Raw genomic sequence first — 57,671 nt, forward strand, 5'->3', positions numbered from 1 at the left:
ATTTAGCATCCAGATGTATCAATGCAAAAACAGCGTAATTTATCATGTCTTGATAATTGGCATCAATCCCTTCAGAAACAAGTGTTTTTCCACTGTTATTTTCAATTTGTTTTACACGAAGTATTTTCTGAAGTATTAAGTCTGTCAATGAACTTACACGCATTTCACGCCACGCTTCTCCATAATCATGATTTTTATCCAGCATGAGTTGCTTGGTTTTTACAACTTGTTCATCATAAAGTTGCGTTGCTTCTTCTATAGAAAAATCTGGTTGTTCCACAACTCCTTTTTCTAATTGAATCAGCGCCATTATAGAATAATTTACAATTCCTATAAATTCACTTGTTTCATCTTCGGCAATTTTTTGCTCAATATTTTCTTGCAAACCACGAATACGTTGTGCTTTAATAAAAATTTGATCCGTTAAGGATGGTAGTCTAAGAATACGCCATGCGCTGCCATAATCATGCATTTTACTGATAAACAGCCCCCTGCATTTTTCAATCTGATCGTTGTATTGATTTGAAGTATCCGCCATGAGTGATTTGTAAGATTTTGCGTAAATTTCGCTTAAATATATCAATTTAAAAAAAATTGCACACTCTTAATTGTAAAGGTAGCCTCATTGATCTTTCCGTTCCAAAAGTAATGGGCATAATTAACGTTACACCCGATTCTTTTTATGACGGCGGAATAACATTCACTGAAAAAGAAATTTTAACTCAAGCCGAGAAAATGCTCGCTGAAGGAGCCACTTTTCTAGATATTGGCGGCTATAGCACACGCCCTAGCGCTACTGATATTTCAGAAAAAGAAGAATCAAAAAGAGTGGTTAAAGCAATAGAAGCAATCCTAAAAAAAATTCCAGAAGCTTTAATTTCCGTGGATACTTTTAGGAGTGAAGTTGCGAAAAAGGCCGTATATGCTGGAGCAGCGATAGTAAATGACGTTTCTGGCGGTGTCTTGGATCCAAAAATGTATAAAACCGTTGGAAAATTAAAAGTTCCTTATGTTTTGATGCATATGCGCGGCACTCCAAAAACGATGACGAGATTAACGGAATACAAAAATGTAACAGTTGAAGTTATAAAAGATTTATCTGAAAAAATTGCACGCGCTAGAGCGGAAGGAATAACTGATATTATTGCCGATCCAGGTTTTGGCTTTGCGAAAACAAGCGAACAAAGTTTTGAACTTTTGAATAAGCTTGAACTCTTTCAAAATCTAGAAATCCCAAATTTAGTAGGAATTTCACGAAAATCAATGATATACAAAACTTTGGAAATTTCAGCTAAAAATGCCTTGAATGGAACCACCTCATTAAACACAATTGCACTTTCAAAAGGAACTGCTATACTTCGGGTTCACGATGTAAAGGAAGCTAACGAATGTGTAAAACTCTGGATGAAATTAAAGGCTAGTAGTGAGTAATGAAATTATAAAACAATAATTACAGTGGTTTCAATAGAATCAATTTTTAAAGTACTTTTACAAAAAAACGAACACCTTTGGATTTTCTCGACATTCGAATTATAGATATTGTAGATATAGTGCTTGTTGCGTTTCTGCTGTACTACCTCTATAACTTGGTAAAAGGTACCGTAGCCATCAATATACTGGTGGGAATTATTATTGTATATGCTATTTATATAGTTACCCAATTATTAGAAATGGAGCTTTTAAGCAAGATTCTTGGCGGCTTTCTTGGTGTGGGCATGTTTGCATTAATCGTAGTTTTCCAGCAAGAAATACGGAAATTTTTATTGTTGTTAGGCTCCACAAATTTTAATGCGCGACGTCGGTTTTTTAAACGTTTTAATTTATTAGAAAAGGAGTCTGGAATTAAAACCAACCTAGAAGGGATACTTGCCGCATGTAAGAAAATGGCCGCTTCTAGCACGGGTGCTCTGATTGTTTTGCAACGAAACAATAGCCTCGATTTTGTTAAAAACACTGGAGATGAGATGAATCTAGAAGTAAATCAACCTATTATAGAAAGTATTTTTTTTAAAAATAGCCCCTTGCATGATGGGGCAATGGTTATTGAAGAAAACCGAATTACCGCAACGCGTGTTATACTACCGGTTTCAAACGATCGAAAAATTCCATTACGCTTTGGGCTTAGACATCGTGCAGCTGTTGGTATTTCTGAAAAAACAGATGCAGTTTGCATAGTTGTTTCCGAAGAAAATGGGCAGATTTCCTATTTAAAAGATGGCGATTTTGTGCTTTTTGATACGACTGATGATCTTATGAAGATCTTGAAAAAAGATTTAAGTTTAAACTAGATTGTTTCCTCAGCCATAAACTGAACTTCGTATAGATTTCTATAAAAGCCTTTTTCAAGTTTTAGTAATTCTTTGTGTGTGCCTTCTTCAACAATTTTCCCCGCATCCATCACTATAATCTTATCCGCTTTTTTTATTGTTGCCAATCTATGTGCAATTACTATTGAAGTACGTCCTTTCGTGATTTTATCTGTAGCTGTTTGAATCATCTCTTCAGAATATGTATCTACAGAAGAAGTCGCTTCATCAAGCACTAAAACACTGGGGTTACTTACATAGGCGCGAAGGAAAGAAATTAATTGCCGCTGTCCTGATGAAAGCATACTACCACGCTCCTTTACATTATAATGATAACCTTCGGGAAGCGACGCTATAAATTTATGAACCCCAATTTCCTTAGCTGCAGCTATTACCTCAGCTTCAGATATGTTTGGGTTATTAAGTGTAATATTATTTAAAATAGAATCTGCAAAAAGAAAAACATCCTGCAAAACCACGGCAATCTGGTTTCTTAGTGTGGCAAGCTTATAGTCTTTTACGGAAATTCCATCAATCAAAATTTCACCGCTTTTAATTTCATAAAAACGATTCAAAAGATTGATAATTGTACTTTTTCCAGCTCCTGTAGCGCCAACAATAGCAATGGTTTCACCTGGGTTTGCTTTAAAGGAAATTCCTTTTATTACTTCCTCATCATCATTATACCCAAAATGCACCGTTTTAAATTCAATTTCACCTTTAGTGCTCACATAATCTATGGTTCCAGTATCTGCAATATGCGATTTGGTATCGAGAATTCCAAAAACACGATTCGCAGCAACCATTCCCATTTGCAGGGTATTAAATTTATCTGCAATCTGCCGAAGCGGTCTAAAAAGCATTTCGGCATATTGAATAAACGCAGTAATAATACCAAGTGTAACCACGCCACCACCAATCACGTTTAAGCCTCCATACCAAACCACCAACCCTGTTGCTACAGCTCCCGTCATTTCAGCAATGGGAAAGAAAATAGAGTTATACCAAACTGTTTTTATCCATGCCTTTCTATGGTTTTTATTAATTTCTTGAAAACGATCGTATTCGGTTTTTTCTCGGGTAAATATTTGAACTATTTTCATCCCGGTAATACGCTCTTGCACAAAAGTGTTCAGGTTAGCAACTTGGTTGCGAACATCTTCAAATGCTACTTTCATCGCCTTTTGAAATACTCTGGTTGCATACAAAATAAAAGGCAAAACAATAAAAACAATCAACGACAATCGCCAACTTTGATAAAGCATAAACCCAGCAATTACAAGCATTTTTAGCAGATCGCTAATTATCATAAAAAGTCCTTCACTAAAAATACTCGAGATGGTTTCCACATCATTCACAGCGCGGGTTGTCAATCTTCCCACGGCACTTTTATCGAAATATTTCATTCTAAAACTCATCATCAAACGGAAGAGTTTCTGGCGCATATCGCGGATGACGCTTTGACCTAGATAGTTTGTATAAAATATAAATGCGAATTGAAAAATAACTTCCAACAGCAGCACCACAATCATTAAAATGATGTACTTCATAAAACCTTCGCCATCTTTTGGCACCATGGAATTATCTATCGCTAATTCTAAAAGGTACGGACGCAGAACGGCGAGCCCAGACATTATAATTGCGGCGAAAGCAACAAAATAAAATATGGCGCGGTACGGCCGCGTAAAAGCTAAAAGTCTTTTAAAGAGAGAAAAGTCGAATGCGTTGCCTGTAGTTTCTGACACTTTTTAATTAGATGAATTGAAAATTATTCTTTTATAATCTGTGATACAAAAGTTGTTTTTGGATAAATAACTTTGGTTAAATACAAGCCATGGGCTGGTGCTGAAGCCCCTGCTTCCCCCCTATTCTTGCTGTTTAATATTGCTTGAAAATCTTCTAAAGAAGTTTTTTTATAACCTACATCCAAAAGGGTCCCAACAATAGCACGAACCATATTACGCAAAAAACGATCTGCAGCGATTGTAAAAATAAGTGTATTTTTTTGGGTTTCCCAATTAGCTTTTACGATTGTACAATTGTACGTCTTTACATCCGTTTTGGAGCGCGAAAAACATTGAAAATCGTTATGGTGTAATAGCTTTTCCGCAGCCTGATTCATTAAAGCCACATTTGGTGTTTTGTTTATTTGAAAAGCAAAATCCTGTGAAAAAGGATCTTTCTCTAACGAAACTATATATTCATATTCCCTTTCTACAGCATCAAAACGAGCATGGGAATCTGCATTAACTTTAAAAATGTTTTTTATTGAAACATCCTTCGGAAGAAAGGAATTTAGTCTAAAAATAAAAGCTGGGATGTTTTCAATTAATTCAAAATCAAAATGAGCGAATAGCTGTTTTGCATGCACCCCTGTATCGGTTCTTCCAGCACCTGTGATTTTAATCTCTGTGCGAAGCAGTGTAGACAGCGTCTCTTCTAAAACCTGTTGTACACTAATTTCAGTGGGTTGGCGTTGCCATCCAAAATAATTTTTCCCTTTATAGGTTATTTCTATAAAATATCGCACTTCGTCTTTTTTCAGAGTTACAAAATTACAATTTACAAGTCAGCATTTCTGTTATAACTTTAAAAAACTTAATACCTTCGCCAAACAACAAAACTTCACAAGTTGAAAAAAATACTTTTGCTTAGCGACACCCACAGTTATATTGATGGAAAGATTTTGAAGTATGTAAAGCAAGCGGATGAAGTATGGCATGCTGGCGATATTGGAGATCTTTCGGTAACAGATGCCATACAAAAGCTAAGACCATTACGTGCCGTTTATGGGAATATCGACAACGCTGAAGCACGTTTAGAGTTTCCACTACACAATCGTTTTATGTGTGAAAAAGTTGCCGTTTGGATTACGCATATTGGAGGTTATCCCGGAAAATACAATCCTGCTATTCGACAGGAAATATATTCAAATCCACCAAAAATATTTATTTGTGGGCATTCACACATTCTAAAAGTAATGCCCGATAAAACTACGGGGCTTTTACACATGAATCCTGGTGCGGCAGGAAAACACGGTTTTCATAAAGTACGAACCATGCTTCGCTTTGAAATTGATGGTGAAAAAATTCAGAATTTGGAAGTTATTGAGTTTAATGAGTAATGCGTAGTGAAAATTGCTACTACGCTAGAATTTTAGCGTTAATTAAAATCAAAAAACCCTCAAAGATGGCATTCTTTGAGGGTTTTGCACTAATATACCAAGATTGGTTTATCGCAAACGATCTACAGATTTTACAAGGTCCTCATCCCTTTTTATGGCCTTGTTGGCCAGCACTAAAAATACGATAGAAATGATGGGAAAAAACACCCCAATACCCTTCTCTGAAACTAATGTTTCTCCGGATAAAGTAAGTGATCTATATACGAAAACTCCCAGTAATACAAAGTTTGATACTATATTTAAACGGTTGAGCACAAACTGCAACTGTCTTTTCTTAAAGCTTAAAATAGAAATTATTGATAAAACAACAGACACGAAAATAAGTCCAAAAAATAATGGTTCACTTCGTTCAAATATTGGAGCACCATTTTCCCCTAAAACTACAGGAAACCACATATACAGCGCCCCCATAACAAGGATGGAACAGATTATATATATTGTTTGAATACGTTGTATCACGCTAAAAAATTAATTTCGGGAACAAAAATACTGTTTCTTTTTAAAAAAAATAACAGTAGAATTTAATTTATTATCGTATAATTGCAGTATCTATTCGTAACCAACTCAACAAAGGTTACTTAGTCTTCAAAAAAATTTTCAACGTACTTACCTTCTCAACAGGAATAAATAGTATCAACATAAACTTATATTTTTTTTAAATGTTTGAAATTTCAGAATTAAAAAACAAAAAGCTACCTGAACTTCAGGATATAGCTAAAGAACTTAATGTGCCTAAATACCGCACTCAAAAAAAATTAGACTTGGTGTATCAAATCCTTGATTATCAAGCAGCAAATCCTAAGGCTGTTAAGGCGGTTATAAAAGAAGAAACTTCTTTAGAAACCAAGAAAACAGAAAAAGCCACTCCTTCTCCTCAAGCTTCCCAAGAGAACAAACCGAAGCCTCGTCCTGCAAGGAACGAAAACAAAAAACCACAACCTCCAAGACCCCATCATAGTAAAAAAAATGATGATGATAAAAAGGTTAACGACACCAAGCCTACTGAGGAGAAACGTTCTAATAACGACAAAAGGGAGAACGACAAAAAACCACAACATCAAAAAGCCAACGCTGGCGATAACGACAACCGTCAGAAAAATCAGCGAAATGATAAAAATAATTCAGACACTAGGCCGAAACACCAAAATCACAAACAAAAAGATGGCAATGTGCAGGATAACAGAAACAATGGAAACAAAGATTCTAGAAACCGTTACCGCGAGCCCGATTATGAATTTGATGGTATTATAGAGAGTGAAGGCGTGCTAGATATTATGCAAGACGGCTACGGCTTTTTGCGCTCTAGTGATTACAACTATTTATCGTCTCCCGATGATATTTATGTTTCGCAATCGCAAATTCGTCTTTTCGGTTTAAAAACTGGAGATACCGTTTTGGGGGAAGTGCGTCCGCCAAAAGAAGGCGAAAAATATTTTCCATTAATTAAGGTAAACAAAATAAACGGTCTAAACCCAAATGTGGTTCGTGATCGTGTTTCTTTTGAACACCTAACACCGCTTTTTCCACAGGAAAAATTTAACCTAGCCGATAAGCAAAGTACCATTTCTACACGAATTATCGATCTTTTTGCCCCAATTGGAAAAGGTCAGCGTGGAATGATTGTTTCGCAACCTAAAACAGGTAAAACAATGTTGCTAAAGGATATTGCAAATGCAATAGCGGCAAACCATCCTGAGGTATACCAAATCATTCTTTTAATTGATGAACGTCCAGAAGAAGTTACCGATATGCAGCGTAATGTACGTGGTGAAGTTGTTGCTTCAACCTTTGATAAGGAAGCTACGGAACACGTTCGTGTAGCAAACCTCGTAATTGACAAGGCAAAACGGTTGGTAGAATGCGGCCATGATGTGGTGATTCTTTTAGACTCTATTACGCGTTTGGCACGTGCCTATAACACGGTACAACCAGCAAGTGGTAAAATTTTGAGTGGTGGTGTAGATGCAAATGCGCTACACAAACCAAAACGTTTCTTTGGTGCTGCCCGAAATATTGAAAATGGAGGTTCCCTAAGTATTATTGCTACTGCTTTAACAGAAACAGGCTCTAAAATGGACGAAGTTATTTTTGAAGAATTCAAAGGAACTGGGAACATGGAGCTTCAATTGGATAGAAAAATTTCTAACAGAAGAATTTTCCCAGCAATTGATCTTACTTCATCTAGCACACGTCGCGATGATTTATTATTGGATGAAAATACAATTCAACGCATGTGGGTACTGCGCAAATATCTTGCAGATATGAATCCTGTAGAAGCGATGGAGTTCATTAACGACCGTATCAAGAAAACGAGAAATAATGAAGAATTTTTAATATCCATGAACGGATAAAAACACTTAAATACTATACATAAAAATCCCTCAAACATCTGTTTGAGGGATTTTTTTATAGGTTAAATATATTTTTCAAGCTCTACCTAACTACCCTTTATTACCAAACCTACGTGGGGTATAAATACCGCTAAGAGACTTTTCTATTATCCAGCAATTTATATTTTGAATGCCTGATAAAAAAAGCCCCAATCATTTAGATTGGGGCTTCCTGTATTAAAAGTTAATTACCTTTATAGTAATTATTGCTTAATAACTTTTTGAGTGTAGCTACCTAGGTTAGTATCAAGAGTAAGGAAATAAACTCCAGGAGCAATTCCAGAAACGTTCATAGTTCCATTTGAATATGTAACGCCTGTTGTTTTTCCAAGAACGCTTACTAAAGAAGAATTTTGAACTTCAATATTTGTAGGAAGTTTAATATTCAATACATCAGTTGCTGGGCTTGGGTAAACAGAAACTACTTCAGCAAGGTTTTCACCAACTGAAAGAAGATCATCACCAACAACATTCATTAAGTATTGGTTATCTGGAAAACCAATCGCAGAAGTTGTAGTTGGTTCTGTAATAGCACAATCTACAGCAGATAAGTAACTATCATCATCTTCACCAGCATTGTTTACACCAGGGAAAAAAGTTTCACCAGTGTTCGTTCCACTACTTGGTGCATTTACTTCAAATACAACAATAGATCCAGCAGGAATAGTAGCTGTCATTGGAACAGTAACCAAAGAAAGGTCATCAGCAGAGCTACTTGTATGTGTTGTTGAAGCAATTAAGTTTAAATTTGCAACAGCAAGATCATCCGTATCTGCAGTATAAATGTTTAAGTTTATTAATTTTCCGTCATCTGCACTTCCTTGACCATATTGTACTTCAGAAACTGCAAAATCTCCGTTTACTCCAAAATCAGTTAAATAGTAAGCTCTAAAAAAAGAGTTTTCGCTGTATGTTAAGCCAACGTTGTCCCAACAAGCAACACCACCGTCAACAACGTTAACAGGATCTGCAGATTGAGTAAGAATTGTTTGAGACTGAGCTGCGAATGTTAACATAACTGCTACAAGCGCTAATGTAATTTTTTTCATTTTTTTTATTTAAATTTATTAATAATTTGCCTCAAAACTATACATTACAATTTACAACCAAAAGCCAAAAAACCGCATTTTTAAAGGCTTTAAAAACAATTAGACTTAAAATATTCATTACAAATCAATTACCAAAACCGTATTTTCAAACTTTAACTTTTTCTTATACTTTTTAGCCCCGTTAGCCACCTAAAATTTGTAGGAAAGACTATTGTTTTTACAAAAAAAAACACATTTATGAAGCTACTTTTATCGCTATCGACACTGTTATTCACATTTACTATACAAGCCCAAACCCAGCTGCTTTATGAAAAACATAATGGAAAACAAACTGAAACCTATACGGAGATTATTGAATTCTACACAACCCTTTCAAAAAAATACGCCGCTATAAATTCATATGAAATAGGAAATACCGACAGTGGGTTTCCTCTTCATTTAATTGTTTTCGACCCTCAAAATAAAAGTAAATTAACTTCAAACTATCCTATAAACACAAACGATAGAAATCTACTTTTAATTAACAATGGCATCCATCCTGGAGAGCCAGACGGAATTGACGCTACCATGTTGCTTTTTCGAGATTTGGCTGAAAACAAAATCCCTATTCCCCAAAAAACTATTATAGCCACAATTCCAGTGTATAATATAGGTGGCGCATTAAACAGAAACAGCACAAGTCGCACCAATCAAAATGGCCCCGAAGCCTATGGTTTTCGTGGAAATGCGAGAAATTACGACTTGAATCGTGATTTTATTAAAGCTGACACCAAAAACGCAAAGGCTTTTACAGAGGTTTTTCACCTTCTCAATCCAGATTTATTCATAGACAATCATGTTAGCAACGGAGCCGACTACCAATATATACTTACCCATCTTTTTACACAACACAATAAATTAGGTGGCGATTTAGGCAATTATCTTCATACTTCACTAATGCCTCAATTGGAGGATTCTTTACGTCAAAAAGAATGGGATATTACACCCTATGTAAATGTTTTTAACCAAGTTCCAGAAGCTGGCTTTTCTCAGTTTATGGACTCACCACGCTATTCAACAGGCTACACCTCTTTATTTAATGCTTTGGGATTGATGGTAGAAACACATATGCTAAAACCCTACAAACAAAGAGTTGAAGGCACCTATGAACTAATGAAGACCTTTATTTCAATCGCTGAAAAAGATGCCGAAAAAATAAAATTACTTCGGAAAAATTCTTTTGAAAAATATAAAGCAGGTAGCTATTACCCTAGTTCGTGGCAAATTGACTCTACAAAACCAACAACGCTCCATTTTAAGGGTTTTGAAGGAAAAATGATTCCAAGTAGTCTTACTGGTGCTTCACGTTTAAAGTATTTTCGCGACAAACCTTTTACAAAAAACATCACGTATTTCAATAATTTTAAAGCTATAGATTCTATAAAAATCCCAGTTGCGTATATTGTTCCGAAAGGATATTGGAATATTATAGAGCTTCTTAAATTGAATAAAATCGAGTTTTCTGAATTTAAAAAAGACACAATTATTTCTGCTGAAGTATATCGAATTAGCAATTACGAAACCGTTAAAACCCCCTTTGAAGGGCATTACCTTCATTACAAAACTGAAGTAACAAAAAACACAGAACATGTTGCTGTAAAAAAAGGGGATTTCCTTGTAAAAACAAAACAAAAAGGCGTTCGTTATGTACTGGAAACACTGGAGCCCACAGCAACTGATTCTTTTTTTAATTGGAATTTCTTTGATGCAATTCTTCAGCAAAAAGAAGGTTTTTCACCGTATGTATGGGAGGATATGGCTGAAAAATTTCTAAATGAGAATCCAGTTATCAAAAATGAATTTGAAAACAAAAAGCGCACTGAACCAGCTTTCGAAAGAAACTGGTATATACAATTAGATTGGATTCATAAAAAATCTCCTAATTATGAAAAATCACATCTTCGTTATCCTATCGTTCGAGTGGGTGGTTAAATATTCTTTAGGAAATAACAACTTTATATTTTCGTATGAGTCGAGCAGTGCTTTCTGTGATTTTTCAAAATTCTTCCACTTTGCTTTTTTAATCCCTTCATCGGGTTGGGGAACAAGTGGGCCGTCATAATCACTAAACATTTCGTACCAATATGTTATTTTCAATCGAAACTTATTATTTCGTGTAAAAACATGGTAGGTTTTCATCATAAAATCACGAATTTCTAAATTTTGCACCCCAGTCTCCTCCATTACTTCGCGTATTGCTGCAGCTTCATGGGTTTCCCCTTTTTCGATTTTTCCTTTTGGAAGATCCCATTTTTTATTGCGACGAATAAAAAGAATTTCTTTTTTGCTATTATAAACCATTCCACCAGCGGCTTCAACAACTTTAATTTTCTTCCGGAGAAAAAGCTCTAGTTTTTCCGCATTTTTATGATAGAGGTTCACATAGAGCAGTTCGCCGTTGTTTATCTTTTTCACCAACTTTTTAAAACGTGCCTGTTTTAAAGGAATGGTAGTATAGTGTTCCCCAATATTTTTCTTTGTAGATAGAATAATAGGGATTTCTTTTACAAAAACTTTATACATTTGTACAATGATATTAAACAAAGAAACGGCACAAAAAACCGCTGCGTTACTATTGCAAATTAATGCAATAAAATTACAACCACAAAACCCTTTTACATGGGCATCTGGGTGGAAATCTCCAATTTATTGCGATAACCGCATCACACTTTCGTATCCAGTAATACGAAATTACATTCGTGAAAACCTTGCTAAACAGATTGAAGAAATCTACGGAAAGCCCGAAATGATTGCTGGGGTAGCTACAGGAGCAATTGGTATTGGCGCATTAGTGGCAGACTATTTGAACGTTCCTTTTTGCTATGTACGTCCAGAAGCAAAAGGGCATGGACGTCAAAATAAAATTGAAGGTTATTTAGAACCAAATACAAATGTGGTAGTTGTGGAAGACCTTATTAGCACTGGAAAAAGTAGTTTAATGGCCGTGGAGGCATTAAATGAAGCCAATGCGACCGTGAAAGGAATGTTAGCTATTTTTAGCTATGGTTTTAATATTGCGGATGAAAATTTTAAAAATGCAGGCGTTATTTTGAATACCCTCAGCAATTATGAAACATTACTTGAGGAAGCTGAAAGATCAAAATACATAAACGCTGACGAAGCAAAATTACTTTCAGAATGGCGTGAAAACCCTGCTGTTTGGGGAAGATAATAGCTGATAAAAAATTGCAATTAAGAATAAAAAAATAATTTCGATGAAATTAAATAGTAAAAAAGTAACCGTTCAAAAATCTGCTGAAGCACTCTGTGATTTTTTAACCGATGTAAAGAATTTCGAAACATTAATGCCTGAAAACATTAGTAAGTTTGAGGTTATCAGAGAAAATGCCTTCATTTTTGCTTTAAAAGGAATGCCCGAAATTGCGCTAGAAGTAAAAGATATTGAAAAACCAAACAAAGTTGTTCTGGGTGCTATTAGCGATAAAATTCCTTTCACGTTAACCGGAAATATTGAAGAAATTTCGGAAAACACCTCAACGGTAGAATTACTTTTTGAAGGCGAATTCAATACGATGATGGCAATGATGGTAAAAGGACCTATTTCTAAATTTATTGAAACACTTGCATCAAATTTAGAGCAGCTTTAAACAATTTCAGTTTTAGTATATTAATTTCACTTCTTTGAGTTGAAATTTTTGCAGGGAATTATTTTCTATTTCCACCAAAAGTTCACCACTATCTGAAATACCTTTTATAATTCCATTAAAACCGAGGCCGTTATTTTTCTCAAAAAAAGAAACCACATCTCTTCTAAATAAATCTTTTTCATAATGAGTTTTCAGTTCTAAAAAATCTTTAGCTGAAAGATTTTCTAAGTTTTTGAAAATCGTTTTTAAAAGTAGTTGTAATACTTCTGCTAACTGAAACGTTTTCCCTGTTTCCAATTTAAAAGAGCTTGCTTGCGGTAAAGCAGGAAAATCAGTTTCATTTACATTTATACCAATTCCTATTACGGAGTACTTTACATTACTGCCTTCCAATATATTTTCAATTAAAATGCCGCCTATTTTCTTTTTGGCTGACAATATGTCGTTTGGCCATTTTATTGCAATATTTGGAATTTGAAGCGCTTTTATTGCTTCCGAAATGCCCAACGAAACCGCCATAGATATCATAAATTGTTTTTCCACATCAAGAGCTTCAAAGCGCTTTAACACACTAAAAGTAAGGCTTTGACCTTCTCTAGAAAGCCATCCATTACCCATTTGTCCACGTCCAGAAAGTTGGCTCTCAGCCACCACAACCGTTTTGTCTTCTTGATACGTTTCTTTTGCCAACCGCTTTAAGTAAGTGTTGGTAGAATCGATGGCATTAAGTTTGATTAAGTTCAAAAGGATAATTAAGATTAGTATTACGCGTTTAAGGCGCTTCAAGAAACAAAAAAGTAATAACTTTGCGAAAAGTAAAGAAATATAATTAATGCAGAAAAAACAAGCAGGAACAGATCAACTTATTACTCAAATAATACGAGGGATTGAAGACGTAAAAGGAAAAGATGTTGAAATTCTTGACCTCAGAGAAATAGAAAATACAGTTTGTGACTATTTTATAATATGCAATGGTACTTCAAACACACAAGTAAATGCCATTGTAAACTCTATTCAAAAATCAGTAAGCAAAGCTTTAAAGGAAAAACCTTGGCACGTTGAAGGAAGCGACAACTCAGAGTGGATACTAATGGATTATGTGCACGTAGTTGTTCATGTATTCCAAAAGCATATTCGTGAGTTTTATGATATTGAAGGGCTTTGGGGAGATGCAAAATCAGTTAAAATAGAAACAACTAATTAAAAAGAAATTTGCCTTATGGCTGAAGAAAATAAAAATAAAAAGAACGATTCCAAAAAGCCGAAGGCTACTTATTATTGGATCTATATTGCTATAGCCCTACTTTTTTTAGGACTGAATATTTTTGGTGGAGGAAGCTGGTCTCAGCCTGCGAAAACAAATCAAGCAAAATTTGAAGAATTTTTAAAAGATGGTGATGTTGAAAAAGTAGACGTTATTAATAAAAAAATTGCAAAAGTTTACCTTACTGATGTTGCAAAAGAAAAAGAGATTCATGCAAAAAAGGGCAATACACCTTCTTTTTTAGCGCCAGGACCAAACGACCCAGACTATCAGTTTGAATTTGGTGACTTACAATTATTTCAAAATGATTTTCAAGAAATAAGAGCTGAAAACAATCTAACAACAACCTTAAACTTTGATACCGACAGTAATGTTTGGGGAGATATTTTAATGGGCATATTACCCTTTGTAATCATCATCGGAATTTGGATATTCATCATGCGAAGAATGTCATCAGGTGCTGGTGGCGGTGCAGGCGGGCAATTGTTTAACATTGGAAAATCGAAAGCAAAGCTTTTTGACGAAAAGACAGATGTAAAAACATCATTTAAGGATGTAGCTGGCCTAGAAGGCGCCAAAGAAGAAGTACAAGAAATTGTAGATTTTCTTAAAAACCCAGACAAGTATACTTCATTAGGAGGAAAAATTCCAAAAGGAGCACTATTAGTAGGCCCTCCTGGAACTGGAAAAACATTATTAGCAAAAGCAGTTGCCGGCGAAGCTAAAGTTCCTTTCTTCTCTCTTTCAGGTTCAGACTTTGTTGAAATGTTTGTAGGGGTAGGAGCATCACGTGTACGTGATCTTTTTAAACAAGCGAAAGACAAATCTCCAGCAATTATTTTTATTGATGAAATAGACGCTATTGGTCGTGCGCGTGGAAAAAATAATTTTTCAGGAAGTAATGACGAACGTGAAAACACCCTAAACCAATTGTTAACAGAAATGGACGGTTTTGGCACAAATACAAACGTAATTGTACTTGCTGCAACCAACCGTGCAGACGTGCTTGATAAAGCATTAATGCGTGCTGGTCGATTTGACAGACAAATTTATGTGGATCTTCCAGACGTGCGTGAACGCAAAGAGATATTTGAAGTGCATTTGCGTCCAATAAAAAAGGATGATAATCTAGACACTGATTTTCTGTCAAAACAAACACCAGGATTCTCTGGCGCCGACATTGCTAATGTATGTAATGAAGCCGCACTTATCGCTGCTCGTAATGGTAAAAAATCTGTAGGAAAACAAGACTTTCTTGATGCGGTAGATAGAATTGTAGGGGGGCTTGAAAAGAAAAATAAAATAATGACAATGGACGAAAAACGCGCCATTGCATACCATGAAGCCGGTCACGCAACTGTAAGCTGGATGCTCGAGCATGCCGCGCCTTTAGTGAAAGTTACTATTGTGCCACGTGGGCAATCTTTAGGTGCCGCTTGGTACCTACCCGAAGAAAGGCTAATTATTCGCCCAGAACAAATGCTCGATGAAATGTGTGCTGCTCTTGGAGGACGTGCTGCTGAGAAAGTTATTTTTAATCGTATATCTACTGGCGCATTGAGTGACTTGGAGAAAGTAACCAAACAAGCGAGAGCTATGGTTACTATTTATGGCTTGAATGATAAGATTGGAAACCTTACGTATTATGACAGCAGCGGACAATCTGAATATAATTTCTCTAAACCTTATAGTGAAAAAACTGCTGAACTTATTGATAAGGAGATTTCATTACTCATAGAAAGTCAATATGATCGAGCTATAAAACTATTGGAAGAGAACAAAGACAAGCTAACAGAATTGGCAAATGTACTTCTTGAAAAAGAAGTTATTTTCAAAGACAATCTTCAAAAAATATTTGGAGATCGTCCTTTTCAAGCACCAGAAGAAGCCACAAGAGTTACAACAAATTAGGTCTTTTTAGTTTTAAGCTATAAAACTTCAGTATAGATTTTATATATTTGATGATTGACGTATTTATAAACTCCTCAACGACGTATTAATGAGTCTATTTAAAAGACTTTTAAATCCAAACTATAAATCAGACGAGAAGGCCAAGCGTGCCGACAACGTTGACCATAGCAGCTATTACCCTGAGCAAAAACTTCCTATTGACGAAAAATTTACCTTTAACTTTAAAAAAAATGGAGGTAAATTTATCTATTGTGAAAACTGGGAAGAAGTAAAGGAGTATTTTGATAATATAATGTTGGAAAACGATTGGTATGAGCAGGATGTTTATTGTATAAATGAACAACTTTGCAAAAAATTTGATGGCTTCAACCTTAATTTCGTCAAAAATATCGAAGCCACTTTTTTTCTCTCTACCTGTGAATCGTTAGTGTCAAACAACGGGTCCATTTTACTTTCTTCCAATCAAATTAAAGAAAAAAAACTAAATGAACTCCCCTCTAACTTTGTGGTTTTTGCCACTACAAGTCAGCTTGTAGACACCATAAGTGAAGGTTTAAGAAACATAAAAAACCAAAGTACAGGTTACATTCCTAGTAACATTACTACCATTCAAGACTTTGAAACTGAAAAAGAAAAAGATTTTATGAGTTATGGAAGTAGCACAAAAAACCTATATTTGTTGTTACTGGAAGACTTATAATATGAAGGAAATTCTTGTACGAACCCTCTCGGGCGTATTATACATTTCGATCATCATCTTTGCAATGTTCACATCTCGTGAATGGTTTATGGGGCTTTTTTTTGTACTAGCGGTCATCACACTAAGTGAATACCTAAAGCTTGTACATTTAACAAGTTACTTAGCATACTTCCTACTAGCAGCAGCTTTTTATTTTTTAAGTTATCGTGTTTTTGATATTAATGCGGTGTATCTCTTCTTAATTTTAAGCGGGTTTGTAAACCTCTTTCTACTTAAAGACGTCTTGTGGACAAGTAAAATCCCCATGTTTGAAAAAAAGAAATACATTACCGTAATTTTATATATTATTAGCGGTTTTGTGTTTCTTACACTTATACCTATTATGGATGTGGATGGCCCATTTATGCCAGAACTCATAGTAGCAGTTTTTATACTCATTTGGTGTAACGATACTTTTGCTTATCTTGTAGGAAAAAACTTTGGAAAACATAAACTCTTAGAGCGTATTTCTCCCAAAAAGACCATTGAAGGTTTTGTGGGCGGAATGATGGGTGCTCTTTTAGCAGGGATTGTTATCTTTAAGTTATTGGAAAATTACAGCCCCATGGATGCTGAAAAATATCCACTATGGGTTTGGATTACAATGGCTATTATAGTTGCCGTTTTTGGAACTATAGGCGATTTAATTCAATCAAAGTTTAAAAGACAGGCCGGTGTTAAGGACAGCGGTATTATTATGCCTGGCCACGGAGGGCTCTATGACCGGCTAGACAGCATTATTTACGCAAGCCCATTTGTTTATGCATTTTTATTGATAGTTGACAATGTTTCATAAAGAAGGTTTTAAAATTATTTTTACAGCACTGGTAATCGTTATCGGAGCTAGTCTTTTAGCAAATGTTTTTGTTGAAAACACTACCATTCGGGGCGGTATTATTATTTCATTAATAGTTCTCTTGCTACTTATATTACAGTTTTTTAGAAATCCTAAAAGAAATTTTTTGGCACAACCAGAGAATGTTCTTTCTCCTGTTGATGGAAAAGTTGTAGTTATTGAGGAAGTTTTTGAAAAAGAATATTTCAAGGATAAAAGATTACAGGTTTCTGTCTTTATGTCTCCCATAAATGTCCACGTAACTCGATACCCCGTTGGAGGAAAAGTAGTTTATAGTAAATACCACCCTGGAAAATACTTAGTTGCTTGGCATCCAAAATCATCTGAAGAAAATGAACGCACCACAGTTGTTGTGAGAAATGAAGCTTTTGGGGAAGTTTTATACCGCCAAATAGCCGGAGCTTTAGCAAAACGTATTGTTAATTACGCTAAACTAAACACTGAAGTTTCACAAGCCAGCGATAGTGGTTTTATAAAATTTGGTTCCCGCGTGGATGTTTTTCTCCCGCTTGGCACCAAAGTAAACGTTCAACTGAACCAAAAGGTAAAAGGAGGTATTTCTATAATTGCAGAAAAATAATGACTTCGGAAGAATTAGACATCGCTTTTAGAACTGCTGTAGCTAGTATAAACGAGCATACTGAGCCTTTCCCAGCAGATTTTTTATTACGCCTTTACTCCTATTACAAAAAAGCTACAGGCGATCAAGACTTACCCAGCAGCAACAATCCATTGATAACTGCATTTAAAACCAACGCCCTTTTTCAAGCAAAAAATTTAACTCCAGACGAAGCCAAAACGCTTTATGTTGAAGCAGTAAACCATTATTTCTTATATAGAAAATAAAATACTTTTAAAATAACTTAAAAAAACGCCCTTACAGCTCAATAGCTATAAGGGCGTTTTATATTTACTTTAAACCCGACAAACTTGCTTTTAACGTTTCAATCTTTGCAAGCGCATCTGCTTCTTTTTGTCTTTCAAGTGCTACAACTTGCTCAGGAGCACCACTTACAAACCGCTCATTTTTAAGCTTACCTTGTACACTCCTTAGGAAACCTTCGGTGTATTTTAATTCTTCGGAAAGCTTTTCTATTTCTTCTTCAATGTTAATCGCCCCTGTAATTGGGACAAAATATTCATTGCTTTTTACACGAAAAGTAAGGGCCCCATCCAGCTTTTCTGAGATGTAATTTAATGTTGAAATATTCCCTAATTTTGAAATCACAGTATCAAAATCTTTCGAAGCATTTTCCTTATTTAAAACCGAAAGTTCGATTGTATCTTTAAAAGAAATATTTTTCTCTTTACGAATCGTTCTAATTCCAGAAATTACTTCAGAAGCAAATTCAAAGTTTTTAATTACCGCTTCGTTATATTCCTCAGCCTTAGGCCATTCAGAAACAATCAATGCCTCAGCAGCCTCACGTTTTGCTATATGTTGCCAAATTTCTTCTGAAATAAAAGGCACAAAAGGGTGCAGTATTTTTAGGTTATCCTCTAAGAGGGATATAACCTCCAAATAAGTTTTCTCAGAGATTTTTTCACCGAATGGTGGTTTTACCATTTCTAGCAACCATGAGCAGAAATCGTCCCAAACCAGTTTATAGGTTGCCATTAAAGCATCACTAATTCTATATTTACCATAATGGTCTTCAATCTCGGCAAGGGTTTTTTGAAATTTACTTCGGAACCATTGAATTGCAATAACATCGCTTTGCGACTGTTCCATTGCGACAGAAACCTCCCACCCCTCTATTAAACGGTAGGCGTTCCAAATTTTATTTACGAATGCACTTCCTTGCTTACAAAGGTCTTCATCGAACATTAGATCGTTCCCTGCTGGCGAACTTAAAAGCATCCCCACACGCACACCATCAGCTCCGTAAACGTTCATTAAATCTATTGGGTCTGGAGAATTACCAAGAGACTTACTCATCTTTCTACGTTGCTTATCCCGAACAATCCCCGTTAAATAAACATTTGTAAAAGGTTTCTCATTTCTATATTCATACCCGGCAATAATCATTCGTGCTACCCAGAAAAATAAGATCTCTGGCGCAGTAACCAAATCGTTGGTTGGATAATAATAATTTACTTCTTTATTATCAGGCTCCAAGATTCCATTAAAAACACTTATAGGCCATAACCAAGAAGAAAACCAAGTATCTAAGGCATCTGGATCTTGTTTTAGGCTGTTGGTCGTTAGCTGCTGGTTGTTGGTTTTCTTCTTTGCAAGTTCAACTGCTTCTTCAATAGTTTCGGCAACCACAAAATCTTCCTTCCCATCTCCATAAAAATAAGCCGGAATTTGTTGTCCCCACCAGAGCTGGCGTGAAATATTCCAGTCGCGTACATTTTCCATCCAGTGACGGTACGTGTTCACAAACTTTTCAGGAACTAAATTTACATCTTTTTCAAGAACAGCATCCAAAGCTGGTTGTGCTAATTCCTTCATTTTTAAAAACCATTGGTCGCTCAATTTTGGCTCTATTACTGCTCCTGTGCGCTCACTGGTTCCTACCTTATGTATATGCGTTTCTATTTTTGAAACTACGCCCATCGCTTCCAGTTCTTTTACAATTTCCTTGCGAACCACAAAACGATCTTTCCCTTCATAATGAAGCCCAAAGCTATTTAAAGTACCGTCATCGTTAAGAATATCAATAATTTCAAGCTTGTGCTTATCCCCTAGCATCTTGTCATTTTCATCATGTGCAGGGGTAACTTTTAAACATCCTGTACCAAATTCAACATCTACGTATTCGTCTTCAATGATTGGAATACTTCGATTACATACCGGAACAATTGCTTTTTTACCACGAAGATGAGCAAAACGCGCATCAGTTGGGTTTATACAGATTGCGGTATCTCCCAAAATAGTTTCAGGACGGGTGGTAGCAATGGTTAATGTATCATCACTTCCTTCAATTTTATAGTTTAAGTAATAAAGATTTCCTTGTTTTTCTTCATAAATAACTTCTTCGTCAGAAAGGGTTGTTTTCGCTTGTGGATCCCAATTTACCATTCTATAGCCTCGATAGATGTTTCCTTTATTATACAAATCCACGAAAACTTTTATTACAGAAGCAGACATTTCTGGATCCATTGTGAATTTGGTTCGTTCCCAATCACACGAAGCACCTAGTTTTTTTAGTTGTTCAAGAATTATCCCACCATGTTTGTGAGTCCATTCCCACGCGTGTTCTAAAAACGCTTCACGAGAAAGTTTGGCTTTGTCAATTCCATCGGCTTTTAATTTTGCAACAACTTTTGCTTCCGTAGCAATTGAAGCATGATCTGTACCGGGTACCCAACACGCATTAAACCCTTGTAAACGGGCGCGACGAATTAGAACATCTTGTAGGGTATTATTAAGCATATGCCCCATATGAAGCACCCCAGTAACATTTGGCGGCGGAATGACTATGGTGTATGGCGTTCTGTCATCAACTTCAGAATGGAAATAATTGTTTTCCATCCAGTAGCTATACCACTTGTTTTCAATTTCTTTTGCATTATATTTTGCTTCTATTGCCATACTTTGGTCTAATATTTGAGTAATCAATGCAAAAGTAAATATATCTACAGGATAATAAAAGGAATAAGTTATTTTGCAGAATGTTTAAAGTTCTATACTTTTACAATAATTAAAAAACAAAATCATGAAAAAATTAGCTCTTATGGCTCTTGTTGCCTTTATCGGTTTTGCCGCACAAGCACAACAAGCAAAAATTACTTTCAAGGAAGACACTGTAGACTACGGTTCAATTGAAAAAGGTAGTGATGGTGTTCGTGTGTTTGAATTCACAAACACTGGAGATGCTCCCCTTATTATAACTGATGTAAAATCTAGCTGTGGCTGTACTGTCCCGAAAAAACCAGAAGGACCTATTGCTCCCGGTGCTAGTAGCTCTATTCAGGTTAAATATGACACAAACCGTGTTGGACCAATTAGAAAAACTGTTACTGTTTATTCAAATGCCAGCGAAACAATGGTGGCTTTAAAAATAAAAGGGGAAGTACTCAAAGAAACAGGTAGTGTTTTAGAAAAAAGCTAAATAGCTCGCATACAAATTAGAAAATCTGGTTGAAGCCTCTAGCTTTAACCAGATTTTTTTTTAAAAGACACTTCTAAGATAGAACCTCGTTTTACTAATAACCCCGTTTCGTTTAATTTCTATTGAGATTCGTTTGCCTTCTTCCCTAGAAAACACTTCAACTAACTCATATAGTTTATATTGGTAACTAGGTTTTCCATTAATTGAAATTACCTCATCTCCTTTTAGTATTCCTACTAATGCCGCAGGAGAACCTTCGCGTACATCAACCACCACAAACTTAGGAACCAATGAAAATTGAAACTCAGTAGTCACAGAAATACTGTTTTGTGAAAAGCTTTGATTTGCATTTAAGCGATCCGAATTTACAACCGCTTGTTTTTCTTGCTTCACCAGCTCTACACCTTCATGTTCAAGAGTTAATCCGCTCATGTTATAATTAAATGGATTATTAAATTTATGATTCTTTTTGAAGCGAACAATTTTGTTTCCGTAATCAAAAATTACTGTAAACCTACTTAAAAAACCACCTCCCAGGCTTCCATCTCTATCTTCGTAATAACGTGCTTTTGTTATTGCAGCTTCATCGGGAAAGGAAGTACTTACTTCATTTAATTGAAAACCACCAATAAGGAGTTTTGGGATTCTTGTGCGTTTTCCAAAGATATTTCCGCTAAGTCCAAGACCTAAAAAATCTTTAAAATAGTTTTTTGGCGACTCCTTAATAAACCCTTTTTTATCAAAAAGCCAAAGCACATCGCTGGAGCCAGAGTCCACCAAAAGTTTTACCTCTTCCTGTTTTTCACCAGAAGCAGTTTTCAATGAAATATAGGGTTTCATCCCCACAAAATTCAATGCTAAATCTTCACATTTCTTACATGTTTTTAATGCATATTTTTTAGGGTTATAAATTGTAATAACTTCCGAAGTATAGTTAATTTTAACTATAAAATTCTTAAAAAATTCATTCCCCAAAATACCGTGAATCGGAATCCCCATTCTAGGTGAAAAATTAAGCGTACTATCAAAAATTACATAGAGCGCATGACGAGTATCTATAGCTGTGCCTACTTTAATATGATTGCTTAAACTTTTTAAAGCTGCTACAGCCCCACCAGCTCCTAACCCCTGTAGCGTAACAGGAGAAGTGTTTTTAAGCTGCACACTATCTGCGGCCTCCAAACTAAAAAGTATGGTAGACTTTACCCCTGTATCCAATATAAAAGAAAGCGGTGTACCGTTAATCTCAACTTCAATAATAGGTAAGTTATTTACCAAGCGAAATGGGATGCGATCCTTTTTTTTTGCATCAGGCATAAAAAATCCTGTTTGCGCAGCTACTGCAGCATAAAAACAAATAAAAAGCAAGATTAACAATGATTTACGCAAATTTTTAAGAATTACATTGAATAAACCTGAAGGTATAAAAAAAAGCTGAATGTTGCTTAGACCAGTATCAATTTATAAAATATATTTCGCAACTTTGCAACAAACAAATTCACTATGCCTTCAGTTTCAAACAAAGGGAAAAACATGCCGGAATCACCTATCCGCAAACTGGTTCCCTACGCAGAAAAAGCTTATAAAGCTAATAAAACAGTTTACCACCTTAATATTGGTCAACCAGACATCAAATCGCCAGACATAGCAATGGAAGCTGTGGCAAACCACCATCTGGAGATTCTTGCGTATACACGCTCTGAAGGTTCAGAAGAATATCGAAAAAAAATTGCCTCCTATTATCAAAACAACAATATCCCGGTTCAATCTGATGAAATAGTTGTTACCACCGGAGGTAGTGAAGCGCTGTTATTTGCCATGGGAAGCATTGCCGATACTGACGATGAAATTATTATCCCAGAACCATTTTACGCAAACTACAACGGCTTTGCAACAGCTTCTGGAGTAAAAATTGTTCCTGTTAATTCAAAAATTGAAGACAACTTTGCATTGCCTCCAATTTCAGAATTTGAAAAACTTATTACCCCAAGAACAAAAGCCATACTTATCTGTAATCCAGGGAATCCAACCGGATATCTCTATTCAAAAGAAGAAATAAAAACTTTGGCAGCAATTGTAAAAAAACACGACTTGTTTTTAGTTGCTGATGAAGTATACCGTGAATTCACCTATGACGGCTATAAGCATTACTCGATACTCGAAGAAGAAAGCATGGCTGAAAACGGAATAATTATAGATTCCGTATCGAAAAGATATAGTATGTGCGGTGCTCGCATTGGCTGTTTGGTTTCAAAAAACAAACAAGTTATTGCAACTGCTTTGAAATTTGCACAAGCTAGATTGAGCCCCCCCACATTTGCACAAATTGCAAGTGAAGCAGCGCTTCAAACGCCACAATTATATTTTGATGAAGTTATTACGGAATACCAAGACAGAAGAAATACCTTAGTAGCTGCACTAAAAGCTATTCCAGGCGTTCAAGTAGGCGAGCCAAAAGGTGCGTTTTATTGCATCGTTCAACTACCTATAAAGAATAGTGACGCATTTGCTCAGTGGCTTTTAGAGGAATTTGATGATAATGGCGAAACCATAATGGTTGCTCCTGCAGCAGGCTTCTATTCCACTCCAGGCATAGGTTTAAACCAAGTTCGAATCGCATATGTGCTTAAAAAAGAAAGTCTTATTAGGGCCGTTGAAATCTTAAAACTTGCGCTTCAAAAATATAAGGATTGATACAAATTGAAGAAAATAAATCGCTAAAAACCTACAATACTTTCGGAATAGATTGCCACGCGCGCTATTTTGTTTCAATTGAAACTATTGATGAATTAAAAAAAGTGCTTTCTGAAAAGCCTTCAGCGGCACTTTTTATTCTTGGCGGTGGAAGCAACATGCTACTCACCAAAGATTTAAATGCATTTGTACTTCACATTAATTTAAAAGGAATAGAAATCCTTAAAGAGACCGACACCGAAGTTTTAGTAAAAGCGATGGCTGGTGAAAACTGGCATGAATTTGTTCAATATTGTATTGAAAAAGATTTCGGTGGACTTGAAAACTTATCATTAATCCCTGGAAACGTTGGCACGGCACCCATTCAAAACATTGGTGCTTATGGTGTTGAACTAAGAGACACTTTTGAAAGTTGTAGCGTTCTTGAAATTGAAACTTTAAAAGAAACCGTTTTTACTAAAGAAGAATGTTCTTTTGGATATCGAAATTCAATTTTTAAAAATGAAGCAAAAGGAAAATTTATCATTACAAGTGTCATATTTCGATTAACAAAAGGCAATCATAAAACAAGTGTTTCATACGGTGACATTCAGAAAAATTTAACGGATAGAAATATTAATAAACCCACAATTAAAGCTATTTCAGAGGCTGTTATTGCCATTCGGCAATCAAAGCTTCCAGATCCAAAAGTTTTAGGAAATAGCGGGAGTTTTTTTAAAAACCCCATTGTAACTTCAGAAATATTTAAAGAGTTTAAACAAAAATTTCCAGAAGCTCCTTTTTATGAAGTTTCTCCAACAGAATTCAAAATTCCCGCTGGTTGGTTAATAGAAAATGCTGGTTTTAAAGGCAAACGTTTTGGCGATGCTGGCGTTCATAAAAACCAAGCGCTTGTTTTAGTTAATTATGCAAACGCAACAGGCAAAGAAATTTGGCAATTGGCAATGGATATTCAAAAAAAGGTAAAACAAACGACCGGGATTTTTATTGAACCAGAAGTAAATATTTTTTAGTTGGCATTTAACACCCCATCAACAATAAAAACTACCCCGTTAGCGCCTACTATATCCGCTTTTATAACTTTAACTTCACCACCTTTTCCATCAGAAATAAATAGATTTTCACCGATTTTTGTAGCTGTCAGAGTAATTCCAGCCAATGTTTCTAATTTGGCTTTTCCAGTAGGGGCAATTTTTTGAATTAATGCTGCGGCATCAAGCTTTTCATTAAGGATGTGAGACTGTAGCATCTCCTCCAACTTGATTTTATTATTTGGCATTGCATAGAATTTTTTCCTTTCAGCCGAAATATTTTCAAAAGCACTATCAGATGGAGCAAAAACAGTAAAGGTTTCCTTGTCGCTAAAGAGCAACTCGGTCATTTCAGCGGTAACCGTATAACTTGCAAATTTTTTCAACTGAGAATCAGTCATTACCCGAGACATTACACTGCGTATTTCAGCAATATCTTGAGAAGACAAATCTTTCTTTGTCGCTTTTTTTGGAGTAATGTCTTCAGAAACAACTTCTGTCCTGTTTATATTCTCTTGATTTTTTGTTTTATCCTTACATGAAAATACTATACCCGCTAACATAAAAATCAAAAGGAAAGAGAATGGCTTTTGCATCGTTAAAATTTTTAAAATGAAGACTAAAAATACTTAAATTCTGAGCAAAACAATAAGAAAGATTGTACTTTTGTAACTTAAAATAAAGTCATGAAGCTTTTACTTATTACCTTAGTATTATTGCTGCTTGGTGTAGCTGGCATCGCCATTAAAATTTGGGCAAAAAAAGACGGAAAATTTGCTGGCACCTGTGCCAGTCAGAGTCCATTTTTGAACAAAGAGGGTGAAGCATGTGGTTTCTGTGGAAAAACTCCAGATCAATTTGAAAATTGTTCCGGTGAAAATTCTGAAATACAAAATCCAAATTCCAAATAAAAACCTTGTCATTTTTTGTTATAACTTGGCTGTGTTTTGGAAGCACTCTTAACTCATAATTCATAACTATCAAATGGTGCTATTATACGTTTTCGGCGCAGTCGCGTTGATTAACTGTGCTTATTATCTTCTCTTTTCGAAATTTTCCTTTTTAAAACCTTTAGAAAAAGTAGTTTCTGAAAAATATCCAGTATCACTTATTGTTTGTGCTAAAAATGAAGCGGAAAATCTAAAAAAAAACATTCCTCTTTGGCAAGAACAAAACTACCCACATTATGACATTATTCTTATAAATGATGCTTCTATGGATGAAACATTGGATGTAATGGAAGCTTTTGCAAAAGACGATCCTCGCATTCAAATTGTAAATGTAAAAAACAACGAGGCTTTTTGGGCTAGTAAAAAATACGCACTCACTTTAGGCATTAAACGCTCTAAAAATACACGATTGGTATTTACAGATGCAGATTGTTATCCAGCTTCAAATAATTGGTTATCTGTAATGGCTTCACATTTTTCAAATAAAAAGCAACTGGTTTTAGGCTATGGAGCTTATGAAAAAAAACCTGGGTTTTTAAACAGACTCATCCGTTTTGAAACCTTGATGACAGCGATTCAGTATTTTTCATACGCAAAAGCCGGCACCCCGTATATGGGGGTAGGCAGAAATTTAGCCTACACCAGCAATCTATACTATGAAAACAATGGCTTTATGAGCCATATAAAAGTTGCTTCTGGCGATGATGATCTTTTTGTAAATGAAGCTGGCACTTCAACCAACACTGAAATATGTGTAGATCCAGATGCTTTTACCTATTCCCTTCCTAAGAAGAAAAAGAAGAATTGGCATATTCAGAAAAAAAGACATTATACCACTGCAAAGCTTTACAAACCCAAACATCGTTTTTTATTAGGTGCTTATTACCTATTTAAGTTACTATTTTGGCTGATGGCTCCAATTATACTATTCACTGATTTTTGGATATTCGGATTGGGGATACTATCCATTCGAATTCTTTTTCAATACATCGTTGTTGGCTATGCAGCCAAAAAATTACATGAACAAGATTTAATTTCGCTTATTCCTTTTTATGAATTGTTTTTAATCTTCACACAATTAAGTATCTTTATTTCCAACAGCGGTGAAAAAAGCGCGCGATGGAAATAACTACAGAAGAAATAACATATCAAATAGAAAAAGCAAAAAAAGGAGAGCAGGGGGCTTTCAAGTTTTTGCTCGACTATTACTGGAATTCAGTGTATGGTTTTCAACTAAAAAGAGTGCGAAATGAACATGAAGCAGAGGACATTACCATTGAAACTTTCGCCAAAGCCTTTGATAAAATTGAAACCTTTAATGAAAGGTATACTTTTCCTACTTGGCTTATTACAATTTCAAAAAACATACAAATAGACCGTTCTCGAAAAAAAAATGCTTCTATTTTTTTAAATACTACAGATACATCAAACGAGCAGGTTCAAAAAATTGCCGACCACTCGCCTACTCCAGAAGACAAATTGATACGAGAACAAAATCTAGCGGAATTACTACGCTACATCAAGCAATTAAAACCGCATTATCAAGACGTTATAAATTTGCGATATTTCCAGGAATTAAGTTATAATGAAATTTCAGAAACGCTGAAAGAACCTTTAAACAATGTAAAAGTAAGACTGCTTAGAGCACGAAAATTACTTTCTGAAATTATTACGCAAAAAGGATAAACGCTCAAGTTCTAAAATTGCGGCACTAAACCCTATATTTTTTCACCTACTATTCATTAATTTATTTTTTTTCTTCTTATTTCTTTGTTCTTTTTTCGTATTTCATTTTCGTACTTTTGTTACCCTTATGAGCACAGAAACTTTGGATTTTCAAAAACCTGCACCAAAACCAAAATGGTTGCGCGTTAAACTTCCCACCGGAAAAAAATATACCGAACTTCGTGGATTGGTAGACAAGTATAAGCTGCATACTATTTGCGCATCAGGAAGCTGCCCAAATATGGGAGAATGCTGGGGAGAAGGTACCGCAACTTTTATGATTTTAGGAAATATCTGTACCCGTTCTTGCGGATTTTGTGGTGTAAAAACCGGCCGTCCAGAAACCATAGATTGGGATGAACCTGAAAAGGTAGCCCGTTCCATAAAGATTATGAACATAAAACATGCGGTTATAACTTCAGTAGATCGCGATGATTTAAAAGACATGGGGTCTATTATCTGGGCCGAAACCGTTAAAGCAATTCGAAGAATGAACCCTACTACAACTTTGGAAACTTTAATTCCAGATTTCCAGGGGAACACTCGAAATATAAACCGAATTATAGCTGTGAAGCCAGAAGTGGTAAGTCATAATATGGAAACCGTAAAAAGACTAACACGCGAGGTACGAATACAAGCAAAATACGAAAGAAGTCTGGAGGTCTTAAATTATTTAAAACAAGCTGGCATGCCGCGCACAAAAAGCGGAATCATGCTCGGGCTTGGTGAAAAAGAAGCTGAAGTTTTGCAAACTATGGAGGATTTAAAAAGCATAGGGCTAGACATTTTAACTATCGGACAATACCTACAGCCTTCCAAAAAGCACTTGCCTGTTAAAGAATTTATTACGCCAGAGCAGTTTAAAAAATACGAAACCATTGGCTTAGAAATGGGCTTCCGTCATGTAGAAAGTGGTGCCTTAGTGCGATCTTCCTACAAAGCACAAAAACACCTTACCTAAATACAACAATGGAAAAGAAAATAACTGTTGGCATTAATGGCTTTGGGCGTATTGGTCGCAATCTTTTTAGATTATTGCTACATCACCCTTCGATTGAAGTAGTTGCAGTAAATGATTTGGCAGATACCAAAACACTGAGCCATCTTTTAAAATACGACAGTATTCATGGGGTTTTAAAAGAAGAAATTTCGCATTCAGAATTTGAAATTACGGTTGCTGGAAAAAAAGTAAATTTTTCTTCCGAAAAAAACATTGAAGCAATTCATTGGGGCAATCTTGATATAGTTGTAGAAAGTACCGGGAAATTTAAAACTAAGCAACACCTAGAAAATCATATTAAAAATGGTGCTAAAAAAGTAATTCTATCCGTTCCTCCTTTGGACGATGATATAAAAACAATTGTACTCGGAGTGAACGATTCTATATTAAATGCAGATGATTTAATTATTTCAAACGCATCGTGTACTACCAATAATGCAGCACCAATGCTAAAAATAATTGATGCGCTCTGCGGGATTGAACAGGCTTATATAACCACCGTACATTCCTATACCACAGACCAAAGTCTGCATGACCAACCACATCGTGACCTTCGGCGCGCTCGTGCTGCAGGGCAATCTATTGTTCCAACCACCACTGGTGCTGCAAAAGCATTAACGAAAATTTTTCCAAACCTATCTGATGTTATTGGAGGGTGCGGAATTCGCGTTCCTGTACCCGATGGATCCTTAACGGATGTAACATTAAATGTAAAAAAAGAAGTTTCCATTGAAGAGATTAATAACGCCTTCAAAAAAGCTTCAAAAGAAACTATGATTGGTATTATTGAATATACAGAAGACCCCATAGTTTCAATCGATATCGTAGGAAATACCCACTCCTGTATTTTTGATGCCGGGATGACTTCTGTGATAGGAAAAATGGTGAAAATTATAGGTTGGTATGATAATGAAATTGGATATTCTTCTAGAATTATAGATTTAATAGAAAAAATTTCTTTGAAATAACTATATTTATTGTTCTTTAAATTAACTGATGCGTAAATCATTTTCGATATACAGAATATTTGTGTTTCTTTTTTTCTGCACATTATTTTCGGTTAAATTATATCCGCAGCAAATAAAAGATACTGTTGAAACTATAAAACAGTTACAACTTACCGCTACAAAAAAACTTCACCAAGAAAATTATATTGAAGCTGTTGAAAATCTAAATGACGCTAATAAACTGGCGATGTTTCCCAAATATAATAATCACAAAGCTGATATAGAACTAAGTATTGCAGAGCTTTATTACAATTTGGAATATTTCAATAAGGCAAATGAACAGATTAAAAATGCGATAAATAGTGCCAAAGATTTTGGAGATAATCAAAAATTAGCAAAAATTTACAATCGCTATGGCATCATCCTTATTGCGACTGGAGCGTATACAGAGTCAAAAGTTTACCTCGCAAAAGCAGATTCACTATACAAAAAAAACAATGATAAAGCCAGCAGTGTAAATACCACCTACGGGGAAGGATTGTTAGCATTAAAGCTTGGTGATTATGAAGTTGCTATTTCAAAATTTAAAGCTGCTGCTAAAAATTTTAAACAACAAGGGCTTTATTACTATGAAGCCTCATCCTACAGCCATCTTGCCGATGCCCTCTCTTTAATAAACCCTGCAAACTACTTAAATGCCCTAGCTGAAGCAAAAGAATATTTAGATTTAGTTTCAGAAATTGCTATTCCTGAGGGGCTTTCAAAACTTTTAGTTGAAAATCATCGTATAAACTCACAAATATTAGTGGGTCAGGAAGAAAGCGCGTTAGCCGAAAAAGAACTAAAACATTATATACATCAAAAAGATTCTTTAAAGCAAGTTTACCTACAAGCAATTGAACGCGGAATTCAAGCAGAATCTGCAATTGGCGATTTAAAAGAAACTATTGCTAATCAAAAATTTGACTTAAATAAAAAAGAAAAAACCCTTTTTTTCGGAAAGCTTACTGCGTGGTTAAGCATTGCCTTAATATTAATACTTTCCTTATTAACGCTTTCATTATACAAAAACAACAACCTAAGAGCAAAGGCAAATGAACTCTTGCAAGACAAAAATTCAGAGCTACAAGAAGCTAAAGAAAAAGCAGAAAAAGCTTCACAAGCAAAGGCACAGTTTCTTTCAACCATAACTCACGAACTGCGTACACCCATGTATACCGTAACAGGCTTAACCCATTTACTTTTAGAAGAAGGACCAAAGCCGGAGCAAAGAGAGCATTTAAATTCACTTAAATTTTCTGGTGAGTATTTACTCTCACTCATCAACAATATCTTAGACCTTAACAAACTTGAAGCAAATAAGGTAGAGCTAGAAAAAGTACCTTTTCAATTGAAAAAAAGAATAGATGGAGTACTGATTGCACTTAATAAATCTGCCGAAAACAAAGGCAACATCATCACGTTTGAATATGATGAAGCCCTACCGTATGAAGTGATTGGCGATTCATTAAAAATATCACAAATACTAATTAACTTAATAAGTAATTCCGTAAAATTTACTGAAAATGGGACCATTTGGGTACGTGTAAAAAGACTAGAAAAAAAGAAGAAAAAAGTAATTGTACGGTTTGAAATTAAAGACACTGGAGATGGAATTTCAAAGAAAAAACAACATACTATCTTTGAATCTTTTTCTCAAGGCTCTCTTCAAATAAACCGAAAGTATGGTGGAACTGGGCTAGGGCTTTCTATTGTTAAAAACCTTTTGGAACTTATGGGAAGTAAAATATTCTTAGAAAGCAAACTAGGTGAAGGTTCTAAGTTTTGGTTTGATATTACTTATGAGGTTTCAGAAATTGAAAATGAAGCTGCTGAACATGCTAAAAACGAAGATCATTTTGAAAAAAGTATTTTTGAAGGTAAATCGATTTTAATTGTGGAAGACAACAAAATCAACCAGATGATTACAAAAAAAATTCTAGAAAAAAAGAAGATGATTTGTACCGTTGTGGACAATGGTACAGAAGCTGTAAAACAAGCCTCTGAAAAAGCATTTGATGTTATTTTAATGGATATCCACATGCCAGGAATAAGTGGTATTGAAGCGACAAAAAGAATACGAGAATTTAACCAAACCGTTCCTGTTATTGCCCTCACAGCTATAACCATTGAAGAAAACATAGAAGATTTTTATAATGCAGGGTTTAATGAGTTTATCCCAAAACCCTTTAATGCAGATGATTTTTTTGAAAAAATAAATAGAGTTCTTCGAAATAACGAATTTTTAATGATGTAATTAAGGTGTCATATTCTTTTCAACAGTACGTTTAAAAGCAGCTTCTTCGCCGTTTAAAATCACTGTTTTTATTGGCAAAAAATAGATTTCATTAGATGCAGAAATCCCTTGCAAACGCATAAAATCTTTTTCGGTAGTAAGCAGTAAAGAATGTTTTTTTAATGCCTCAATTTCAGCAACCGTAAAATTATGATGGTCTGGAAATGATTTTTCTTCAAAACTTAACCCTTTCGTTTTTAAAAACTCAACCATTGGTTTGGGATTGGCTATTCCAGTAACAAGAAGAAATTTTTTTCCGTTCAAATATTCCAGAGGTTTAGACTCCTTTTCATTTTTAATTTCTGAATCATATCCAATTTTAGAAAAAAACAGAGACTGATAGGATTTTAGTTTTAACTTCTTTTTTATGGCTTCAAACTTAGAATCATCGGTGTTCTCAGGACACTTTGTTACAACGACAATATTTGCTCGCTTAGCGCCAAATTTTGGTTCGCGAAGATTTCCTGCCGGAAGCAAACAATCATTGCTATATAAATTATAAAACGGGGTAAGTAAAATATTTAGCGACGCCTTAACCCTTCTATGTTGAAATGCATCATCTAGCAAAATTACAGCCGCATCTTTTTGAAGGTTTTCAATTCCCGTTAGACGGTCTTCACAAACAGCTACGGTAATTTCCGGAAATTTTTTTTTGAATTGAAGTGGCTCATCCCCCACTTCTTTAACAGCACTTTTCGTCAAAACTACTCGATAGCCACTTGTTTTTCGTTTATAACCGCGACTTAAAACCGCAATTTTATAATCATCCTTCAAAAAAGATACAAGAAGCTCAATCATAGGTGATTTTCCAGTGCCACCTGTAGAAAGATTTCCTACACAAATTACAGGAAAATGATACTGCTTACTTTTCAACCAAGCATTATCGAAAAACAAATTGCGAAGCGCAGTTATACCGCCATACACCAATGCAAAAGGGAAAAGTAATTTTCGAAATAATTTCATTTAACGAAAGTACTAATTCCCTAGAAAACTGGAATACTTTAAAATGAATTTAGAAAGTCGAAAAAAATTCTACAAACTGTTATCTTTACGAAAAATGTATAAAATGAAGGTAAAAGAAGTTATCGCAATACTCGAAGAATTGTCACCACTCCACTATTCAGAAGGGTTTGACAATACAGGATTGCTGGTGGGAGACGCAAATGCAACTGTTACCGGCCTACTGGTAACACTGGATACTTTAGAAGCCGTAGTAGATGAAGCAATTGAAAAGGGCTGTAATCTAATTGTAAGTTTTCACCCTATTATTTTTTCGGGTTTAAAAAAAATTACCGGAAAAACATATGTAGAGCGTGTCGTTTTAAAAGCAATAAAGAATGACATCGCCATATTTTCTAATCATACCGCGCTCGATAATGCTTGGAATGGGGTAAACGCTATGATTTGTGAAAAACTAGGTTTAAGAAACCGAAGTGTCCTTATTCCACAGAGTGAAACCATTAAAAAATTAATAACCTTTGTCCCGAAAGACGATGCTGCAAAAGTTAGAAATGCACTTTTTGCAGTTGGCGGTGGAACTATTGGGAATTATGAAAATTGCAGTTTTAATATTGAAGGAAAAGGAAGTTTTAAACCAACAAACGCTGCAAACCCTACTATTGGAAAAAAAGGTGAAATTCATTTCGAAGAAGAAATACAACTAGGAATTACCTTTTCAAAACATATTCAAAATACTATTTTAAAAACTTTATTTGAGACACATCCCTATGAAGAAGTTGCTTATGAAATAACCACCCTTGAAAACCAAAACCAACATATAGGCATGGGAATGGTAGGCGAGTTTGAAAAACCTATGGAAGAAAAGGAGTTTTTAACTTTCTTAAAAAAAACGATGAAAACCGATTGCGTACGTCATTCTAAACTGCTTAAAACAACCATTAAGAAAGTTGCAGTGCTTGGCGGAAGTGGAAGTTTTGCCATCGATGCCGCAAAAAATGCTGGTGCAGATGCATTTATTTCTGCAGATTTTAAATATCATGATTTCTTTAAGGCTGAAAACACAGTACTTTTGGCCGATATTGGGCATTATGAAAGTGAACAATACACAAAAGCGCTTTTACATTCTTTCCTTAAGAAAAAAATCACTAATTTTGCAGTCCTTTTATCACAAACAAATACCAATCCTATTAGCTATTTATAATTTATGGCAACAAAAACCGAAGTTACTGTTGAAGAGAAGTTAAGAGCACTTTACGACCTACAACTTATAGATTCAAGAATTGATGAAATTAGAAGCGTTCGTGGCGAACTTCCATTGGAAGTTGAAGATCTTGAAGACGAGGTTGCAGGAATGAACACTCGTTTGGAAAAACTTAAAGCCGATCTTGAAGTAATTGAAGATCAAATCAAGGAAAAAAAGAACAATATTGAAGAGTCAAAAACTTTAATTAAAAAGTATTCGACACAACAAGATAATGTTCGTAATAACCGAGAATACAACTCTTTGAGTAAAGAGGTTGAATTTCAAGAATTAGAAATCCAACTTGCTGAAAAAAACATCAAGGAATTTCGTGCACAAATAGAGCAGAAAAATCAAGTTATAGAAGAAACTTCAGCTCGTTTTGACCAACGCTCTGAGCATTTAAAGCACAAGCAAAGTGAACTTGATGAAATTTTAAAAGAAACCGAAAAAGAAGAGAAAACACTCATTAAAGAATCGGAGAATTTTGAAACTCAAATTGAGCCACGACTCATTAAAGCATATAAAAGAATCCGTACCAATGTAAAGAATGGTTTAGCAGTTGTAGCTGTTGAACGTGGCGCATCTGGCGGATCTTTCTTTACAATTCCTCCACAAGTGCAAATGGAAATTGCAGGTCGCAAAAAAATCATTACTGATGAGCATAGTGGCCGTATTTTGGTAGATCCAGATCTTGCAAATGAGGAAAAAGAAAAAATGGAAGCAATGTTTGCAAAACTTAAGTAAGCATTTACAAAATCTTATCAAAAAGCCTTCACAGTATGTGAAGGCTTTTTTTGTATATTAAATGCAAGGTTTTTATTTAAAAACAGACCTATTTATAAAAACGCTTCAAAATGAAAAAATTTTCAATAATACTATTAAGCCTCTTTCTGTTTTCATTACAAGGAGCATGTAAACCCTCTAACGAGAGTAATAAAACTGCGGAAGAGATTGCTCAAAAAGAACAAATACCGGTACAAACAAAACCCGTGAATGGGTTGAAAACAGCCTATTTTGCGAGTGGTTGTTTTTGGTGTGTTGAAGCCGTTTACGAAAGTGTTGCTGGAGTAAAAGAAGCTATTTCTGGTTATAGCGGGGGAAAACTTCAAAATCCAACTTATAAAAACCATGGGGATCATGCGGAAGCCGTCGAAGTTATATACAACCCAGCGGTGGTTAGTTTTAGCCAGTTAGTAGATGTGTATTTTGGATCGCAAAACATAACACAAGTTAATGGACAGGGACCAGACCGTGGCACCCCATACCGTTCTATTATTTTCTATCAAAATGAAGATGAAAAACGAATCATTGATGAGAAAGTAGCGGAACTAAACAAAAACTTAGAAGGGGATAAAGTTGCTGCTCAAATTTTACCGTTTCAAAAATTTTGGGACGCAGAAAAGTATCATCAAAATTATGAAAAGAACAATCCTGACAACCCATATATTCAGAATGTTTCTATTCCTAGATTGAATCGGTTTAAAGAAAAATTTCCAGAGTTACTTAAAAAATCTGAAACCCATTAATCAAAATTATAATCTAGTCTAGCAGGTTTTTAAATGTGTTAGACTTTTTTTATTGCTTTTATTTCAAAAATTAAAGGGTACATTTTAGTTTTAAGCGCGAACATCCCTTCCCTATTTTTTTCCAGTCCAGGAAAAATATCATAGGGTGAGGCATCGTGTTCCTTTAAGTATTCCACATAAAGCCCTGCTTCACAAAGGGAAGTAATCACTTCTCCCAAACTATGATTCCAGCCGTATTCCTTACTTAGGATCTTTGAATCTGGATTGGCATACGTACCTTCATATTCTTCATAAACCGCTTCCTTTTGGTGGTATCCATATTTCATAAGCGGTGGCGAAACCGTATAATCAAACATCCACGCTATTGGATGAAATTCAACTATATAAAAAAAGCCACCTGGTTTTAATCGTTCCGAAATCATCTTTGCCCAAGGTTGTAAATCTGGCAACCAGCCAATGGTTCCATAACTGGTAAAAATAATATCAAATTTCTCGGAAATATGCTTTGAAGTATCCAACACATTGCAACAAACAAATTGTGCATCCTGCTTAAGTTCGGTATTTAAGTTTTTTGCAAGATTAATCGCTTCGTCAGAAATATCTACACCTGTACATTTTGCACCCATACGGCTCAAGCTTAAAGTATCTTGCCCAAAATGACATTGCAGATGAAGCATTTTTTTCCCTGAAATCGTTCCTAAAGCTTTTAATTCATACTTGTTTAGAGAACTCTTCCCTTCTTTAAAATCTTTCAAATTATAAAATTCACTACTCGCATGAACAGCAACTTTTTTATTCCAGGTGTTTTTATTTGTTTCAAATGCTTCTTGAGTATCCATGATTAAATTTTAATTTTTTAAAATATACAAATAAAACTAATGCTATTTTTAGTCTTAACTAATAATTAAATTACCTTAGGCTTAAAAAAAGGATTTATAAAAAAGTACTTTTAGACCTTATAAATACTATATCGCATAAACTACAAAGCAAGTTTTCAATTATAGAATTAAAAGAAAACAAGTAAGGATTAGTACTATTAAAATATATTTTTACAATTATCTTGATAAGACTAAAGGCTCCCATTCGGGATGCTTTGCAATAAACTTTTTAATAAAAGGACAGCTAGGAACAATTTTTAAACCTCTTTGCTTTATTTCCATCAAAACCTTTTCTGTCAACTCACTTGCCACCCCTTTTCCGGAAAGTTCCTTATCCACAATAGTATGGTTTAACGAATAATAATCAGACTTAAGCGAATATTCAATATATGCTTGATGGGCATCAATAATTACAACAAACCTATTTTTTTCTTTATCATCTATAATTTGCATAGCAGTATTCATTTAAAAGTTCAAAAAAGAGCTAACCCAAAAGTATTCATTATTTTTACTTAAAATATAAAAGAAAAATGAAAATCAACTTCTTCCTACTTTTAATTTTAATCAGTATCATAGCTTGTAAAGACAATAAAATTTCTGAAAAGCGTAGCTCTGAAAAAAATAGATCAACTATTGATTCCATTGAAAATCTAGATCTAGCGCATAAAATTGCAAATGCAAATGGTTATGAAAATTGGAAAAATGTTTTAGAAATAGCTTTTACATTTAATGTGAATCGTGGTAAAAACCACTTTGAACGCTCTTGGGTTTGGAATCCCAAAAGTGGAAATGTGGCTATGATTTCTTCGCAAGACACCATCAAGTATAACCGTTCGCAAATTGACAGCTTGCTCTTAAAAACCGATGCTGCATTTATTAATGATACATATTGGCTCTTAGCTCCCTTTCAAATTACCTGGGATAAAAGCGCTTCTTTTACAGAAAAAGAACAGTGTATCGCTCCAATTTCTAAAGACACTTTAAATCAGCTGACAATCACTTATGGAAATAATGGCGGCTACACTCCTGGCGATGCATACGATTTTTTTTATGATGAAAATTTCAAAATTAAAGAATGGAATTTTAGGCAAGGAAACGCTAAGACACCTTCAATGACTACGACTTGGGAATACTATGAAAATTTCAAGGGTATCGAACTAGCAAAAACCCATAGGGATAGCACGGGTAATTTTAAATTGTATTTCTCAAATATTTCAGTAAAAACTGAGACAGATAATTAATTCCGCCTTAAAAATTGATCTTAAAACAGCTTAATCTATACAGATATTAATTCCTATTTTTGTAAGAATTCGAAAAATTATAACGTACCTCCATGTTCCAAAACAATATTGAATATGCCAAAAAACAGGATGCTGACGACAAATTAGCTCCTTTTAGAAATAAATTTCACCTTCCGAAAAGCGCAACTGGAGAAGAATTAATTTATCTCTGCGGCAACTCACTTGGCCTGCAACCTAAAATTACTTCAGATTACATAAAAAACGAACTTTCAGACTGGGCAAACCTTGGCGTAGAAGGACATACCGAAGGAAAACACCCTTGGCTTCCTTACCACGAATTTTTAACCGAGAACATGGCGAAAATTGTGGGCGCAAAACCTTCGGAAGTAGTTGTAATGAACACACTTACAACCAATCTCCATTTAATGATGGTTTCGTTTTACCAACCTACAAAAACTAAATATAAAATTGTTGTTGAAAGCGATGCTTTTCCCAGCGATAAATACGCTGTTGAAAGTCAATTAAAATTTCATGGAATCGACCCAAAAGAAGGGTTAATACTTTGGAAACCGAGAAAAGGTGAAGACTTATGCCGTTATGAAGATTTGGAAAAAATAATGGAAAATCATGGAAACGAGATTGCACTTTTAATGATTGGCAGCACCAATTATTATACAGGACAATCTTTTCCACTAAAAAAAATCACGGAACTCGGTCATAAAAATGAGTGCTTGGTAGGCTTTGACTTGGCACATGGCGCAGGCAATATTCAACCTAATTTACATGACACTGGAGCTGATTTTGCCGTTTGGTGCACTTATAAATATTTAAATAGTGGCCCAGGAAGCCTTGGTGGATGTTTTGTACACGAACGTCACGCTACCAATGAAAAGCTAAACCGTTTCGTAGGCTGGTGGGGGCATAATAAAAATACTCGCTTTAATATGCGTCATGAATTTGACGCACTTCCAGGTGCTGAAGGATGGCAATTAAGCAATCCTCCCATACTTTCTATGGCGGCAATTCGCGCATCTTTAGACACTTTTGCAGAAGCGGGATTTGAAAATATTCGTGACAAATCTGTAAAACTTACTGGCTATTTAGAGTTTTTATTAGATGAAATGAAAAACGATGCTATCAATGTAATTACACCTAGAAATCCTGAAGAACGCGGCTGCCAACTTTCTATACAAGTAAAAAATGCCGATAAAAATTTACACACAAAACTTACTGAAGCAGGGGTAATCAGTGATTGGCGCGAACCAGATGTAATTCGTGTCGCTCCTGCTCCACTTTATAATAGTTTTGAAGACGTTTTTTATTTTTCAGAAAAGCTAAAAGAGGTTTTGAAATAGCTTGTATGCCATAACTACAACCATACATTCTGAAAAAAAAACAGGAATATAAAACAACAATACATCATGAAAAACATTCTAATTATCGGCGCCGGCCTTTGTGGAAGCCTACTCGCATTGCGAATGGCACAGCGTGGCTACAACGTAACTTTGGTGGAAAAACGTCCTGATTTACGCAAAACCACCCAAGATGCTGGGCGCTCCATAAACCTTGCTTTAAGCGATCGTGGGCTTCGGGGTTTGCGTTTGGCAGGAGTTGAAGAAGCTGTAAAAAAACTCTGTATTCCAATGAATGGGCGGATGATTCACGATAAGGAAGGAACTACTTTTTTAAGTCCGTATAGCGGGCGAAAGGATGAATACATCAATTCCATTTCACGACCTGGGCTTAATATGTTGTTATTGGATGAAGCCGAAAAGATGCCAAATGTTCAACTTATTTTCAATCACGCCTGTGAAGATGTGGATTTAGAAAATGCTTCCGCAACTTTCAAAAACTATATTTCAAATGAAAAAGTAACCTATTCAGCAGATGTTATTTTTGGAACCGATGGCGCAGGTTCTGCAGTTCGTAAAAATATGTTTGAAAGTCATAAATTTCTCTTTAGTTTTTCACAGGAATGGCTGAGTCACGGCTATAAGGAATTAGAAATTCCCGCCACTGAAAATAATGGATATAGAACCTACAAAAATGCGTTGCACATCTGGCCGCGAGGTGAAGATATGCTGATTGCACTTCCTAATCTGGATGGAAGTTTTACGGTTACTTTATTTCTTCCGTATGAAAACAGCGACTATTGTTTCGCAAATTTGACCACCCCAGAAATGGTTCACGAATATTTCAACAAAGAATTTCCTGATGTTGTAGCTATGATCCCAAACCTTTCCGAAGAGTTTTTCGGAAACCCAACTGGCCCACTCGGCACCGTAAAATGTGCGCCTTGGAATGCCTTCGGAAAAACGCTTCTTTTGGGCGATGCCGCACACGCAATTGTTCCATTTTACGGACAAGGAATGAATGCTTCCTTTGAAGATGTGGTGGTTTTTGATGAACTCCTTGAGAAACATGCTTCCGAAGAAAATATCAATTGGAATAAGCTTTTCAAAGAATATGAAACATTTCGAAAAAAAGACACCGATGCTATTGCAGATTTAGCGGTAGATAATTTTCATGAAATGAAAGAGCACACCGCAATGGAAATCTTTCAGAAAAAACGAAAACTAGAAACAGCTTTTGAAGCAGAATTTCCGAAAGAATATTACAGCAAATATTCTTTAGTTACCTTTAAGGAATCAATAAGTTATTCCGCAGCATTAAAACTAGGAAGAGCACAAGACAAAGCAATTTTAAACCTTTTGGACGACGGTAAATTACCTGAACAGATGCCCCTAAAGGAAAAGTTGGAATTGGTAAAAAAAGAAACCCAAGCAATTCTTCACGATGAGGAAGTTGCTTTTGGGTAAAATGTCTCCCCGAGCGCAGTCGAGGGAGCTATGGGCAACAAAATTCTGAATTAAAAGATAGGTCTCGACTGCGCTCGACCTGACAATAATTATGAGCAATAAAAGCAGATTGGTAGAAGGAAAAGCAACACCACGAGGTGCATATCCTCACGTAAAACGTGTTGGTGATTTTATATTTATTAGCGGAACAAGTTCACGTCTACCCGACAATACCTTCGCTGGTGTTAACAAAGTAGATGAAATGGGCACGATGCATTTCGACATAAAAGAACAAACACGCGCTGTGTTAGAAAATATAAAAGACTACCTCGCTACCGAAGGTGCAACAATGGCAGATGTGGTAGACGTAACCAGTTTTTTAGTAAATATGAACGATTTTGCAGGTTATAATGCCGTTTATGCAGAATATTTTAACAAAGAAACTGGACCTACTCGAACTACAGTGGCTGTGCATCAATTGCCACATCCGTATTTGGTTGTCGAGATAAAGGCAATGGCGTATAAACCTTTGTAAAATGCAAAAAATCTTAAACTATATAAACGGCGAATACGTTGAGCCACTTTCAAAAAAATGGTTGGACAATTACAATCCCTCCAATGGCGAAGTCTATTCACAAATAGCAAATTCAAATGCCGAGGATATTGAAAATGCCTATCAAGCCGCCAAACAAGCGTTTTCAAAATGGAGTAACACGACTATTGAAGAACGTAGCCGAATTCTTCTAAAAATCGCAGATTTAATCGAAGAAAAGCTGCTTAGTTTGGCAGAAGCTGAAGCCAGAGACAATGGCAAACCACTTAGTTTAGCCTTGGCAGTTGATATTCCAAGAGCATCTGCAAATTTTCGTTTTTTCGGAAATGCAATCACCCAATTTTCCAGTGAAGCACACGAAAGCGTAGGTTTAAACACGATGAATTTTACATTGCGGCAACCCCTTGGTGTAGTGGGTTGTATTTCACCTTGGAATCTGCCGCTTTATTTATTTTCTTGGAAAATCGCACCGGCAATCGCTGCAGGAAATACGGTAGTCGCAAAGCCCAGTGAAGTTACACCACTTACCGCCTTTCTTTTAGGTGAACTATGTACCGAAGCAGGCCTACCAAAAGGTGTTTTAAACATCGTTCAAGGCTCGGGCCCTTCCGCAGGGCAAGCAATTGTAGCGCATAAAAACATTAAAGCAATTTCATTTACAGGAGGAACTAAAACTGGTGAACACATTGCCAGAACCGCCGCTCCTATGTTTAAAAAACTTTCTTTGGAATTGGGCGGAAAAAATCCAAACCTCATCTTCGCAGATTGCGATTATGATAAAATGCTCGCCGTTACGGTGCGCTCTTCTTTTGCAAATCAAGGGCAAATTTGCTTGTGCGGAAGTAGAATTTTTATTGAGAAATCAATTTATGAGAAGTTCAAAAAAGATTTTGTTGAAAAAGTAAAACAATTAAAAATAGGCAATCCTTTTAATGCCGAAACAACTATTGGCGCCTTAGTTTCAAAACCACATTTAGAAAAAGTAGTATCCTACATTAAAATTGCCCAAGAAGAAGGTGGAAAAATTCTTTGTGGTGGAAATAGAATAACCGTAAAGGATTTTGAAAACGGATATTATTTAGAACCTACGGTTATTGAGGTTTTTGACAACCAATGCCGTGTAAACCAAGAAGAAATTTTCGGCCCAGTCGTTACCATCATGCCTTTTGAAACTGAGGAAGAAGCATTGCAAATGGCAAACGCTGTTAAATATGGCTTATCTTCCACACTTTGGACTTCAGATTTAAACCGAAGCATGCGTATTTCAAAAAATATAGAAGCTGGGATTGTTTGGGTAAACACATGGCTAAACCGTGATTTAAGAACTCCTTTTGGCGGAATGAAAGACAGCGGCGTAGGCCGTGAAGGTGGGTTTGAAGCACTTAGTTTTTTTACAGAAACGAAGAATGTGTGTATAAAATATGAATAAGAATGCTAGGCTGAGCGCAGTCGAAGCCCGATTGAAATTGTAACATAAAAGCCCTTCGACTGCGCTCAGGGTGACAAAAGAAATATTATGAATTTAGATTTAACAAATAAAAATGCTTTAGTCTGCGGAAGCACCGCAGGAATAGGAAGAGCAACAGCAATTTTGCTAGCAAACCTAGGAGCGACTGTAACCTTGGTTGCACGCGATGAAACAAAATTAAAAGAGACACTGATTGAACTTGACCACGACAACGGACAAAAACACAATTACTTTGTAGCCGATTTTACCAATCCACAGCAATTAAAAGATAAAGTGGAAGTGGCCGTTTCAAGCAAAACATTCCACATTTTAGTCAATAATACAGGTGGTCCAAAAGGGGGGGCAATTTTTTCAGCAGAAACTGATGCGTTTGAAAAAGCTTTTTCCATGCACTTAGTTTGTAACCAGATATTGGTGCAGGCGGTGGTTCCAGGAATGAAAGAAGCTGATTATGGTAGAATTATCAATATCATCTCAACTTCAGTAAAACAGCCTATCGACGGGCTGGGCGTAAGCAATACCATTCGTGGGGCAGTTGCTAGTTGGAGTAAAACACTTGCAAATGAATTAGGACAGTTTGGTATCACGGTAAACAATGTGTTACCGGGTTTTACAGCTACAGATAGGCTGGGAGATATTGTGGGCAATGCAGCCAAAAAAATGAATAAGACTGAAAAAGAAGCCAGCGAATTTATGAAAAGTCTTGTTCCGGCAAGACGTTTTGCACAACCTGGTGAAATTGCAAATGCAGTTGCTTTTCTTGCCAGTGAAGCTGCAAGCTATATTAACGGAATAAACCTTCCTGTGGATGGTGGACGCACCAAAAGTTTGTAACTTTAACATTCTTTAAAAAAACCTATGAAACGAAAACTCCGCATTAACGGTCATTCACACCTACTTCCCTATCCTGAGGAAATTCCACAATTTATGCAAGACAAGGGTATTTTTTGGGTAGATAAAGACCGGAAATTTATGCTTCAAAAAGATTGGAGCCGGCCAGTTACCGATTCTAGTTTTTTCCTCGATGAAAAACTGGAATGGATGGAGCGTTTTAAAATTGACCATGCTGTGGTTTTAAATCTTTCGCAACTTTATGGAAATGGGCTTCGTGTTGAAGAAATGAAACAAGCGCTTCGTTTCCAGAATGATTTTAATGCAAAAGTGCAACACGACCATCCTTCAAAATTTACCTGTGGTTTTGTTGTGCACCCAGGTTTTGTGCGCGGTGCTTTATGGGAAATTGAACGTTGCGTGGAACAATTAGGGCTCCAACTTTTATGCTTGCCAACCCATTATATGGACACCATTGGTACGTGGCGTTGTATTTTTGATGAAGAAAATGAGCCTATATTTGAACTAGCTTCGAAATACAATCTTGCTGTTGAAATACATCCATATGATGGTGAAAAATTCATAAAACTTGAAAATACTTCTTGGCGTTTTCATCTAATATGGATGCTTGCACAGTGCGCAGATGCGTATCACTTTTTAACTTTAAATGGATATGCAGATAAGTATCCAAACATGCGCACCTGTTTTGCCCATGGTGGACAATTAGCACAAATAAATCTAGGGAGAAGAATTCAAGGTTTTGATGGCCGTCCAGATCTTTTTGAAGGAAAAACACATCCACGGAAAGCTGTTGGACATAAAAACATATTTTTTGACACTCTGGTTCACGATACTGGTTCATTAGAATTAGTAGTCAAAAACCAAGGCGCTAAGCAAGTTTTAGTCGGACTTGATGATCCATACCCATTGGGCGAAATGGAAAGCGCTCCACAGTCTTCCTATCCAGGAAAAATTTTAGATTTAGCTATGGAACGTAAAATTATTACCGAAGAACAATCTGATGCTATGTGGGAAGACAACGTATTACAGTGGCTTTGTGGCGACGATGCAGCTGCAAAACGAAAGTTAGTTAAAAGAATTCTTGGTGAAAAATGACCGAAGTAGCTAAATTCTATATCCTATCACATATTTGCATTGCCTTTATTGGCGGTGTACTATTACTTGCGCTATGGTTTAATATTCGCAATAGATTTAGCCAGCTTTTGGAAGAGGATGAATCTCAAAAAAGAGTTGATAAAGCATTGCTGTATCTTAGCATGGCAATGTTTGTTTGGGTGCTTTCTGGATGTTGGATTTTTGGAGGAACCGTTTTTCACTTTACCCAAAGCCAAGGTTTTTTTATTGGCGTAAATATTTTTTCAATAGTAAATAATATGTTTCTGTTATTGGCGCTCTTCTATTTTTATTACGCGCCAGGATTCATTTATCACAACCTAAAAAATGTAAAAAAGATAGTTGCAGTTATTATATTAACCTCCATCATTACATTTATTCTTCCTTTTCTGTTGGGTGAAAACAATGTGGTGCAAAATATTCGCATTAGCGCAATACCCGATTTATTGCTTTCAGCCTTTCTTTGTTACTTACTGGGAGTTTCATTTTATAGAACCTTTGCCTATCGTGGTTTAAAAATTATTGGACTTATAGCTGTAGTCATAATTTTACTGACTTTTATTTCACAGATTTCTGAAGTATTTTTAAACTTCGGAAATGATTTTAGCAATAATTTTATAAAAATAATTGCTAAAACCTCCTTGATTTCTACCTTTTTAGTTCTAGCTACCACTTGGGTAATCCGTTTGGCAAGTACGCCAAAACCAAATGAAATTAGCATTCACTTTTTAGATTGGAGTTTGATGAAATTAAACATTCCAACAAAAAATATCTACGATCAAACCATTGATTTCGGCTCAAAAACTACACAATATAAAAACCTTTTAAAATTCGCTATTCGAAGAAAATATGGGGAAGGAGATTCCCAAAGTATTCCGGTAAATCTTGGTGGCGAAATAAAAAACCAAACCTACCTTACGCGCATCATTGAAAATATAAACGATATTCTGCAACTAGATGATGCCCAAAAACTGGACAGACGCGATCTTTTTACCTTTATTGGTGAAAGTAAATATCGTTTACGAATTGTTCCTAATAACATTACTATTGATAAAACATTGCTTGAAGAATTCTCTGAAAGCGCCGAAAACAAAGACTACAAGACCATTTTGTAATTCATTGTAACTGGCTTTACAATTAGTCACATTTCGCTATTATTTAGTATAATTTGAAACAGTTACCCCCTCACTGAAATTTGGTTGCTACATTGCCCAAAGTTTAAAACATAAAACGATGGACAACAAAATCATTGAAACCGAACAACCGCAACTTTTCGGTCACCCAAAAGGATTACTTTACTTATTTTTCGCTGAATTATGGGAGCGTTTTTCCTTCTACGGAATGCGCGCTTTGTTGGTGCTTTATATGACCAAACATTTGCTTTATGATGACGATATGGCTTTCGGTGTTTACGCCGCTTATATGTCGCTCGTTTATGTAACCCCTATGATTGGGGGTATTTTAGCCGATAAAATTCTTGGATATAGAAAAGCAATCATTCTCGGTGGAATTTTAATGGTTTTAGGTCACTTTTTTCTTTCCATTGAAATGCCTGTTTTCTTTTATGGTTCACTCGGTTTAATAATTGTTGGAAACGGTTTTTTTAAACCAAATATCTCTTCATTTGTGGGTGAATTATACGCTCAAGGCGATGCGCGTAGAGACTCTGGTTTTACCATATTTTACCTCGGAATAAATCTAGGTGCTGCAATTGCGCCACTTGTTTGTGCATGGTTTGCAATAACGTATGGGTGGCATTATGGCTTTGTTCTCGCTGGAATTGGAATGGTTGCTGGGCTTTTAGTTTTTAAAAGAGGTATGAAAAAAAATGTTTTTGGAAACAAAGGCTTTGTTCCCAATCAAGCAGTTTACGACAAAAAACACTTCGGTTTAAGCAAAGGAAAGCTTATAATTTTTGCATCACTTGCTGCTGTAGTAATATTTTCAACCCTTGTAAAGTTTCATGAGTTTGAAGGGTATTTGGTTTGGATTGTTTCGGCATTTTTGATATTTTATATTGGCTATATTATTTCTACCGTAAGTACTAAAGAAAAAAAACGGCTTTTGGTCGCGGTATATTTTACGGTACTATACACTTTGTTTGCTGCTATTTTTGAACAAGCAGGAAGTTCATTAACGCTTTTTGCAGATAGAAATGTAAACTTAGTCGGTATGGATGCCGCGGGTACAAATAGCATCAACGCAGGCTTTATTATACTTTTTGCCATTCCATTTTCTATGCTTTGGACGTATTTAAGTAGTAGAAAAATGAACCCAAACTCAGCTGTAAAGTTTGGTCTTGGCCTATTTTTTCTTGGTTTAGGTTTTATTGTCTTCGCATTTTCTGCTCATAGTGTAGATAGTTTTGCTAGAACATCAATGACCTATTTAGTGATTGGCTATATGGTTTTAACCGTTGGAGAATTATTTCTATCTCCCATCGGACTTTCAAAAATGACTGAACTTTCACCAGTGAAATATATAGCATTTATTATGGGGGTTTGGTTTTCTGCAAATTTTTACGGACACTTTTTTGCGGGAAAAATAGCAAAACTCACAACCGTTTCTGATGGTAATACAAATGTGTTTTCCGAAGGAATCTTCGGAAATATCACTGAATACATCACCGGATTAACGCCCCAAATGGCTTTAGGACAGAGCGACGCCTTTCAGCAATTATTTTCGTATGTTTCAGTGTATGCAAGTTTTGGAGTAATTAGCATGATAGTAGGTATATTTGCAATACTAATTGCACCATTCATCAAAAAAATGATGGATGGCATTCATTAAATAAATAGCTATAATGGATTTTCTTCCTGAAAAAATAAACGATTACGTAGAAAAGCATTCGCAGGCAGAACCTGCACTACTTAAAAAGTTAAACCGTGAAACCTGGCAAAAACAAATGCAAGCACGAATGCTAAGCGGCCATTTTCAAGGGCGGGTTTTGAGTATGCTTGCTAAATTGATGCAGCCGAAAAACATATTAGAAATTGGCACCTATACAGGCTATTCTGCATTATGCTTAGCCGAAGGAATGCATCCGAACGGAGAACTTCATACCATTGATATTAATGAAGAATTATATGATTTTCAACGAAAATATTTTGATGAATCTTCCTATGGGAAGCAAATTTTCCAACACTTAGGAAATGCATTAGAAATAATTCCAAAGCTAAATAAAACTTTCGATTTAGTCTTTATAGATGCTGATAAAAGCAACTACCCAAAATATCTTGAAATAATTCTTCCGAGGCTAAACAAAGGAGCTGTAATATTAAGTGACAATGTTCTTTGGAGCGGAAAAGTGGTTGAAGAATTAAAGAAAGACGACCTAGACACCAAGGCGTTACTTACGTACAATAAGACCCTTAACGAACATCCAAAACTGGAAACTGTCCTACTTCCCATTCGCGATGGATTAACAATAAGTCGCGTAATTTAATTTTAAAAACCTATCCCTATTACTACTACTGATAGTTTTTTTGGGGTTTTAAACTATAGAACTCCTTGTAGATTGTCACATTTCATTATCGTTAGTTTAAATTGTGTTGTATCGCAATAGGTTGCAGGTATTAGTAATTCTTCATTTACCATTCCCTTCATTTACGCTACCTATTATAACTAAAAAATTCACTAATAAGCAGTACACTGTATGCGTACGGTCGCATATTGTGAACAGTCTTTTTTCATTTCTTCTTAAAAATAAAAGGTAAACCCCTTAAATAAGACAGGGGGTTATTTTAAAATTAAAGGAATACGCTTTAAAAAATTGGGGGGTTTACCACCACAAAATCAGTTGTTTATATTCTTTAAGAAGGAGTTGCTTGATGCACTTTTGCATAGATAATTCATCAATGATCATTTTGTCAAAATTTTTACGAACCTAAAAAGTGAGTAAAGTAGTATTAACCTTTTAAATATAAATTATGAAAAAACCAATCTATTTATTACTCATTGCACTTATAACGTTGAGCATGACACATGCACAAAGTATAAGTCAAGAAGTAATCGCAAGTTCTGGCGCAACCATTAGTGGAGCGTCTAACACCTTAAGTTTTACAGCTGGGGAAGCTATTATTGGAGAACGCTCTAATGGCGAATCCTTAGGCCAAGGATTTTGGCTGGGTGCCATTGAAGGCGTGGTGTTAAGTAATGAAGACTTCACATTTGAAGTACAGACTACAGTATATCCAAATCCGGTAACTGATTACCTTACTATTAGTTTTAAGGACATGACAAGTGAAAGTTTTGGAATAACTGTTTATGACCTAAATGGAAGACAGGTACATCAAAAAAAACATGCTGACGGTACTTCCAATGCAATCTTAGATTTTAATGGGTTTAGTAGTGGTACCTATATTTTAAACATTGAACAACTCGCTACAAAAAAATCAAAATCATTTAAAATTATTAAACAATAAAAAAAATTACAATTATGAAAACATTAAAAACATATATCGTTATTGCAACCTGTTTACTGACATTTTCAGGAATAAATGCACAAAATGTAGAAGGTGGTAAAAGCAACCATTCAAACTACAATGAACTAAGAACTTCACAGCAAGCTAGTAAAACTGTAAATACGAAACTAGATAATGAAGGTGTTGAGCTAAACCAAGCTTCACAAAGCAAAATGACCGCATCACAATCAATAAATTACCAGGCAGTGGCAAGAGACACATCTGGCGATTTAATTATAAATACCTCTATTACGGTAGATTTCGATATCCATGAAGGCTCAGCTGGGGGAACAGTTGTTTTTTCAGAAACACAAAACCCCACAACTGATGCTAATGGGGTATTCTCTGTACAGATAGGAAGTGTAGCGGGATTATCCATAAATTGGGCTGCAAATACACATTTTTTAGAAGTATCATTAAACGGGACTTCTGTAGGCACTACCGAATTTGTGAGTGTCCCTTATGCAAAATCTGCAGATACTATGCCCTTAGGAGCTAGAATTGGTGATGGTGCTAGTAGTGCAGATGCTCTAACGATAAGTGGAGAAAATACAGTAGTTGGCGAAATATTAGATGTGCGTGCTACCAATGTAGTTACCGCCAGTAATGACATTATGAATCTTGAAATGCCTGCAGGAAGCAGTGCAGACGCACAGTTTATTGAGGCCAGAAATGGAGGAGCTGTTGCTTTTCAAGTTCAAGGTAATGGCCGCACTTTAATAAATACTACTACAACAGCACCTCAACTAAATACTGTTTATGGTAATTCTATGCCTATTGCTTTTGGTAGTGTGGCTTTGGGGTTTAATGACATTCAAACAGGATATGGAATCACATCCTTTGCAAATCCAGCAGTGGGTACATATGACATTGTCCTTGATCACGCCACAGATATGGACAACTGTATCGTCTTGATTACACCATATACTGGAGGTTTCGGAACACCTGAAATTGCCGGATATCAACCCACAGGACCAAATTCGTTTACAGTAAGAATTCAAAATGCTTCTGGAGTGGCAAGAGACAGCGCTTTTACCTTTGTGGTTTACGGAAATCATTAAGAAGCTTTGAGAGGGAGCTTTATAAGTATCTTTTTTCGAAATCAGTAAAAGGGCACAAAAAAAGGTTTCAGGGGAAAAAATCCCTGAAACCTTTTTTACTTTGGTAATATGTTATGTATATAAAATAAGTAGCTACCTACTAATTTAGGGTTCCTAAGGTTTAGAACTTTCTTTTTATTGGCCCCGTAACTTCCTCTACCTCTTCTTTCACTTGGTCAATTTGTTTTTGAACGTCTTTGGTAATATCAACATCAATACCTTGTTTTTCGACACCTTTGGTTATTTCAGATTTAATATCGTTTGTTGCATCTTTAATTTGCCGTATTCCTTTTCCCAAGCCTCTAGCGATTTCTGGAACTTTATCTGCACCAAATACTAAAAGCACAATGAACAAAATAAAACCTATTTCGGCACCGCTAATAAATAAAAAAAATGCTTGTGATATCATTGTGCAAATATACTAACGAGTTCTGAGTTTTGGGGTATGCGAAATGAGTTTTTCTAAAAATCACTAGGCACAAAAAACCCTTCCTCAATAAGTGCTGAAGAAGGGTATTTTGCAATTAACACAAATTAATCCGTTTTTGTTTGATTCTTAAATTGATCAAAAGCGCCTAGTTCTTTTTTCTTTGGCCAAGCGTTGTTTGAAGTGTCTATATCTGCAGTTTCTTCATCAGGATCTACCTGAATCTTAACTATTTCCTTTTCCGAAGCAATTACTTTTCCTACTGATTGATCATTCTTTCTCCAGACTTCTGCGGGGTATTTTATTCTTTCAGAAGTACCATCACTATAAGTATATTCTGCAATAATCGGCATTGGAATACCACCAGGTTTATTAAAAGTGACTTTGTAAAAATAATTTGGCCTTTTCAATTTTGTTCTTTCTGCAACTGGAATATTATCCATAATATATTCTTTTAAAGTTTGAACTTCGTCAAGTTTTGAATTTCGCATGCTTTCATCAAAATCCTCACTTCCTTCCTCAACCAAATAAACTAAAGGAGGTAGATCGCTTTCTGAAATACCGCGTGCAGCCATCATCTCTTTTACTTCTTTATTCATTTTTGAAGTAACAAAGAATTTCTTTACGTCACTTATTCCAATATCTACATAGTCTGTGGTGTAAAACCATTCGCGCCAAAACCAATCCAAATCTACTGCAGATGCATCTTCCATTGTTCTAAAAAAGTCTTCGGGGGTTGGGTGTTTAAACATCCAGCGATTTGCATATGTTTTAAAAGCAAAATCAAAAAGCTCACGCCCCATTATAGTTTCACGAAGAATATTAAGTGCCGTTGCAGGTTTTGCATATGCATTTGCCCCAAAATTATAAGTGTTTAACCCTTTTGTCATAATTGGTGCTAACTGGCTTTGATCGCCAGCCATATAATCTACAATTTTATTGGCAGGACCACGACGGGAAGGATATTTTTTGTTTGGTGCAATTGCTTCAGGATATGTTTGTGCAAAATCTTGCTCGGCAACATATTGCGTAAAGGTAGTTAAGCCTTCATCCATCCAAGTCCATTGGCGTTCGTCGCTATTAACGATCATTGGGAAGTAATTGTGTCCTACCTCATGAATAATAACGCTCATCATTCCAAACTTTTTGCGATCACTAATAGTTCCGTCTTTATCTGGACGTCCATGATTCCAACAAATCATTGGATACTCCATACCTTGGTTTTTTGCATTTACTGAAATTGCTTTTGAATACGGATAATCAAAAGTCATTCGCGAAAATGTTTTCAAGGTACTTGCCACAGCGCGTGTAGACCAATCTTCCCAAAGTGGATTTCCTTCGGGGGGATACATTGAAACAGCCATAACAGAGCGATTTCCCATTTTTACAGCCATCATATCCCAAATATACCTTCGAGAAGAAGCGAAGGCATAATCACGTACATTTTCAGCCTTAAATTTCCATGTTTTTTTAGCGTTTGAAAATCCTTTTGAAGCAGCTTCAGCTTCCTCTTGAGTTACAATAATTACGGGTTTATCGAATGATTTTTGTGCAGCTTCGTAACGATTCATCATTTCTTTGGTAAAAACTTCTTTTCTATTCTGAAGCTCTCCAGTGGCATCCAAAATATGATCTGCAGGAACGGTTATATTTACTTCAAAATTTCCAAAAGGAAGCGCAAATTCATCCCTTCCCCAAAACTGACTATTTTGCCAACCTTCTACATCATTATAAACTGCCATTCTCGGGTAAAACTGTGCAATTACAAAGCCATGATTTCCATCTTCAAATGTTTCATAACCACTTCGAGCACGATTTATTACATGGTTATTTATTTTATACCACCATTTAATTGAGAAGACAAACTTTTCACCTGGCATTAAATTTTTCGGCATATCTACACACATCATCGTTTGATTAATGGTGTGTTTTAAAGGATTTCCTTTAGCATCTTTTACGGCCATTATATTGAACCCACCATCAAAACCTTCTTGCATATAGGTTTTAACAAAATTGCCAGCCATATCAGCAGGAGTAGTATCTGAAGACTCAATTAAAGGTGATTTTGAATCTTTAGCCCTAACATTTTGATCTAACTGCACCCATAAAAACTCTAATTTGTCGGGTGAGTTATTAGTATAGGTTATAGTTTCAAACCCAGTTATTTTTGTGTTTTTATCATCTAACTCAATATCCATAACGTAGTCCGCCTGTTGCTGATAATAACTAGGACCCGGTGCACCACTAGCGGTTCGAAACATATTTGGTGTAGAAAACTCTTCGTAAAGTTGCTTAAAACGGTTGGTATTATAATGTCCTGGTTCGCGCTTTGTAGTTTCTTCTTCCTGTGCAGAAACTGCAACAGAAAAAAGAAAAAGTGATGTAAGGAATAATGAGCTTAGTAATCGCATAATAATTCTGAATTTTAAAATATTCTAACGTTTGGCAATTTATTAATTAAAATCCAAACTACCTTTAGGTTCGTCTTTATCAAGAATCAAACTTCGGCGGGTTTCTTTGGTTTTAAAATGTATAATATTCTGTTGCTCAGGGAATAAATCCATTAGCATTTTATTTTCAACCGTTAAGGTTTTTATTTCTTTAATGCCTGTTACTTCAATATAAGCAACAACCATATCTGTATCATACTCTTTCCCAATATAGTGTAGCTGAACCGTTTTTCCATTCACTTGAACATTTAATTTTTGTAGGATATATCTTTTAAGTTTTTCTCCAGCAACTTCGGTTTCTTTCTTTGTATTGAGTGAAATAGTAGGGTCGTATCGCTGCCGTAGGGCTTCTTCTATATCGTCGGTAAAAATTTTAGTAATTAATTGAAGTGATTTTTTTTCCTTAACGTATTCTATTTTGGTAATGCTTACATAAAATTTATGCGGTGGAGCTGCTGAAATCAGCGGGAAGAATAAAAATAAAAGGATGATTTTTGAAAAATTCATATAAAAAATAGAAGCTAATGGAACATTAGACGGTTTTGGTACTGATATGTTACAAGAAAAAAATTATTCCTGATTTTCTTTAGAAGATCGATTTTTATAAATTTTTGCCTTATCGTTTAAAATAAGCAAAACACTTCCAAAATGTTCTTTTTTAAAATCACTTTCAATAGTACTGGTTTCGGCACAGAAAAGCAAAAAATCATATACGCTATTTTCAGCTATCCCATACGTTGTTGTAAAAAAAGAGAGGGTGTAGTAATTTAGCAATTTTGCTACGGCATTATTTTCATATTCCCATTTTCTTCGTGTTTTCAACCCTTTATAATAACCTGATATATGCTTGTAAAGTGCTTCTATATCTACACTCAAAGGCGTTATTGTTAAATATAAGGGTACAATTTTTTCCTCTGGTTTTCCTTTAAACCCAGGAATACCCACATCGTCAAAATCAATTGGTTTCTCCGTTTTTATCCTTTTAAGATCTGCAACAATATTACCCGATAAATTGGGCGCAATATAAACGTCATCCAATTCATTTACAAGTTCAGTAAGTGCGATGGTTACTACTCCTTTTTCATAAATAGTTTCTGTAATTACCATTTTTTCAGGATTGTATTTTATGGAAGAAAATATCAATGTATCCAACAGTTTTACCTGAATAGAAAAATGTCCATTTTCATTAGTAACCGTGTTGTAGCGGGAGCTAGTATTTAATATATGGATACCATCCACCTCCGTTTCATTAGTAATTTTTCCTTGTAATAGTTTTTGCTGTGCACTAAGTAAAGAGGATGCTAGGGCGCAAAGTAGCAAAAAATAAATCTTTTTGTTACTCATTCCGTTTTTTGTACTCGATGCTTTTCTTTAGAAGAAACTCCATTAATTGCATTTCGTTTACTGGTTTAAGCATGTCTTTATCAAGTCCATTTTCTTGCGTAAAAAAGAGAAAATCTACCGCTTTATCAGCTGGAATATTGAAGTTTGCTTCAATAAAATCTGCACTAAAACGCTGTTGAATACTATTGCTTATTGTAATTAAATCTTCTCTTTCTTCCTCGATTGAAATTTTATTTCCTTTTGGAAAAAGTAATTGTGCCACACCTCCCAAAATTCCTAAAATATTAGCGCCATTTTTTAACGCTCTGTCATTAAGGGCTTCTTCTGCAGCGTTCCCTGCAATGGCAGTTTGAGCGTCTTGCTCAAATGCATAACCGTATTCCATGTTTTTATAACTCAAATCCCAATCTTTTGTAACATTATACGTTGGAATTTTTTTCACATCCACATTAATATTTCCAGTAAGGTCGTATGGCCTAACCACCACTTCTTCCAACTGGTTTACAGCAGGATTTAGGAAAATATTCATCACCTTTCTATCAACAATTCCTTTATCTATACTAACTGTAAAAGATTGGTATTGCAGCGCCGTAATTTGTATTCGGTCATTTTCAGCAACTTCAATTTCAAAAGTACCGGCTGCATTTGTGATGGTTCCGTTCTGGGATGAAATATTATAGACAGAAATACCTTCCGCATCCTCTCCCTGTGGAACATGTATTTCTCCAACAACTTTAATTCGTTCAACTTCTTGTGCAAAGATTGAGAAAGACAGCGTTAAAAAAAGTAGCGGTAGAAGTATTTTTTTTGTCATACATTAAAAATACACTTTTGTTTTGTTAGCAAAAACTTAAAGTTTTCACTTTCAATAGTTAAATTTACATTTATTAAACAATAACAGTCTCGTTTCCTAAGCCCTCCCGCAAGGAACTAATTTAAAATTATGAAAAACCTACTAATAGCAAGTACTAGCACCGTTTATGGTGGAGCATATCTCGATTATCTAAGTGAAGAAATGGCAGAACTTTTTAAAGATACTGAAGAAGTTATTTTTATCCCTTACGCTCGCCCGGGAGGAATCAGTCATGACCAATACACTGAAAAAGCTGCAACTGCATTTCAGAAAATTGGCAAAAAAATTATCGGATTACACACTTTCAACAAGCCTGTTGAAGCCATTAAAAACGCCAAAGGTGCTTTTACAGGGGGTGGAAATACTTTTGTTTTGGTGAATGCACTTTATCAATTAGAGCTTATGCAACAGCTTCGTGAAGCTATTTATACGGGCATGCCTTATATGGGAACGAGTGCCGGCAGTAATATTTGTGGCGTTTCTATGCAAACTACGAATGATATGCCTATAGTATATCCACCATCCTTTAAAACATTAGGCGCTATCCCATTTAACCTTAATCCTCATTATTTAGACCCAGACACAAATAGCAAACACATGGGGGAAACTAGAGAAACCCGTATTAATGAATTTCACACCCAGAGTACTGTACCTGTTGTTGGTTTACGTGAAGGAAGTTGGGTACGTGTCCATGGTGAAAAAAACATCCTAAAAGGTGGATTACAAGCCCGAGTTTTTGAGCAAGGAAGAAAAGCATATGAAGTAGAGAATGGAACTGAATTTTCAAATTATTTTAGTACCACGCATCAAAAAAATAGTGGGTTATGAAGGATGCGGAAGTCAAAGCTCTTTAACAAAATGATAGCCCTTAGCTACAAAACCTTGATTGTAATAAAATTTATGTGAAGGGAAATTGTGCACATAGGTATTTAGCTCTACCCAAGCACATGATTTTTGCTTGGCATACTCACTAACATATTCAGTAAGCATTTTACCAAGCCCGTGACTTCGGTAGGCATCATCTATGATAACGTGATCCATTTCAACACTTTTACCTGCATAATGACGTGTTTGAAACCATAACCCACAGACACCTATTAAATTTTCTGCATCAAAAACACCAAGACATTCATAGTTTTGCTGAACCATTTCTTGCAAACGTTCTTTCAAAAGAGTTTCAGAAATAGAATGATTCCCCAATTTTTGCAAAAGGGGAATGATTCTAAAAATTTCTGATGAGGGAATACTTCTTATTAAAATTTCATTTTTAGTCATTACTCAATTACAATCATTTTAAGAGTTTTGGAAGCTCCGTTTACAGTCAATTTACAGAAATAACTACCATTAGTAAGATTTATTTCGCTTAAATTTATAGGAATAATGTATTTACCATAGCCTTTGGTTTCATTATTTATAACGGTATACACATTTCTTCCTTGGGCATCAAAAAGATCGATACTCACCGTAGCCTCTTCATGCAGTTTAAAGGATACATAACTAATATTGCTAGCTGGATTTGGGTATTGCACTGCATCATGTATTTGCTGTGTTGTTTCATCTTCAACGGAAAGCGTAAACGGAGTAACATCGGTCCAAATACTCAATTCTGCACCTTGTAAACGTGTCCATACTGGCCTAACTACATTGTTATGGGCAATAATATTAGTATAATCCCCAAAGAAAACACCTGCATTAGGTACAAATGGTGATTCACTAATTTTTTTATTGGTTATCGTATTTCCACCGTCAAGCGAATATGCCATATAAACATCTGTATTGGTATCTGTATAATTTCTTCTATCATAAAACACAAAAAATAAATTACCATTCGTTTGGTCTATATCCATCCAAGTAAAAAATTGTTGTTTTCCGGCACCATCATCATTAACACGTATAGGGCCGCTCCAGGTATCCCCGCCGTCTGTAGATTTACTCATCCATATATCGGTATCAGCTGCCCCGTTTCGTTGGTCGCTCCAGTTTATATAGATTGTGCCGTGATTTGGGCCACCACTAAGGTCACATTTTGTAATCGGCAAACCATTTGCACGGCTTATTCCTGGAATACTATAATCCCAACCAGTAGGCATAGGATCTACAGCTATTTCTTGATTTAACCATGTTTCACCTTGATCCAAAGATTTATTAAAAACGATTCCATTAGGGCCAGCCCAAGCTATATAAACTTCCCCATTTGGTCCCACTGCCGGCACAGCACCTTCCACCGTATTATCTTCATCTATGCAATCACCATCCACAACGTTTATTTTTTTTGGGGGCGACCAAGTTTGTGCACCATCAGTTGATTTTGAA

Annotated in this window: 58 protein-coding genes (2 of these 58 running past the window's edge); 38 read left to right on the forward strand and 20 right to left on the reverse strand. The window is 35.5% G+C overall.

What is annotated here, in order from left to right:
• Positions 1–538, reverse strand: partial view of a DUF1599 domain-containing protein gene (locus ABJ955_RS02120; protein WP_347372953.1) — the 5' portion only. Its footprint begins 2 nt before the window's first position; the window shows 538 of its 540 coding nt (coding positions 1–538); the start codon lies at positions 536–538; only part of the stop codon is in view: it crosses the left edge, with 1 base visible at position 1.
• A 110-nt stretch (positions 539–648) separates the two neighbouring features.
• On the opposite strand from ABJ955_RS02120, the gene folP reads away from it, so the two are divergent.
• Positions 649–1,431, forward strand: a complete 783-nt coding sequence (gene folP / locus ABJ955_RS02125) for a dihydropteroate synthase (RefSeq protein ID WP_347372954.1) — start codon at positions 649–651, stop codon at positions 1,429–1,431.
• A gap of 77 nt (positions 1,432–1,508) precedes the next feature.
• Entirely contained in the window at positions 1,509–2,288 is a 780-nt protein-coding gene (gene cdaA / locus ABJ955_RS02130; protein ID WP_347372955.1) for a diadenylate cyclase CdaA, read from the forward strand.
• On the opposite strand, the gene ABJ955_RS02135 is transcribed toward cdaA, so the two are convergent.
• Both ABJ955_RS02135 and truA read right to left on the reverse strand, forming a co-directional pair.
• Positions 2,285–4,051, reverse strand: a complete 1,767-nt coding sequence (locus ABJ955_RS02135; RefSeq protein WP_347372956.1) for an ABC transporter ATP-binding protein — start codon at positions 4,049–4,051, stop codon at positions 2,285–2,287. The genes cdaA and ABJ955_RS02135 overlap by 4 nt on opposite strands.
• A 23-nt stretch (positions 4,052–4,074) precedes the next feature.
• Positions 4,075–4,836 (reverse strand): tRNA pseudouridine(38-40) synthase TruA, encoded by a 762-nt coding sequence (gene truA, locus ABJ955_RS02140; protein WP_347372957.1) that lies wholly within the window; start codon positions 4,834–4,836, stop codon positions 4,075–4,077.
• Between the two features lie 102 nt (positions 4,837–4,938).
• On the opposite strand from truA, the gene ABJ955_RS02145 reads away from it, so the two are divergent.
• Positions 4,939–5,430 (forward strand): metallophosphoesterase family protein, encoded by a 492-nt coding sequence (locus ABJ955_RS02145; RefSeq protein ID WP_347372958.1) that lies wholly within the window; start codon positions 4,939–4,941, stop codon positions 5,428–5,430.
• 108 nt (positions 5,431–5,538) lie between these two features.
• On the opposite strand, the gene ABJ955_RS02150 is transcribed toward ABJ955_RS02145, so the two are convergent.
• Entirely contained in the window at positions 5,539–5,949 is a 411-nt protein-coding gene (locus ABJ955_RS02150) for a DUF4293 domain-containing protein (protein WP_347372959.1), read from the reverse strand.
• Positions 5,950–6,149: 200 nt separating this feature from the next.
• On the opposite strand from ABJ955_RS02150, the gene rho reads away from it, so the two are divergent.
• Positions 6,150–7,841 carry a transcription termination factor Rho gene (rho, locus tag ABJ955_RS02155; protein ID WP_347372960.1) on the forward strand — a complete coding sequence of 564 codons (1,692 nt, stop codon included), beginning with the start codon at positions 6,150–6,152 and terminating at the stop codon, positions 7,839–7,841.
• Positions 7,842–8,083: 242 nt separating this feature from the next.
• Here rho and ABJ955_RS02160 read toward each other — a convergent pair whose 3' ends face one another.
• A complete protein-coding gene (locus ABJ955_RS02160) occupies positions 8,084–8,929 on the reverse strand; it encodes a T9SS type A sorting domain-containing protein (RefSeq protein ID WP_347372961.1) in 846 nt (281 codons plus the stop codon).
• A 237-nt stretch (positions 8,930–9,166) separates the two neighbouring features.
• Between ABJ955_RS02160 and ABJ955_RS02165 the strand changes: the two genes are divergently transcribed.
• Complete coding sequence (locus ABJ955_RS02165) at positions 9,167–10,900, forward strand: M14 family metallopeptidase (RefSeq protein WP_347372962.1); 1,734 nt, start codon at positions 9,167–9,169, stop codon at positions 10,898–10,900.
• On the opposite strand, the gene ABJ955_RS02170 is transcribed toward ABJ955_RS02165, so the two are convergent.
• Entirely contained in the window at positions 10,862–11,491 is a 630-nt protein-coding gene (locus ABJ955_RS02170) for an NUDIX hydrolase (protein WP_347372963.1), read from the reverse strand. The two genes, ABJ955_RS02165 and ABJ955_RS02170, sit on opposite strands and share 39 nt — an antisense overlap.
• A gap of 7 nt (positions 11,492–11,498) precedes the next feature.
• Here ABJ955_RS02170 and pyrE point away from each other — a divergent pair, with 7 nt between their 5' ends.
• Together pyrE and ABJ955_RS02180 are read left to right on the forward strand one after the other, a co-directional pair.
• Positions 11,499–12,140 (forward strand): orotate phosphoribosyltransferase, encoded by a 642-nt coding sequence (pyrE, locus tag ABJ955_RS02175; protein WP_347372964.1) that lies wholly within the window; start codon positions 11,499–11,501, stop codon positions 12,138–12,140.
• Between the two features lie 43 nt (positions 12,141–12,183).
• Positions 12,184–12,576: an SRPBCC family protein gene (locus ABJ955_RS02180; protein ID WP_347372965.1), complete on the forward strand. Its 393-nt coding sequence runs from the start codon at positions 12,184–12,186 to the stop codon at positions 12,574–12,576.
• 12 nt (positions 12,577–12,588) lie between these two features.
• Here the strand turns inward: ABJ955_RS02180 and ABJ955_RS02185 are convergent, their stop codons facing one another.
• Positions 12,589–13,320, reverse strand: a complete 732-nt coding sequence (locus tag ABJ955_RS02185; RefSeq protein ID WP_347372966.1) for a biotin--[acetyl-CoA-carboxylase] ligase — start codon at positions 13,318–13,320, stop codon at positions 12,589–12,591.
• Positions 13,321–13,408: 88 nt separating this feature from the next.
• Here ABJ955_RS02185 and rsfS point away from each other — a divergent pair, with 88 nt between their 5' ends.
• From rsfS to ABJ955_RS02215, 6 genes are all read left to right on the forward strand, one after another.
• Positions 13,409–13,780 (forward strand): ribosome silencing factor, encoded by a 372-nt coding sequence (gene rsfS / locus ABJ955_RS02190; RefSeq protein WP_347372967.1) that lies wholly within the window; start codon positions 13,409–13,411, stop codon positions 13,778–13,780.
• A 15-nt stretch (positions 13,781–13,795) separates the two neighbouring features.
• Positions 13,796–15,751 (forward strand): ATP-dependent zinc metalloprotease FtsH, encoded by a 1,956-nt coding sequence (gene ftsH / locus ABJ955_RS02195; RefSeq protein ID WP_347372968.1) that lies wholly within the window; start codon positions 13,796–13,798, stop codon positions 15,749–15,751.
• A gap of 88 nt (positions 15,752–15,839) precedes the next feature.
• The gene (locus ABJ955_RS02200) at positions 15,840–16,451 is read left to right on the forward strand and encodes an LUD domain-containing protein (RefSeq protein WP_347372969.1); all 612 of its coding nucleotides are present in this window, start codon (positions 15,840–15,842) and stop codon (positions 16,449–16,451) included.
• Between the two features lies 1 nt (position 16,452).
• On the forward strand, positions 16,453–17,286 hold the full coding sequence (locus ABJ955_RS02205) for a phosphatidate cytidylyltransferase (protein WP_347372970.1): 834 nt from the start codon (positions 16,453–16,455) through the stop codon (positions 17,284–17,286).
• Entirely contained in the window at positions 17,276–17,926 is a 651-nt protein-coding gene (locus tag ABJ955_RS02210; RefSeq protein ID WP_347372971.1) for a phosphatidylserine decarboxylase family protein, read from the forward strand. Before ABJ955_RS02205 ends, ABJ955_RS02210 begins: the two co-directional genes overlap by 11 nt.
• Positions 17,926–18,192, forward strand: coding sequence for an acyl-CoA-binding protein (locus ABJ955_RS02215; RefSeq protein WP_347372972.1), 267 nt, complete (start codon positions 17,926–17,928; stop codon positions 18,190–18,192). The genes ABJ955_RS02210 and ABJ955_RS02215 overlap by 1 nt, the downstream gene beginning before the upstream one ends.
• 64 nt (positions 18,193–18,256) lie before the next feature.
• Here ABJ955_RS02215 and ABJ955_RS02220 read toward each other — a convergent pair whose 3' ends face one another.
• Entirely contained in the window at positions 18,257–20,887 is a 2,631-nt protein-coding gene (locus ABJ955_RS02220) for a valine--tRNA ligase (RefSeq protein WP_347372973.1), read from the reverse strand.
• A gap of 124 nt (positions 20,888–21,011) precedes the next feature.
• Between ABJ955_RS02220 and ABJ955_RS02225 the strand changes: the two genes are divergently transcribed.
• A complete protein-coding gene (locus tag ABJ955_RS02225; protein WP_347372974.1) occupies positions 21,012–21,407 on the forward strand; it encodes a DUF1573 domain-containing protein in 396 nt (131 codons plus the stop codon).
• Between the two features lie 60 nt (positions 21,408–21,467).
• On the opposite strand, the gene ABJ955_RS02230 is transcribed toward ABJ955_RS02225, so the two are convergent.
• A complete protein-coding gene (locus ABJ955_RS02230) occupies positions 21,468–22,724 on the reverse strand; it encodes an aspartyl protease family protein (protein WP_347372975.1) in 1,257 nt (418 codons plus the stop codon).
• 186 nt (positions 22,725–22,910) lie between these two features.
• On the opposite strand from ABJ955_RS02230, the gene ABJ955_RS02235 reads away from it, so the two are divergent.
• Both ABJ955_RS02235 and murB read left to right on the forward strand, forming a co-directional pair.
• Positions 22,911–24,101 (forward strand): pyridoxal phosphate-dependent aminotransferase, encoded by a 1,191-nt coding sequence (locus ABJ955_RS02235; RefSeq protein WP_347372976.1) that lies wholly within the window; start codon positions 22,911–22,913, stop codon positions 24,099–24,101.
• On the forward strand, positions 24,101–25,114 hold the full coding sequence (gene murB, locus ABJ955_RS02240) for a UDP-N-acetylmuramate dehydrogenase (protein WP_347374351.1): 1,014 nt from the start codon (positions 24,101–24,103) through the stop codon (positions 25,112–25,114). The genes ABJ955_RS02235 and murB overlap by 1 nt, the downstream gene beginning before the upstream one ends.
• Here murB and ABJ955_RS02245 read toward each other — a convergent pair.
• Positions 25,111–25,728, reverse strand: coding sequence for a fasciclin domain-containing protein (locus ABJ955_RS02245; RefSeq protein WP_347372977.1), 618 nt, complete (start codon positions 25,726–25,728; stop codon positions 25,111–25,113). The genes murB and ABJ955_RS02245 overlap by 4 nt on opposite strands.
• Positions 25,729–25,818: 90 nt before the next feature.
• On the opposite strand from ABJ955_RS02245, the gene ABJ955_RS02250 reads away from it, so the two are divergent.
• From ABJ955_RS02250 to ABJ955_RS02275, 6 genes are all read left to right on the forward strand, one after another.
• Positions 25,819–26,043, forward strand: a complete 225-nt coding sequence (locus ABJ955_RS02250) for a membrane or secreted protein (RefSeq protein ID WP_347372978.1) — start codon at positions 25,819–25,821, stop codon at positions 26,041–26,043.
• A gap of 73 nt (positions 26,044–26,116) precedes the next feature.
• Positions 26,117–27,211: a glycosyltransferase gene (locus ABJ955_RS02255; protein ID WP_347372979.1), complete on the forward strand. Its 1,095-nt coding sequence runs from the start codon at positions 26,117–26,119 to the stop codon at positions 27,209–27,211.
• Positions 27,202–27,768 carry a sigma-70 family RNA polymerase sigma factor gene (locus tag ABJ955_RS02260; RefSeq protein WP_347372980.1) on the forward strand — a complete coding sequence of 189 codons (567 nt, stop codon included), beginning with the start codon at positions 27,202–27,204 and terminating at the stop codon, positions 27,766–27,768. Before ABJ955_RS02255 ends, ABJ955_RS02260 begins: the two co-directional genes overlap by 10 nt.
• Before the next feature lie 127 nt (positions 27,769–27,895).
• A complete protein-coding gene (gene lipA, locus ABJ955_RS02265) occupies positions 27,896–28,768 on the forward strand; it encodes a lipoyl synthase (RefSeq protein ID WP_347372981.1) in 873 nt (290 codons plus the stop codon).
• Positions 28,769–28,776: 8 nt separating this feature from the next.
• The gene (gene gap / locus ABJ955_RS02270) at positions 28,777–29,775 is read left to right on the forward strand and encodes a type I glyceraldehyde-3-phosphate dehydrogenase (RefSeq protein ID WP_347372982.1); all 999 of its coding nucleotides are present in this window, start codon (positions 28,777–28,779) and stop codon (positions 29,773–29,775) included.
• A gap of 28 nt (positions 29,776–29,803) precedes the next feature.
• On the forward strand, positions 29,804–32,050 hold the full coding sequence (locus tag ABJ955_RS02275; protein ID WP_347372983.1) for a response regulator: 2,247 nt from the start codon (positions 29,804–29,806) through the stop codon (positions 32,048–32,050).
• On the opposite strand, the gene lpxK is transcribed toward ABJ955_RS02275, so the two are convergent.
• Positions 32,051–33,052 (reverse strand): tetraacyldisaccharide 4'-kinase, encoded by a 1,002-nt coding sequence (gene lpxK, locus ABJ955_RS02280; RefSeq protein WP_347372984.1) that lies wholly within the window; start codon positions 33,050–33,052, stop codon positions 32,051–32,053. It abuts the gene before it with no gap.
• A 103-nt stretch (positions 33,053–33,155) separates the two neighbouring features.
• Between lpxK and ABJ955_RS02285 the strand changes: the two genes are divergently transcribed.
• From ABJ955_RS02285 to msrA, 3 genes are all read left to right on the forward strand, one after another.
• Positions 33,156–34,250 carry a Nif3-like dinuclear metal center hexameric protein gene (locus tag ABJ955_RS02285; protein WP_347372985.1) on the forward strand — a complete coding sequence of 365 codons (1,095 nt, stop codon included), beginning with the start codon at positions 33,156–33,158 and terminating at the stop codon, positions 34,248–34,250.
• A gap of 3 nt (positions 34,251–34,253) precedes the next feature.
• Positions 34,254–35,036, forward strand: coding sequence for a C4-type zinc ribbon domain-containing protein (locus tag ABJ955_RS02290; RefSeq protein ID WP_347372986.1), 783 nt, complete (start codon positions 34,254–34,256; stop codon positions 35,034–35,036).
• A gap of 110 nt (positions 35,037–35,146) precedes the next feature.
• Complete coding sequence (gene msrA / locus ABJ955_RS02295) at positions 35,147–35,818, forward strand: peptide-methionine (S)-S-oxide reductase MsrA (protein ID WP_347372987.1); 672 nt, start codon at positions 35,147–35,149, stop codon at positions 35,816–35,818.
• A 38-nt stretch (positions 35,819–35,856) separates the two neighbouring features.
• Here msrA and ABJ955_RS02300 read toward each other — a convergent pair whose 3' ends face one another.
• Together ABJ955_RS02300 and ABJ955_RS02305 are read right to left on the reverse strand one after the other, a co-directional pair.
• Entirely contained in the window at positions 35,857–36,657 is an 801-nt protein-coding gene (locus ABJ955_RS02300; RefSeq protein ID WP_347372988.1) for a class I SAM-dependent methyltransferase, read from the reverse strand.
• A gap of 216 nt (positions 36,658–36,873) precedes the next feature.
• Positions 36,874–37,149 carry a GNAT family N-acetyltransferase gene (locus ABJ955_RS02305; protein ID WP_347372989.1) on the reverse strand — a complete coding sequence of 92 codons (276 nt, stop codon included), beginning with the start codon at positions 37,147–37,149 and terminating at the stop codon, positions 36,874–36,876.
• Positions 37,150–37,226: 77 nt separating this feature from the next.
• On the opposite strand from ABJ955_RS02305, the gene ABJ955_RS02310 reads away from it, so the two are divergent.
• The 12 genes from ABJ955_RS02310 to ABJ955_RS02365 all read left to right on the forward strand — a co-directional run bounded on the left by ABJ955_RS02310 (position 37,227) and on the right by ABJ955_RS02365 (position 50,245).
• Complete coding sequence (locus ABJ955_RS02310) at positions 37,227–37,937, forward strand: hypothetical protein (RefSeq protein ID WP_347372990.1); 711 nt, start codon at positions 37,227–37,229, stop codon at positions 37,935–37,937.
• 92 nt (positions 37,938–38,029) lie between these two features.
• Positions 38,030–39,292, forward strand: a complete 1,263-nt coding sequence (kynU, locus tag ABJ955_RS02315) for a kynureninase (RefSeq protein ID WP_347372991.1) — start codon at positions 38,030–38,032, stop codon at positions 39,290–39,292.
• 48 nt (positions 39,293–39,340) lie between these two features.
• Positions 39,341–40,756, forward strand: coding sequence for an NAD(P)/FAD-dependent oxidoreductase (locus ABJ955_RS02320; protein ID WP_347374352.1), 1,416 nt, complete (start codon positions 39,341–39,343; stop codon positions 40,754–40,756).
• 91 nt (positions 40,757–40,847) lie between these two features.
• Positions 40,848–41,270 (forward strand): RidA family protein, encoded by a 423-nt coding sequence (locus tag ABJ955_RS02325; protein ID WP_347372992.1) that lies wholly within the window; start codon positions 40,848–40,850, stop codon positions 41,268–41,270.
• A gap of 1 nt (position 41,271) precedes the next feature.
• Positions 41,272–42,717, forward strand: a complete 1,446-nt coding sequence (locus ABJ955_RS02330; protein ID WP_347372993.1) for an aldehyde dehydrogenase — start codon at positions 41,272–41,274, stop codon at positions 42,715–42,717.
• An 87-nt stretch (positions 42,718–42,804) separates the two neighbouring features.
• Positions 42,805–43,590, forward strand: coding sequence for an SDR family oxidoreductase (locus tag ABJ955_RS02335; protein ID WP_347372994.1), 786 nt, complete (start codon positions 42,805–42,807; stop codon positions 43,588–43,590).
• A gap of 24 nt (positions 43,591–43,614) precedes the next feature.
• Positions 43,615–44,703 carry an amidohydrolase family protein gene (locus tag ABJ955_RS02340; RefSeq protein WP_347372995.1) on the forward strand — a complete coding sequence of 363 codons (1,089 nt, stop codon included), beginning with the start codon at positions 43,615–43,617 and terminating at the stop codon, positions 44,701–44,703.
• The gene (locus ABJ955_RS02345) at positions 44,700–45,836 is read left to right on the forward strand and encodes a hypothetical protein (protein WP_347372996.1); all 1,137 of its coding nucleotides are present in this window, start codon (positions 44,700–44,702) and stop codon (positions 45,834–45,836) included. The genes ABJ955_RS02340 and ABJ955_RS02345 overlap by 4 nt, the downstream gene beginning before the upstream one ends.
• Before the next feature lie 118 nt (positions 45,837–45,954).
• The gene (locus ABJ955_RS02350) at positions 45,955–47,511 is read left to right on the forward strand and encodes an oligopeptide:H+ symporter (protein WP_347372997.1); all 1,557 of its coding nucleotides are present in this window, start codon (positions 45,955–45,957) and stop codon (positions 47,509–47,511) included.
• A 13-nt stretch (positions 47,512–47,524) separates the two neighbouring features.
• Positions 47,525–48,166 carry an O-methyltransferase gene (locus tag ABJ955_RS02355; protein WP_347372998.1) on the forward strand — a complete coding sequence of 214 codons (642 nt, stop codon included), beginning with the start codon at positions 47,525–47,527 and terminating at the stop codon, positions 48,164–48,166.
• Positions 48,167–48,650: 484 nt separating this feature from the next.
• Positions 48,651–49,145, forward strand: a complete 495-nt coding sequence (locus ABJ955_RS02360) for a T9SS type A sorting domain-containing protein (protein ID WP_347372999.1) — start codon at positions 48,651–48,653, stop codon at positions 49,143–49,145.
• A 14-nt stretch (positions 49,146–49,159) separates the two neighbouring features.
• The gene (locus ABJ955_RS02365; RefSeq protein WP_347373000.1) at positions 49,160–50,245 is read left to right on the forward strand and encodes a hypothetical protein; all 1,086 of its coding nucleotides are present in this window, start codon (positions 49,160–49,162) and stop codon (positions 50,243–50,245) included.
• Positions 50,246–50,405: 160 nt separating this feature from the next.
• Here the strand turns inward: ABJ955_RS02365 and ABJ955_RS02370 are convergent, their stop codons facing one another.
• The 5 genes from ABJ955_RS02370 to ABJ955_RS02390 all read right to left on the reverse strand — a co-directional run bounded on the left by ABJ955_RS02370 (position 50,406) and on the right by ABJ955_RS02390 (position 55,319).
• Positions 50,406–50,693, reverse strand: coding sequence for a twin-arginine translocase TatA/TatE family subunit (locus ABJ955_RS02370; protein ID WP_347373001.1), 288 nt, complete (start codon positions 50,691–50,693; stop codon positions 50,406–50,408).
• 125 nt (positions 50,694–50,818) lie between these two features.
• Positions 50,819–53,122, reverse strand: coding sequence for a M1 family metallopeptidase (locus ABJ955_RS02375; protein ID WP_347373002.1), 2,304 nt, complete (start codon positions 53,120–53,122; stop codon positions 50,819–50,821).
• Positions 53,123–53,164: 42 nt separating this feature from the next.
• Positions 53,165–53,668: a DUF6702 family protein gene (locus ABJ955_RS02380; protein WP_347373003.1), complete on the reverse strand. Its 504-nt coding sequence runs from the start codon at positions 53,666–53,668 to the stop codon at positions 53,165–53,167.
• 63 nt (positions 53,669–53,731) lie between these two features.
• The gene (locus ABJ955_RS02385) at positions 53,732–54,505 is read right to left on the reverse strand and encodes a hypothetical protein (protein ID WP_347373004.1); all 774 of its coding nucleotides are present in this window, start codon (positions 54,503–54,505) and stop codon (positions 53,732–53,734) included.
• Entirely contained in the window at positions 54,498–55,319 is an 822-nt protein-coding gene (locus ABJ955_RS02390; protein ID WP_347373005.1) for a carboxypeptidase-like regulatory domain-containing protein, read from the reverse strand. Before ABJ955_RS02390 ends, ABJ955_RS02385 begins: the two co-directional genes overlap by 8 nt.
• A 129-nt stretch (positions 55,320–55,448) precedes the next feature.
• On the opposite strand from ABJ955_RS02390, the gene pepE reads away from it, so the two are divergent.
• The gene (pepE, locus tag ABJ955_RS02395; protein ID WP_347373006.1) at positions 55,449–56,186 is read left to right on the forward strand and encodes a dipeptidase PepE; all 738 of its coding nucleotides are present in this window, start codon (positions 55,449–55,451) and stop codon (positions 56,184–56,186) included.
• Between the two features lie 12 nt (positions 56,187–56,198).
• Here pepE and ABJ955_RS02400 read toward each other — a convergent pair whose 3' ends face one another.
• Both ABJ955_RS02400 and ABJ955_RS02405 read right to left on the reverse strand, forming a co-directional pair.
• Positions 56,199–56,633, reverse strand: a complete 435-nt coding sequence (locus ABJ955_RS02400; protein ID WP_347373007.1) for a GNAT family N-acetyltransferase — start codon at positions 56,631–56,633, stop codon at positions 56,199–56,201.
• Positions 56,633–57,671, reverse strand: partial view of a T9SS type A sorting domain-containing protein gene (locus tag ABJ955_RS02405; RefSeq protein ID WP_347373008.1) — the 3' portion only. Its footprint extends 515 nt past the window's final position; only the last 1,039 of its 1,554 coding nucleotides appear in the window; its start codon lies beyond the right edge, outside the window — the gene reads right to left on this strand; it ends in the stop codon at positions 56,633–56,635. The genes ABJ955_RS02400 and ABJ955_RS02405 overlap by 1 nt, the downstream gene beginning before the upstream one ends.

The organism is Aequorivita sp. Q41 (genome assembly GCF_039831855.1).
Lineage (GTDB): Bacteria > Bacteroidota > Bacteroidia > Flavobacteriales > Flavobacteriaceae > Aequorivita.

Coding starts and splice junctions, on each gene's coding strand:
- folP (WP_347372954.1), top strand. CDS start 649: ATGGGCATAATTAACGTTACACCCGATTCTTTTTATGACGGCGGAATA.
- rho (WP_347372960.1), top strand. CDS start 6,150: ATGTTTGAAATTTCAGAATTAAAAAACAAAAAGCTACCTGAACTTCAG.
- ABJ955_RS02160 (WP_347372961.1), bottom strand. CDS start 8,929: ATGAAAAAAATTACATTAGCGCTTGTAGCAGTTATGTTAACATTCGCA.
- ABJ955_RS02165 (WP_347372962.1), top strand. CDS start 9,167: ATGAAGCTACTTTTATCGCTATCGACACTGTTATTCACATTTACTATA.
- ABJ955_RS02170 (WP_347372963.1), bottom strand. CDS start 11,491: ATGTATAAAGTTTTTGTAAAAGAAATCCCTATTATTCTATCTACAAAG.
- pyrE (WP_347372964.1), top strand. CDS start 11,499: ATGATATTAAACAAAGAAACGGCACAAAAAACCGCTGCGTTACTATTG.
- ABJ955_RS02180 (WP_347372965.1), top strand. CDS start 12,184: ATGAAATTAAATAGTAAAAAAGTAACCGTTCAAAAATCTGCTGAAGCA.
- rsfS (WP_347372967.1), top strand. CDS start 13,409: ATGCAGAAAAAACAAGCAGGAACAGATCAACTTATTACTCAAATAATA.
- ftsH (WP_347372968.1), top strand. CDS start 13,796: ATGGCTGAAGAAAATAAAAATAAAAAGAACGATTCCAAAAAGCCGAAG.
- ABJ955_RS02200 (WP_347372969.1), top strand. CDS start 15,840: ATGAGTCTATTTAAAAGACTTTTAAATCCAAACTATAAATCAGACGAG.
- ABJ955_RS02205 (WP_347372970.1), top strand. CDS start 16,453: ATGAAGGAAATTCTTGTACGAACCCTCTCGGGCGTATTATACATTTCG.
- ABJ955_RS02210 (WP_347372971.1), top strand. CDS start 17,276: ATGTTTCATAAAGAAGGTTTTAAAATTATTTTTACAGCACTGGTAATC.
- ABJ955_RS02215 (WP_347372972.1), top strand. CDS start 17,926: ATGACTTCGGAAGAATTAGACATCGCTTTTAGAACTGCTGTAGCTAGT.
- ABJ955_RS02220 (WP_347372973.1), bottom strand. CDS start 20,887: ATGGCAATAGAAGCAAAATATAATGCAAAAGAAATTGAAAACAAGTGG.
- ABJ955_RS02225 (WP_347372974.1), top strand. CDS start 21,012: ATGAAAAAATTAGCTCTTATGGCTCTTGTTGCCTTTATCGGTTTTGCC.
- ABJ955_RS02230 (WP_347372975.1), bottom strand. CDS start 22,724: ATGCCTGATGCAAAAAAAAAGGATCGCATCCCATTTCGCTTGGTAAAT.
- ABJ955_RS02235 (WP_347372976.1), top strand. CDS start 22,911: ATGCCTTCAGTTTCAAACAAAGGGAAAAACATGCCGGAATCACCTATC.
- ABJ955_RS02245 (WP_347372977.1), bottom strand. CDS start 25,728: ATGCAAAAGCCATTCTCTTTCCTTTTGATTTTTATGTTAGCGGGTATA.
- ABJ955_RS02250 (WP_347372978.1), top strand. CDS start 25,819: ATGAAGCTTTTACTTATTACCTTAGTATTATTGCTGCTTGGTGTAGCT.
- ABJ955_RS02255 (WP_347372979.1), top strand. CDS start 26,117: ATGGTGCTATTATACGTTTTCGGCGCAGTCGCGTTGATTAACTGTGCT.
- ABJ955_RS02260 (WP_347372980.1), top strand. CDS start 27,202: ATGGAAATAACTACAGAAGAAATAACATATCAAATAGAAAAAGCAAAA.
- lipA (WP_347372981.1), top strand. CDS start 27,896: ATGAGCACAGAAACTTTGGATTTTCAAAAACCTGCACCAAAACCAAAA.
- gap (WP_347372982.1), top strand. CDS start 28,777: ATGGAAAAGAAAATAACTGTTGGCATTAATGGCTTTGGGCGTATTGGT.
- ABJ955_RS02275 (WP_347372983.1), top strand. CDS start 29,804: ATGCGTAAATCATTTTCGATATACAGAATATTTGTGTTTCTTTTTTTC.
- lpxK (WP_347372984.1), bottom strand. CDS start 33,052: ATGAAATTATTTCGAAAATTACTTTTCCCTTTTGCATTGGTGTATGGC.
- ABJ955_RS02285 (WP_347372985.1), top strand. CDS start 33,156: ATGAAGGTAAAAGAAGTTATCGCAATACTCGAAGAATTGTCACCACTC.
- ABJ955_RS02290 (WP_347372986.1), top strand. CDS start 34,254: ATGGCAACAAAAACCGAAGTTACTGTTGAAGAGAAGTTAAGAGCACTT.
- msrA (WP_347372987.1), top strand. CDS start 35,147: ATGAAAAAATTTTCAATAATACTATTAAGCCTCTTTCTGTTTTCATTA.
- ABJ955_RS02300 (WP_347372988.1), bottom strand. CDS start 36,657: ATGGATACTCAAGAAGCATTTGAAACAAATAAAAACACCTGGAATAAA.
- ABJ955_RS02305 (WP_347372989.1), bottom strand. CDS start 37,149: ATGCAAATTATAGATGATAAAGAAAAAAATAGGTTTGTTGTAATTATT.
- ABJ955_RS02310 (WP_347372990.1), top strand. CDS start 37,227: ATGAAAATCAACTTCTTCCTACTTTTAATTTTAATCAGTATCATAGCT.
- kynU (WP_347372991.1), top strand. CDS start 38,030: ATGTTCCAAAACAATATTGAATATGCCAAAAAACAGGATGCTGACGAC.
- ABJ955_RS02325 (WP_347372992.1), top strand. CDS start 40,848: ATGAGCAATAAAAGCAGATTGGTAGAAGGAAAAGCAACACCACGAGGT.
- ABJ955_RS02330 (WP_347372993.1), top strand. CDS start 41,272: ATGCAAAAAATCTTAAACTATATAAACGGCGAATACGTTGAGCCACTT.
- ABJ955_RS02335 (WP_347372994.1), top strand. CDS start 42,805: ATGAATTTAGATTTAACAAATAAAAATGCTTTAGTCTGCGGAAGCACC.
- ABJ955_RS02340 (WP_347372995.1), top strand. CDS start 43,615: ATGAAACGAAAACTCCGCATTAACGGTCATTCACACCTACTTCCCTAT.
- ABJ955_RS02345 (WP_347372996.1), top strand. CDS start 44,700: ATGACCGAAGTAGCTAAATTCTATATCCTATCACATATTTGCATTGCC.
- ABJ955_RS02350 (WP_347372997.1), top strand. CDS start 45,955: ATGGACAACAAAATCATTGAAACCGAACAACCGCAACTTTTCGGTCAC.
- ABJ955_RS02355 (WP_347372998.1), top strand. CDS start 47,525: ATGGATTTTCTTCCTGAAAAAATAAACGATTACGTAGAAAAGCATTCG.
- ABJ955_RS02360 (WP_347372999.1), top strand. CDS start 48,651: ATGAAAAAACCAATCTATTTATTACTCATTGCACTTATAACGTTGAGC.
- ABJ955_RS02365 (WP_347373000.1), top strand. CDS start 49,160: ATGAAAACATTAAAAACATATATCGTTATTGCAACCTGTTTACTGACA.
- ABJ955_RS02370 (WP_347373001.1), bottom strand. CDS start 50,693: ATGATATCACAAGCATTTTTTTTATTTATTAGCGGTGCCGAAATAGGT.
- ABJ955_RS02375 (WP_347373002.1), bottom strand. CDS start 53,122: ATGCGATTACTAAGCTCATTATTCCTTACATCACTTTTTCTTTTTTCT.
- ABJ955_RS02380 (WP_347373003.1), bottom strand. CDS start 53,668: ATGAATTTTTCAAAAATCATCCTTTTATTTTTATTCTTCCCGCTGATT.
- ABJ955_RS02385 (WP_347373004.1), bottom strand. CDS start 54,505: ATGAGTAACAAAAAGATTTATTTTTTGCTACTTTGCGCCCTAGCATCC.
- ABJ955_RS02390 (WP_347373005.1), bottom strand. CDS start 55,319: ATGACAAAAAAAATACTTCTACCGCTACTTTTTTTAACGCTGTCTTTC.
- pepE (WP_347373006.1), top strand. CDS start 55,449: ATGAAAAACCTACTAATAGCAAGTACTAGCACCGTTTATGGTGGAGCA.
- ABJ955_RS02400 (WP_347373007.1), bottom strand. CDS start 56,633: ATGACTAAAAATGAAATTTTAATAAGAAGTATTCCCTCATCAGAAATT.